The following is a 46,615-nucleotide window of genomic DNA, read 5'->3' on the forward strand; positions in this document are numbered from 1 at the left end:
AATAATATTTTACTCATTTGCCACCATCCTATCTATATATAAATTATACAAAAAAAGCACCTATAATCCAAACACTTTTTTTTAAGTGTCCTTCCTATAGGTACCAGTTTAATTTATAATCCATACTTTTTTAAAATTATAATAACTGAAATTTTAATCCATAATGATCCATATTTATATCTACATCCTCAAGATGTGTAAAATTAGCACTAGCGCAAATTTTAATCATATCTTCTTTTGATATTCGGTCATTAATAGAGGGCCCCATTTCAGTTTCTTTTTTCTCCCAGTCAATAATGCAGAGCAGACCATCAGTTTTTAAAACTCTCCTTATTTCATTGAAATATTTAGGTTTATCTTCTATTTCGTGAATAACATTACTTATAAAGACATAATCAATTGAATTATCATCAATTGGGAAAGAATATTCTTCACTTTTTAGGAAATCTATATTAGTGAGATTATTAGCCTTTTGTTTTGCAATATTAATCATTTCAGGCATTATGTCTAGTCCAATTACCTTTCCTTGATTCATTATAGTAGCAGCAGGAATACTAAAATACCCTATGCCGCAACCTATATCAAGTAAGGTTCCGACCTTATTAAAATTAAATTTTTTTAAGGTTTCTTCAGGGGGCATTTGTTGTCTTCGTTTTGGATTATCTAATTTGTATAAACTTTTAATATTAAATTTATGCATCTAAACACTCTCCTCTAAGTATATCTATATATCTAATTATAATGATTCTATTATATCATATAACTTTTCAATTATATATGTTCATTCTCTGCATAGTTTCAAGAACTCTAAAGATGAAGGTGTGAGAAATTTATTTTTATGGTAAATAATATAGAATTGACGTTTTAAATTAATATCAATTACATTTAGTTTACCTATAACACCATCGTCTATGTAATTTTGAACTAGTAGTAGAGGGAGTATCGAGATACCTATTCCACTTGCAACGCCGCTAAGGATAGCGTCTGTGCTTGCACTTTCCCATATTGGTAGCACCGAAAAACCATGAAGAAGCAGAATCGAATCAGCAAGTTCACGTGTACCGCTGTTTTTTTCTCTCATTAGAAAATCTTGAGTTTTCAAATCCTTAATTGAAACGGAGTGTTTTTTTAAAAGAGGATTACTTAAGCTACAAACAACTACAAGTTCATCATTAAAAAAACTTTTGGAGATAAGATTCTCTGAGTGAACTAACCCCTCAATGAGAGCGAAATCTAATTTGTTGTCTATTACCAAATTTTCAATAATATCAGAATTATTTATAGTTACAAAGGTTTGAATACTTGGATATTTAGATGAAAATTGTTTGATATATTTTGGCATTAGATGGGTGCCAATAGTAAAGCTAGAGCCTATTCTAAGGGTCCCAATTGTATCTGAATTTCGAATAGTTGTTTCTAATTCATCAAAGAGGGATGTTATGTGAAGAGCATAACTTAATACTACTTTTCCGACCTCGGTTAGGTATATCTTTTTAGATAGGCGATCAAAAAGTTTAACACCATAATAATTTTCCATTTCTTTTATTGCAGTGCTGATTGCAGGTTGAGAAATATACATTTTCTTAGAAGCTATTGTAATGCTATTCTCTTGACAAACAACAACAAATATTTTCATATGTCTTAAGTTCATTATTAAATCTCCTTTATATATCCATAAAAAAATACATCCATAACCAAATGGTTATGGATATGATTATATAATAGTATTTTACGTATAGTATTGCAAGCACTATAATTATTAGGGGGGGTAATTAAATGAAAAAAGATGTGAAATTCTATTTAAAGCTATTTTCTTCAACATTATATTTAAGTGCATTCACTTTTGGAGGAGGATTTGTTATTATTCCTCTAATGAAAAAGAAATTTGTGGATGAATATAAATGGATTGAAGAGAAAGAAATGCTTGATTTAGCCGCTATTGCACAATCAGCACCTGGTGCAATAGCAGTAAATGCAGCAATAATTGTAGGTTATCGATTGGCGGGAGTATTAGGGGCTATGATAACAATTTTAGGCACGGTATTACCACCATTAATTATATTATCAATCATATCGGTTGCATACACAGAATTTAGAGATAGTTTAATTGTTAAATATATACTAAGGGGAATGCAAGCTGGAGTTGCAGCGGTTATTATTGATGTAGTAATTAGTATGGCTATTTCTCTTTATAAAGAAAAAAAATTATTACCTATTATGATTATGATAGGTGCTTTTATAGCTACATTTATTCTAAAGATCAATGTTATTATAATAATTTTAACAAGCGGTATAATTGGTGCTATTTCTACTTATTATTCCAAATACGTAGAAAAGGGTGTTGATTTAAAATGATATACCTAAAAATATTTTGGAGCTTTTTTCAAATTGGATTATTTAGTATTGGTGGTGGTTATGCTGCTATGCCATTAATTCAAAACCAAGTTGTTAGTATTCACACTTGGTTATCGATGAACGAATTTGCAGATGTTATAACAATATCTCAGATGACGCCTGGGCCAATAGCTATTAATTGTGCTACATTTGTAGGTACACGTATTGCAGGGATGCCAGGTGCTATTGTGGCGACGATAGGATGTGTTTTCCCATCTTGTATTATTGTGCTCTTATTGGCATATTTATATTACAAATATAAAAGGTTATCCATAGTTAAAGGGTGTTTGAATGGACTAAGACCAGCTGTTATTGCGATGATAGGATCAGCAGGATTAACTTTGTTAATATTAGCATTCTGGAATGGTAAGGGTATATCGATTAAGACTGAAAATATAGATGTTATATCGGTGACAATATTTACGGTTTCAATAATTATTCTTAGAAAATGGAAGGTAAATCCTATATTTGTAATGCTGGGGGCAGGTATAAGTGGGTTATGTATTTACCCATTTGTTTTGTAAGTTGAATAATGTTATTTTCATAATTAACTAATTGCAAAAAGCGAAAAGAGCGTAGCTGTGCCCCTTCGCTTTGTGTTCCCATATTTCTTTACAAATGATTAGAAAGGTTCGAACTATTTAGTTCCTTATTGAGTTTCTTTAGGACTTTCTTTTCTATCCTAGAAACATAAGATCTAGAAATGCCTAATATTAATGCAATTTCTCTTTGAGTTCTAGGGTTACCATCAAGTAAACCATAACGCATTTGAATTATAATTTTTTCCCTATCCATTAAAGCCACGTTTATCTTACTATAAAGTTTTTTGATTTGTATTTTACTTTCTACTATATCAATAATAGAATCATCATCACTACTTAATACGTCGAGGAGAGATATATCATTGCCCTCTTTGTCAGTTCCAATAGGGTCTTGCAAATACAACTCCCCTTTGGTTTTCTTAGTATTACGAATTAGCATAAGTATTTCATTTTCTATGCACCTTGCCGCATATGTAGCAAGTCTTGTTCCTTTACTTATATCAAAGGAGTCAATAGCTTTAATAAGCCCCACAGTTCCAATAGATATGAGGTCATCTACATCCTTTCCGGGATAGGAATATTTTTTTACTATATGTGCAACTAGTCTTAGATTTCGTTCAACGAGTATTCCTTTCGCTAGCAAATCGCCTTCCTTTAATTTAAGTAAATAGGATTTTTCATCTTCTTCACATAGTGGTTGGGGGAATGAAATACTCCCAGTTATATAACCTGTTAAAAACGTAACATTTCCAATCATATCAAATAAACAATTCATGAAAAACACAGATGTCCTCCTAATAGTGCTTATTAATATAATATGATTTATTTAATCAAAAGTGCCTATTTATGAAAATTAATTTATATTCTTTTAAAATGCTAAAATATAAGCATTAAATTAAGCACTAAATCTTTTCTATAAAGTTCTGATTTTTTGAAACTCCAAGTAACTGTGGTTTGTAAAACTTCGACATATAAATAAAACCTACTATTATAATAAAGGTAACAACAAGGCCACCTTCCGGGCCGAATCCCCCACCAGTTATAATGTTATTTACAGGAGTATTTAATTTATATAAGCTTTCTGTTGACAGTCCACTAACTTGAAATCCAAATATATTACCTTGAAAGTAATTCCAGGTAATATGATAGCCAATAGGTAGCCAGAGGTTATTCGATCTAAGGAACATATAGGCGAATAGTAGTCCAACTAGAAAAAGATTTACATAACTTATTATACTCATGCTAGGGTTTAAAGAATGCATTACTGAAAATATAATTGAGGAGACTATAAGAACAATCCATGTATTGCCTGTTTGTTTAAGTACAGTCATGCAGTAACCTCTTGAAAACATCTCTTCGTTTATTCCCACAAATACAAAAAATACCAATTGAATTAATAAAGAAATATTAAAATTTGGTCTACTCAAAGGGCTTTGCATGGATATATTCCCACTGGCAACTAAAATTATAAAAACTAAAGTCATAGAAAGTGCTCCAAAGGCTAAGCCTTTAAATAAATCTTTATAACCCTTCTTAATACTAATAAGTCCAATTTCTCTTATGGGTTTCTTGTCGAATAATTTCCAAAACAGCCAAACTGCTAGTATCATACATATGCATTGGATGAAGGCTAAAAAAATACCAAAGCTAGTATTGATCTTAGTTAAGCTATTAATATACGGTTCTAAATCATTAAGCGATACCTGCTTTTTTGCAACAACAATAGCGGTAAGAATAATTATAGCAATCATAGAAATTATGATATTAGCGATAAAAAACGAAACGAAAGTTGATGCGATTTTCCAACCAGATCTCAACTTGGAGTTTTTATTTACAAAAATACTTTTCATGTAGAATACACCATCCTTAATTTTAAAATTCGTATATGCATAGTTGGATATAAATAATCATACCATATTAACCATAAATTAAATATAATAACAATAAATTCATAACGACGAAAAAGGGCCTAATTAAGGCCCCTAAACATACTTCCTCATATGTTTTAATGCAGTTTTTTCTACTCGAGAAACTTGGGCTTGAGATATTCCTATCTCATCAGCCACTTCCATCTGAGTTTTTCCATCGAAAAACCTCATATTTAAAATTAGTTTTTCTCTTTCTTTTAATCTTTTCATGCCTTCTTTAATTGATATGTTTTCAAGCCAACTATCATCTGAGTTTTTAGTGTCTTTTATTTGGTCCATTACATAAATTTCATCTCCACCATCATGATAAATTGGTTGAAATAGAGATACAGGATCTTGTATAGCATCTAATGCAAATACTACGTCCTCCCTTGCAAGTTCTAATTCTTTTGCTATTTGAGTAACTGTAGGCTCTTTATTGTTCTCATTTACCAATCTATCTCTAACTTGCAATGCTCTATATGCAATATCACGCAGAGACCTGCTAACTCTTATAGAGTTATTGTCTCGTAGGTATCTTCTTATTTCTCCAATAATCATAGGGACTGCATATGTTGAAAATCTGACATTTAGACTTAAATCAAAATTATCAATGGACTTCATTAAACCAATACATCCAACTTGAAATAAATCATCTACATTTTCTCCTCTATTATTAAAGCGTTTTATGACACTTAAGACCAATCTTAAGTTGCTTTTAATAAACTTATCTCTACATGCATATTCGCCATTTTGTATCCTAAACAATAACTCCTTCATTTCTTTTTCTTTTAATACTGGTAATTTTGAAGTATTTACTCCACATATTTCTACTTTATTGAACATCATAAGGTCATCATTCCCTTCAGAGTAACTGTTTTAAAATTATGCCCTTATGATTTAGTTATTATACTAGAGACAACCTTGCAGAAATTTATTTATTTTTCATGATGTGGTATAAATAAAAAAGAATAGATAATTATCATAATAAAGAGTAGAATAAAAAATATACATAATATAAAATATAAAAAATTAGTATTAGATAAAGGAGGAGTAATTTTGGAGGTTAATCAACTATCACAACTATTTAAAAGTATTTCAACTGGAATATCACAGAAAGCGACAGGGATTTCAGGTGATGATTCAAGTGTAGCGGCTAGTTCTAGTTTTGAAGACTTGCTCAATCAAATAGTTAATAATTCTCAAGATCAAACTTTAAATAACGCTTCCGCAAGTGTTACGAGTACTGACAATAAAGTTAATGGGCTCAGCAACATAACGTTGCAATCCCAAAAGGCAGAGCAGCTTCAACAAGTGGTAATGCAGCAGATGATGCAGATGATGTCAACTCAAAATGCGACTAGTAGTTCAAGTATTGGAAGTGTTGAAAGTGATGATAGCTCAGAAAGTCTTTTCTCAAGTTCAAATAGCAATGACTTAACACAATTGTTACAGACTTTAGTGCAAGAGCAAGGGGATACAAGTGCTACTGATGGTAGTTTAACCAATTCGAGTCAAGCTAATAATATAATTAGTAAGAGTATTTAAAAAAATTAACCACTATGGTTACATAGTGGTTAAAACTATTTTAACACCAACAATTGCTAGAACACAAGCGACAACACACAGGGTAATAAAAATAGAAGTGTTTTTAGACATTTCAGATATATTTTTGTTTTCATTTTTCATACTAAATTTGCCCCATTTCTGCCATTAAAGGCTAGCCTAATAACATATTACTATATAATTACTTCATTTAGGTGTCAATATTGTTAACAATTTATATTAATTAGGCAAAAATGGCACAATTAAATTATTTATGAATTATTTTTGTAAATATTGCAAGCATTCCAGACGTAATAAGAGGGCCCACAGGAACTCCTCCTAAAAAGGCAGCAGCAGCAACTGCGCCTACAATCATTGCAGGCATAATGTCACTATGACCTTGAACGGTGAGATAGTTCAAGCCCTGACCGCTTAAATATGTTGTTAAAAACGAAAGAATTAAAGCTGTTATGCCTATCCAAGATGCAAATACGCTTTTTATATTTATAAATGTAATTTGTCCATTTGCAATAGGTATCATTATTGCGGCAATCAGAAGTATTAGCCCAAAGGTCATGCCACTTTTTTCTATAGTCGGGTATATATATTTATCTAATCTTAAGAGTTTTAGCATAAGTAACATACATGTAGCTATAGCAACTGAATTAGCTTTTCCCAATATAGCAGCAGCAAGAATTAATAATAAAATAATTGTGGAATCCAAACGAATCATCTCCTTATATGTTTATTATAATTATAATAAATGCCTATCCTCGCCATACCCATACCTGGTACAATCAACTATTCCAGTGGATTTATCACAAGTTATGACATCCCATAAGTCTTCTTTAGTTGTATTTTTAGTCCTCGCCTTAATTCCTGCACTATAACAACAAGATGTATTAATGAAGTTCCAGCCAAGGTCGATGGGCTTGTTGGTTTGATCTGTGTGAGTGTGTCCATATACATAACATAATATTTTTCTTGGACCCTGGCTTTTAAAATTTGCATTAATTGAAACACCATAATCGCCAGAAGTACTGCTGGAAAAATCCGTACCATTCATAAATGCTTTAAGTAAACCTTCTATTAGATTCCCGTTATATGGATTATATTTATTAAACATTAAATCTGTATTTCTTGTAGCCATATGAGATAGTACTATAACTGACCAATCAGTTCTAGTTAAAGTATTAAGAGCTTCAGATTGTAGCCATTGTACTTGCCTTGCACCATATCCCCAAAAATTTTGTCCATGCCATTTCATAGTACCATCACTATTTATAATTATTGGATAATCTGTTGAATCTAAACATATCACTCTGATTTTCTTATCATAAAAATCCTTATAATAATAAAGGCTCATACTATCCTCAGTATCATGTATTTCTCCATTCTTAAAAGGTCTAATCACTCTATTAAACCATTCTTTTTTTGTTATTATGTTAGATAAAACAGGGTTAGCAGGTTCGGAGACATAATAGCTATTGTCATCATGATTTCCATGAAGTACAAGCACAGGTATTCTAGAAGCCTTTAATGTCTTTGCGAGTTCACTTAATTTACCTTTTGGGTTTTCTTTATCAGGATAAACGCCCGAATGCAAGTCACCACCTATTGCAATAAAATCTAATATTCCATACTTTTGAATTTCTATAACAGCCTTTAAATGAGTTTGAATTTGATCGTAATAATTCAAATAATCATCAGCATGTAGGTCTGTTGCAAAAGCAAATTGTATTGTGTCATTAGAACTAATATCAGCTACTTTGGCCTGAGTTCTTCCAATATCATTAATAACGTATTGTTGAAGGTCAATATTAAGTGATGCATTTTGTTTGAAATCATCATAACCCGGTTGATTACATATAACTTGTAAAAGTCCTTTAGATATATTGTTGGTAACAGCGTTAATCGAAGGTGTTACTGAGTTAGCTGGGACTTCTCTATTTGAAAGTTGTAATTTACTTGATTTGACAACATTATCAATTGCAGATTTAAATGTAAATTCGGGGAAAATAATTTCGTTAGTATTTATACTATTTAAAGATATCTGTGCATTACAATCATAAATTGATGTTAATTTTTGAGAAGGTAATCTTATAAGCAGTTCTCCATTTAAAACATCGGTAACTGCAATGTAATCTGAAGCTATTAAAAGTTTAGTATCTGATTTGAAAATTATAAGGGTTATTGAAAGTCCTGTTAAATCTAATGGGAGTTTATTTTTCTTCAAAAATATCTTAAAAATATATGTTATTGGCATAACAAAACTCCTTTTTCTTTATTTATAAAAAGTAATTGTATTATTATATTATGATTAGTGACCTTTAGTGGAGACACTTTTAAAAAAATATTTCGAAGTCTTACATTATTGCTATAATATTTTTTTGATGGTACAATTAATATTATGAATTTAATAAAAATTGAATAATAGTTATAGGTGCCTTGTAAATGGGGTTAAAAGGGAAAGTGGTTAAAATCCACTGCAGCCCACCGCTACTGTATTAAGGATGAAATCCAAAAAACCATTGGGAAACTGAGAAGGTTGGAAAGTAAGATGATGATTAAGCCAGTAAACCTGCCTAAAGCTCAAATTTTAATCTTCGGAGGGAGGATAAAAATGCGTGAGTTAAAAATAATATTGGGTTATCCAATAAGAAACAATTAATTGCATTATTCCACATCCTTGAGATGCGGTTTTTTTTTATTGTTAGAGAATTTTAGATTAAAAGTTTAATATTAAAATAAAAAGGGGAATACTATGGGAAAGATTGTTCTTATAACAGGTGGAGCAAGGAGCGGTAAAAGTACATATGCTGAGAAGTTAGCGACGGAAGCTAAAGGCAGAGTACTTTATATTGCGACTTCAATTCCATTCGATGATGAAATGAAGGATAGGGTAAAAAAACATAAAGAACGAAGACCTGATACATGGAAGACTTTTGAAGGTTACAAGGACTTAAAACAGGTATTTTATAACCATGAAATACAATTTGATGCAATATTACTTGATTGTATAACAATAATGGTTACAAATCTTATGTTTGAGAATTCCTTTGAAAATTTCGATGATCTTGGTGATAAAGAGATAGATAAAATGGAGGAAGGAATTTTACAAGAGATATCTGATTTTTTAGGTGAAGCAGAAAAAAGCTCAAAAGAAATAATTATTGTAACTAACGAGCTTGGATCAGGAATTGTGCCGGAAAATAAGATGGCTAGAGTTTTTAGAGACATTGCAGGTAGGGTAAATCAATATATCGCTTCAAGAGCACAGGAAGTATATATGGTGGTTTGCGGTATTCAAATTAAAATAAAATAGAAAATTATAAAATTATAAAATCCTAATTAGCGGAGGTTAATATGTTTAAAAGGAAAAGTATTATAAGTATTGTTTTAACTGTAGTTCTTTGTTTAGTGCTTAGTGCATGTGGAAATAAGGTTGAGAATAACGATAATAAAAATAGCAAGGCTAAGAGTTCTACTGAAAGTGGATCAAATGTTGTGATATATCCGCTAGAGGTGGTTGATGCATATAATAGAACCGTTAAAATTGACAAAGAACCTAAAAGAATTATTACAATTTCACCAGATATAACAGAGGGGATATATGCCCTTGGTAAAGGTTCGAGTCTTGTTGGGAGAAGTGATTATGATGATTACCCAGTTCAAGCACTCAAAGTTCCATCCGTTGGTAGCTTACTTGAACCAAATATAGAAAAGATTGCTGAATTAAAACCTGATTTAGTTATAGCATCAACTCTTTTTAGTAAGGACGTTATTAAAAAATTAGAAACCCTTAATATAAAGGTAATAGTTTTATATGGACAGGAAAATTTTACTGGGGTATATGATACTATGGAGAAACTTGGAAAGGTTGTGAATGCTAGTGAGAAATCTTTAGAAATAGTATCGGATATGAAAAATAAAGTTGCAGAAATAACTGACAAGGTAAAAACTGCAAAAAAGCCAATAGTTTATTATGTAGTAGGGTTTGGTAAAAGTGGAGATTTTACCGCGGGAAAAGATACATTTATAGGGAATATGATAGAGATGGCTGGTGGAGAAAATGCTGCAAAGGACGTAGTTGGTTGGAAATACAGCATAGAAAAACTTCTAGATAAAAATCCAGATATACTAATATGCTCTAAGTTATATAACTCGAAAAAAGGCATAGAAGTTACCAATGGCTACAAAGAATTGACGGCAGTAAAGAGTGGTAAATTACTAGAAGTTGATGAAAATATTATTGTTAGGCAAGGACCAAGACTTGCAGATGGTCTTGAAGAAATGGCTAAATTAATTCATCCTGAGCTATTCAAATAAAGGGGATGGGGAACATGACTTTTATTGAAAGGAAAAATCATTATATAAGAATTTTTGCGGTAGGTTTATTTTTACTTATAATTGTAATAATTGCTGCAGCAAACTTTGGAGTGGCAAATATTTCTTTTAATCAGACTGTTTTAATTGTAATGAGCAAAATCCCAATAGTGAATAACTTTGTATCCTTAGAAGGTATTAAGGCTACATCTGTAATTATATTGCTGAATCTAAGGCTACCGAGAATACTTTTATCCTGCCTGGTAGGAGCGGCACTTTCGGTGGTGGGTACTTCTTTTCAAGGTATTTTTAAGAATCCTATGGCAGATCCATTTGTATTGGGAGTTTCATCTGGTGCGGCGCTTGGGGCTACTATAACAATGGTGTTTTTTAAAGAAAGTCAATTGTTTGGAATGAGTATAATAGCAATGAGTGCTTTCATGGGTGCTATCATAACTACGTTTCTGGTTTATAACATTGCGAGGGTGGGCACAAAAGTTCCTGTTACTACCCTACTACTTGCAGGTGTTGCTATAAATTACTTATTATCATCTATTATTTCATTAATTATGACATTCAATAGAGACAATATTGAGGAAATAATTATGTGGACTATGGGCAGTTTCTCAACAAGTGGCTGGAATGAAGTAATTTTACTATTTATTATAGTAGTTCCCTCGATTTTATTTATAGCTACATTTTCAAGAGATCTAAATGTCATGATGCTTGGAGAGGATAGTGCAAGAAGCCTTGGAATAGATGTTAATGGATTTAAAAAATATATATTTGTATTAAGCACTTTAATGGTGGCAGCAGTTGTATCTGTAAGTGGAATAATCGGTTTCGTTGGGCTTATAGTACCTCACGCTATTAGAATGATATTTGGATCCGATAATAGAATAGTAGTACCGTTTTCAGCAATTTTCGGAGCTATGTTTTTAATAATTTGCGATACCCTAGCAAGGGTAATAGTACCACCTTCAGAAATACCAGTTGGAATTATCACTTCGATTTTTGGAGTCCCATTTTTCGTTTATTTATTATATAAAACTAAGAAGAAGGCGATTTGATTGATAGAGATAAATAATTTAAGTTTTTCTTTTGATCAAGAAGTATTAAGGGATATTAATATAAATATAGAAAGAGGAAAAATTTATACTATTTTAGGACCAAATGGGTCAGGTAAAACTACTCTTTTAAGGATATTATCTAAATCTCTCAATATTTATAAAGGTGATATTTTTATTGATGAAAAGGAATTAACCAAGATAAAACCAAAGCGATTAGCAAAGGAAATGTCTGTGGTATCTCAAAACACAGAAATTGAATTTGATTTTTCAGTTCAAGGTATTGTTCTTATGGGAAGAACTCCTCATATTTCTAGATTTTGCTCAGAAAGTGATAAAGATATAGAAATAGCAATGAATGCTATGAAAATGACAAATACTTGGGAGCTAAGAAATAAAAGTATTAACGAACTCAGTGGTGGAGAAAGACAAAGGGTAGTAGTGGCAAGAGCTATAGCGCAAGAAACAGGCATAATTCTTTTAGATGAGCCTATTTCTCATTTAGATATTCATCACCAAATTGAAATTATGAATCAATTAAAACAGTTGAATCAAAACAAAAACATTACAATTATTGCAGTGCTTCATGATTTAAACATTGCAGCAGCGTACAGTGATCATATGATATTAATGTTTGATAAAGAAGTTTACAAAGATGGGAGACCAGAGGAAGTACTAACAGAAGAGATAATTAAAAAGGTTTATGGATTGGATGTTTACATAACTAAAAATCCTAAAACAGGAAAGACATTTATAATGCCTTTTTAGAATAGGAATGTAACTTTTAAAAGATATGACTCCCAAAGCTAAAGGACTGTAATTACAACTAGCACTAAGAGCATCTTAAGCTATTGCTTGAGATGCTCTTAATGATTTGTAGTTTATTCTATATATAAATTGAGCTTTAGTTAAAAAAGAAAGCAAATTAGAGTTTTTAAGATCAATTAAAATATGATTACCGTTTACGAGGCTCTAATCATCTATGAACTTGTTTTGACTGTTTATTTTAAAAATGGTATACCTAAGGAGACTGATTATTAATATTTTAATAATGGGTTACCGCTATCAAGAGATTACATGTATAAATAATAAAATTTATGACGAGTAGGTGAAAAGAATGAAGTACTTAAGACAAATAATGATTATTTTGATTCCATATCTCATTGGAACCATATTACAATTACTATTCAATTTGCCAATTCCAGGAGCGGTCATTGGTCTTATTTTGCTGTTTTTAGCATTACAAATTGGAATAGTTAAAGCTTACATGATAGAGGATGTCTGCGAATTTCTCCTATCAAACATGTCTTTTTTCTTTATTCCTGCTGGAGTAGGCTTAATGACAGCTTTTGGTGTTTTGAAAGGGAAATGGATACCGTTTATAATTATAGTTGTTATTTCTACATGTTTAGTTTGGATTGTAACCGCATTTGTAGTTAAATTTTTAAGGAAAGGATGTCAAAATGAATGACTTAATTATTTCACCAGTTTTTGGTGTACTAGCATCCCTCATTGCTTATGAGGTAGGAATTTACATAAAGAAAAAAGGGAGACTTTCAATATTTAATCCACTTATGTTAGCTATTATTATATTAATAAGTTTCCTTACAAAATTCAATATTAAATATGAAGACTATAATAATGGAGGTCAAATAATTTCATTTTTCTTATATCCTGCCACAGTGGCATTAGCACTTCCAATGTATAAGAAATTTGCATTATTTAAAGAAAATGCGGCTGCAATACTCATAGGGATTTTTAGTGGCGCCATTGTGGGGTTTGTATGTGTAGTGTTTCTTTCAAAATTATTTGGATTTACAGATGTACTTATAGAATCTTTAATACCTAAGTCGATAACGACACCTATAGGAATAGCATTGTCCAAGCAGTTAGGGGGACTCTCATCAATTACTGTTGTAGCTATAATAATGACAGGAATCATAGGTTCAATTGCTGGTCCACTTTTATATAAAACTTTCAAAATTAAGGATGAAGTTGCTCTAGGAATTGCTATGGGAGCTTCAGCGCATGCTCTGGGAACAGCAAGGGCGATGGAAATAGGTGAAACCGAGGGAGCATTGAGTGGCTTAACTATGGCTATTTCAGGAATTGTAGCTGTTCTTTTATACCCATTATTATGGAAAGTAGTTATTGGTTTTATACAATAAGTTTCCGGAATATACTTTATTTTATACTGTATTTAAATAAATCTATGAATATAGTGTATGTTTATTTAAGGAGGTTTTTTTAGTGAAAAAGGATGAAGAAATGGGACCAATAGATAAATTATTTAATTCAATAGATAATTTGTTATCAGATGAGAAAGAGCAAAAATTAAGAATAAAATTGGGAAAAGAAATACGTAAGTGTATTTTTACAGGCGAAATAGTAGATAGACTTAATGAATATGATTTCTCTGGTTTGGTTGAAGAAGAAGAGAAATCAATGGTACTATTTTCTATGATATTTCCAGTGTTTGTTGAGAAAAATGAAGTTATCTTTAGGCTTTATAAGCATAAGGTTGAAGTAGATTTATCAAGTGAGATGAGTGATAGATATATTTATATGTTTTCTGATGGAAGGCTTACATCGGGTTTATTTCAATGTTTTAAGCTTTATGATGATGAATATGTTTATGGTGTAAAAAAGATAATAGACATGATTCCAAGTTTTAAGGGCACTATAATAGAAGCTTTGGTGAATTTAAATAATAATGGAGATTTTGATAAAGAGGAAATTAGAAACATAAAAGAGAGAGAAATAGTAGGTAAAAATAATTTTAACAAATTAATAGAAAGCTTAAATAAGATTAAATAAATATTATGATATATTTAAGAAAGGCATTAGAAAATCTTTGTTTATAACGAAGATTTTCTTTAATTAGTAGTAAGAAAATATTTGAAAAAAATTGAAAAATCTAATCTTATTATTATATACAAAATTAACATATAGAGGTAATATAAGAATATAATATTAAACATAATATATAATGTTTATGAATTATTCCAGTAAATGTATAAAAATTAAGTAAACGTTACCACAACCTATCAATGTTTATAATTTTAAAGAAGAATATCTTTCCGTTACAAAATCCTACTATTTTAAATCAAATAAAATTTAAAAAAGAAAGAGGGATGTAAACGATGAAAATGAAAAAAATGTTCTGTCTTTTATTAACAGGAGTTATGGTTGCAAGTCTATCTGCATGTAGTGGATCAACTGGAAAATCAACAGATGAGACTACGAAAAAAAGTACTGAAAGTACAGGAAAGGATATACACATTGCTTCATGGAATAATGCAGCGGATAATTTAACTGAGATTGCAAAAGCTTTCAATCAAGCACATGGCACTAGTGGCAAGGTGATTATTGATTACGCTGATAGTGACTATTCAAAACTTAAACCTACACTTGCCTCGGGTAGTGGAGTACCTGATATTTTTCAAACTCAAAACCGTGATATACCTGCATTTTATAACAATTATGGGTTAAAGTCATTCGCTGATATAACTGATATTGTTAAACCAGATGCTGATAAATGGGTAGATTTTGCATTAGAGACATGTAAAGCAGAAGATGGTAAATACTATTCCATTCCATGGGATATCGGACCAGTTGCCCTATACTATAGAACTGATATATTTAAAGATGCCGGAATTGATGTTACTACATTAACAACTTGGGATAAATATATTGAAGCAGGTAAAAAAATAAAAGCAAAAGGTGATTATTATGTAGAAGCATATAATTTTAATGGGTCTACTTCTCAAGATGAATTTTTGATTTATTTAAATCAATTGGGAGGACAATATTATGATAAGGATGGCAAAGTAAACTTAGCATCTGACGAAATGGTTAAAGCCTCAAATTTAATGAATAAAATGGTAGATGCAAAGGTTGCTATGGATATTCCCAATGCATGGGATGATAGAATTAAAGCTATTAACGATAATAAATTGGTATCGTTTGCATTTCCAGCATGGTATATGGGAACAATGAAAAATTCATGTGCAACTACAGCAGGCAAATGGGGTATCATCAAAATGCCTGCATTTGAAGAAGGTGGAAACACTTATGCTAATGCTGGAGGATCTGTACTAGCTGTTTCTTCTAAAACTGTAAATTTACCACTAGCAAAAGAGTTCTTGGCATATGCAATGAAAACTAACGAAGGTAATGATATCAACATGAAGTTTGGAGAGTTCCCTTCATACAAACCTGCATATGATACAGAATATTTTAAATCTAAAAATGATTATTATGGTGGACTAGCAGTGGGAACTATTTTTTCAGAATTAACTGGTGCTAAAGCAACTACTTGGGGTCCTTACTTTACAGATGTTGCAGCTGGATTAAAAACTGCTGCAGGTAATATCTTAGCTAACAAAATGGATCCTAAAAAAGCTTTAGATGAGGCAACAAAAGCTTCGCAGAATACAATAAATGCTAAATAGTTTTATCGAAGCATAAAACTTTCATTTATATATAATGAAAGCTTTGTACCGTTACATAGGTATAAAGCTTTTATTTTTAAAACTTCCATAATAAGAAGGGAAGGTGTGTCTTTTGAAAGAGAATACTAAAAAAAAAATAATACCATGGATGTTCTTAGCACCATTTTTATTAATATTTTTAACTTTTATGGTATATCCAATCTTTTATTCAATAGCGATTAGTTTTACAAAATACAGAGGCGGTGAATTCGTTCCTGCTGGATTATCTAACTTTAAATTTGTTTTAACAGATCCTACATTTCTAAAGGCAATTAGAAATACATTTACAATTTTGATTATTCAAGTACCAATTCAAACTATACTTGCACTTGTAATAGCAAATTTTTTAAATAGTAAGCATTTAAAATTAAAAGGATTTTTCAGAATGTTCGTATTTATGCCTGTGCTTATTGATACAGTAAGTTATTCTATTGTATTTTTACTGTTTTTTAGCAATAGTGCAGATGGTTTAATTAATAGTTTAATCATTATGCTAGGTGGGTCAGCATTAGAATGGATGAATGTAGCCACGCTTTCAAAGATCATAATTATTACAGCAGTAACTTGGAGATGGACAGGTTATAATGCTATTATCATCTTGAGTGGACTTCAAAACATAGCTGCTGATTTATATGAGGCGGCAGCAATTGATGGTGCTACTAAAATAAGACAGTTTTTTTCAATAACTTTACCAGGAGTAAGGCCGGTGCTCGTGTTTTCGGTAGTTTTATCTGTAAATGGAATACTTCAGCTATTTACTGAGACAAATTTGATTACTAGGGGCGGTCCTGTAGATGGGACTTTAACAATTGTACAGTATTTGTACAATACAGGGTTTGTTTCATTTAACTATGGGGTTTCATCTGCAGGAGCATATATTCTTGCGGTTATGATTGCTATTTTAACCTTTATTCAGATGAAAGTGACGAAGGGGGATTAAATTATGTCTCAGATAAAGAAAGGTAAAAGGGTAAAAGGGTCAGAAATTATATATGTTACATTAACAATTGTAGCTATAGTATGTTTCTTCCCATTTATATGGACTATTATCGCATCATCACATACAAATACTCAAATTTTTCAGAGTTCTAAAGCATTTGTTATTGGAAGCAACTCAGTTAAAAACTACATTAATCTCATGGCGTTCTCTAATATTTGGAGGAACTTGTTTAATAGTATTTTTATTGCTACAGTATATACGGTTTTGGTCTGTATAATTGATTCTATGGCTGCTTTTGCATTTTCTAAATACAAATTTAAAGGAAGGGATGCTCTTTTCTTTATTTGCGTATGTTCTATGTTCATACCGCAGCAAGTTACATTAGTACCGCTGTTCATACAGCTCTCAGCAATGAATTTAATTAGCAGTCCCTCAGCAGTTATATTGCCGGCACTAGCTAGTATTTTCGGAGTATTCCTAATGCGTCAGAACCTTATGGCGTTCCCGGATGAACTTATGGAATCTGCTCGTATTGACGGAGCAAATGATTTTAGGGTATTTTTCCAAATTGTAACACCGACTATGAAACCCGCATTTACATCATTAGCTATTTTGTCATTTGTTCAACAATGGGGAAATTATTTATGGCCTCTAATTGTTCTAAATACTAAAGAATCGTTTACTATCCCACTAGTTTTAGCGTTAATGAGGGCAGGTGGTAACATAGTAGATTATGGTGCTATTATGATTGGAACCGTTATGGCATTGGTTCCAGTACTTATTTTATTTTTATTTTTTCAGAAAAATTTTATCCAAGGTATGCTCAGTGGTTCTTTAAAAGGGTAAGTTCTTAACAAGTCAGTACACAAAAATATAAAACATTTCCAATGATAATAATATGCGTTGGAAGTGTTTTTATTTATATATATAATTGTTAAAAAATTATATATAATGTATAGTTATTACTTAATTGATTTAAATTATAATTAAAGCAATGTATTTGTAAAGTTAAAAAATATTAACATTACAAATATATATTGCATTTTACTCCAACATATTCTATATTTAAGAGAGTATTAATTTTATTGGAAAACTTTTCCGATCAATAGCAAACTTATCGAAAGATAAGGACGCAAAGCTATAGGGCCTTTCATTTGAATGGCAGCCAGTTACCGAGCTAGAGTTTTTTTTGTTGTCCAAAAATTTAAAGAAAAAAATTCTATTGAAAATTTAACGGTTTAGTTTTAAATAAAGTCTAATATTTATTCAAATCTAAGATGAGAGGAGTAGAGTGGTGTTACCTAGTTTTACAATTTTATAATAAAACAATTAGGGGGAAAATTATGAAAAACAAATCATTCAAAAATTTATTAACATTTTTTTTAACTACGATTATGGTATTACTTTCATTTAGCTCAACGTTCGGAACTGTGAAGGCAGAAACACTTCCAATTATTGCATCACCAGCAAATCTTGTTGCTACTGCTGGAGATTCACAAATCAATTTATCTTGGTCGTCAGTTCAGGGAGCTACTTATTATAATGTTTTTATATCTCAAGATGGGTTAGCATATAACTTAATTAGTGTTCCTGATACGATAACTACAACAGGTTACAATGTTACTGGGTTAACAAATGGTAAATTGTATTATTTTAAAACATCTGCGACAAATACAGAAGAGGAAAGTATGTATTCTAATACTGCAAGTCAAACACCATCAGTAAGAACGACTCCAGTAAACCTAGGTACGGCTGGTAATTATGCGGTTTTAGCTAAGACAGGGATTTCTACTGTGCCTAATTCTGTCGTTACTGGGAACATAGGGGTTAGTCCAATTGATTCAACTTCAATTACTGGGTTTTCTCTAATAGCGGATTCGACTACTGAGTTTTCACGTTCAACTCAAATTGTTGGAAAGGCATACGCACCAGACTATGCGTCTCCAACTCCAAGCAATCTTACTACAGCGGTAAGTAACATGGAAACAGCGTATACCGATGCCGCTGGAAGAGCTCCTGGTTATACAGAACTGTATACTGGAGACATTAGCGGTCAAACACTTACATCTGGTGTTTATAAGTGGGGTACTGGTGTCTTAATAAATTCTGATGTCACTCTAAGTGGTGGAGCAAATGATGTTTTCATTTTTCAGATAGCCAAAGGAATTACTCAAGCGAGTGGTACTAAGATTATCCTAGCAGGTGGTGTGCAAGGCAAAAACATATTCTGGCAAGTGGCACAAACTGTTAAAATTAAATCAGATGCACATTTTGAAGGCACAATATTAGGAAAGACAAATGTTGCATTGGGAGCGAATGCATCGATAAATGGCAGATTGCTAGCACAGACAGCAGTTACTTTGATAAAAAGTACAGTGGTGGCTCCGGATGAGAATGTTGAAGCATCATCGGTAACTACAATGGAAGAATTACAAATGGCATTAGCTGCAGGTATAAAAGATATTACAATTGCTAGTTCAATTCCTACAGGTATGAGCACTGTTATTATCCCTTCAGGAACTGTACTTAGGGATTATTATAAAATTGGGTTTGGAAATAAAATAGTAGTAAAAGAAGGCGGAAGTTTAAGAGTTGGGACTGGGATAGTAAATAATTTAATAGTTGGAAGTGAAAATAGTAACGCAAAGCTAAAACTTAAAAATAATGCAACTTTTACTATTGATGGGAATGTAAATGATAAAGTTTTGGCATATACACTAAGTGGCGAAGCAACAGTTCAACAACAAAATACTAATCCGTTTGTAGTTGCAGAAAATGAAACATTTATAGTTGCAAATGGAGCAACACTCAATGTTGCAGCAGCTACAGATACAGACTTTGAGAATGTACAGCCAGTTTTAAGTGTAGATCCTACAGGTGGTAAACTTGTGGTAAATGGAACACTAAATTTATTATCTGGGTCACGTATATTCTTAGGTGATGGGGTTAATAGTATATCAAATACAGGAACTATAAATAACAACGCAGGAACATATGATGGTTCTGTAATAACTGGTATAGTTGGGATTCTTGACTTGAATCACAATGTAATTGATGTTTCAGGTATATAAATAAATCTTTCATCTATATAAATAAATACTCGTATTACCTGTTGCATCGACAGGTAATACGAGTATTTTAATATTCTAACACATAACTATAATTTTATAAGGACTAGTTTGAGCGGGTATACTCTTTGTTGTAGCACCATAGACAACAATTAGATTTCGGTTTGATGGGTTTCCGGTAAATGATTGCCCGTTTTTTAGGGTTATTTGAGTCCAAGGTGCTATATTTAATTTTAAAGAATTATCACTACTAACTAATTGATTGTTAAAATAGTCTACTTTCACATTTTGATATAGTGAATTTTTTGCCATAACAATTGCTCTAAATTGTGGTGGGAAAATAAGAGGAACGGGTGAATTTATATCATAAAATCCAGTTACGATGTCACCACGTGACACCATTACATGGTCTACAAAGTAAGTATCTGGCTCCACAACAAAATTCACTAAATTTCCATAATTATTTTTTACAGACATTAGTTTATAACATCCTAATCCCTCTCCAGATTCGTCTATTAAGAAGTCGTTAATCATTGTAACCGTGCCACTAAAAGGCTGAAATTTTTTCATTTTATCCCTCAATCCTTTATAACTATTTTAAAAACATTGAAAACTACTAATTTCTCTAAGATCCATTCCAAAATATCTCCAAGCATTTCTATTCCATCGAAAGCCTGCTATAGATTTAGGGCCCACAAATGTAAGCCATGCCCAGAAGCTGTCACCTCTTCTTGGCCATATATATACCGATCTAAAGCGGCAAGGCCTTATTGCACCCTGGTCTATTGCTAGAGGTGTAGCTCCAAATTGTTGTACTTTAGGCTGAGATGGTGTAAAGTTTGGAGGCGAAGAAGGGGGTCCACCTTGAGGTCCGCCTGGTGGTCTACCCGGAGGTCCACTTTGAGGCCCTCCTTGTGGGAAAAATGGAAAAGGGGACATTTGTCTGTAGTAAGGACATGATAATGGGAAATCTTCGGTTTCAAGTTCATAAGTATACGTTGGATTATAAATTTTAATACCATCGTCATCAATATACATTAAATTAGCTCCTAAAAGTATTTACAATATAGTATATGGTAGAATATAGATTTTTGTTATTTAAATTTGTTGATTATTGATTATCCACTTTTAGAGACGGTAAGTCCTTGCAATTAGCATGCTTAAGATATAAAATTAAATGAAAATATAGACAAATAAACTGAGTATAAAATAGGAGATAATATGAAGGAAATATTAGAAAAATATAGTACAAGGTTAGTTAATGTTAGTGGTAGAAACAGAAGTCTAGTACTTAAAAAGCTCTATAAAAAAAGAGCCTTTGATATTACGAGACTTAATGAATTTAATGAAAAAATCAGTGATAAATTAATAAAATTCATAAGTTGTAGAAGTATTGGGGAGATACAGATATCAGAGGACCCATGCGAATGGTATACCAACGAATTAAAAAAGTTAAAGGAAGAGAACAAGAAAATTAGTGAGGATGAAATTAAAAAGATAACAGAACTAGAAAATTTTTCGCAGCTAAAATTAAGTGAACTTGAGAAAAAACTTGAAAGTATGTTTCATGAATCAAATGAGGTGTTAATAAAAAAACAAGAAAGGTATGCAGTGTATTCTGGTAGCATTAAGGCACTTATAAAAGAAATCAAAAGTACAGAAAAAGAAACGGGAAGGTATGAGTTATATATAGGATACCCTTTTGTAGAAGGGTATTTTAAAGATAAGACGTTTACAAAAGCACCAATATTTTTATTTCCTATAGAGGTTAATAAAAGGGGAGACAAATGGTATTTAAAAAACAAAGTGGAATCTCTAGTGATTTTAAATAAGGTATTTTTAATAGGATATGCAAAGTTTAATGAAGAAAAGATAGCAAATATTCAAACTGAATATGATGATTTGTTGAGCTTTGGGGATGACTTAATAAGTGGTGTGATTGAAGAATTAAAAAAAGTTAATGTGATAATATCTATGGAAAAATCTGAGGTTATAAAATTTAAAGAGATTGCAAAAGACACTGAGCTTAATTACAGGTTAGGGGAACTCGTAATTAAAAATAATATTGTAATGGGACATTTTAGTATAGCGAGCTCTATTTATAATGATTATAAGGAGATGGAGAGCAAAGAGTTAAGTAATGATTTATTACGTAAGTTACTTAAAAATGAAGATAACGACAAAAATTGTGAAGATTCAGTTATAAATGATAAAAGTGAAAGAAAAGATATATTAGAAAAAAACTACTATTTTATTTCTGATTTGGACTATAGTCAAGAAATTGCAGTTAAAAAAGCAGAAGAGAACTCAGAACTAGTTATTTATGGTCCACCAGGAACAGGCAAATCCCAGACCATAGTAAATATAATTTCACAATATTTAAGTCAAGGTAAAAAGGTACTTATGGTTTCTCAAAAGAAAGCAGCTTTAGATGTAATTCACAATCGTTGCGCTAAAATTAATTCAAAGATGATAATGTTTAATAAAGATGTAGATAAAAAACAGTTATATTCAACTATTGCTAGAAGAATTGAATCACTAGAGATAAAGGAATTAAACACTAATGAGATATCATCTATGGCAACTATTGTAGATCATAAATTAGAAAAGCTTACAGCACTAGGAGATGTATTAACTAAAGATCAAAATTTTGGATTAACGTTGCAGGAGATGTATAACACTAATAGAATTATAATGAAAAAAGAGGATGATTTAGATAAGTTCTTCAGGGGATTTAGAAAAACATATCCATTTAAAGGGATAGAATATAAAGAGTTAGTTAATATATGTGATTCATTACTCGTGGATAAAAAAGCTCACAAGTTTTACAGGCTAAAGGATATAGCAGGGGATAACAAATATTCACTGTATATAAAAGATAATATTGATATTTATGACTTAGAAGATGCCATACATGAGACAGAAAATTTATTAGAAATATATGAGGATAGTTTAAAGGGGTTAAAAAGTAACATTAAGTATTTATCGTTTTCAAAGGACTTAGCTATCAAAAATGCATCCATAATTGAAGGTGCCATGAGGATAAATAAAGACCAGAATGGAAAGCTACTAGAAAAGCTAACAAGTGGTTCAAAATTTAGAATAAGTTATTGGTTAAACTTAAAGAAAAATAAAGAACTGGAGAAACAAAATCTATGTCTATTTGAAGAAAAGCAAAAGGAGATTGTTGAAATACTTGAAGCAGAAATCTCCGGTATAAAAGAGATAACTAAAAAGCTTGAATTTTTAAAGGTAGTATTAATTTCAGATGAGTTTGATAAATTAATCCAAAACTTTGATAATAGTGAAGTCACTTTAGGGAGCTTAAGTTTAATACTAAATGTCTTAAATAAATATGATGAAATAAGTTCATTAAAAGGTACAGTTAATGATATTAAGGAAAATCAATTATTAGTATTAGAATATGTTTTTTTTAAACAAGGTAATTTTGAAAAAGCATATGATTTATTAACTAAATTACCAGCATTAGCGGCGCAGGTTAATATTTCAGAGTTGCAACGTCAATATGCCAGAGAACTTGAGGGAATAGATAATTTTGAAACGATTAGGAAAGAAATTATGTGTGCGATGGTTAACAAGAGAAAAGCTGTGCCGTTGTATATAAATCAGAAGTGGGATAATATCGCTTTAGAAAATAAAATTCACAACGAAAAACTTTGGAAGGAGATGTACAGACAATGTACTAAAAAGAGTCAACTCCTTCATGTTAGGGAGTTTGTTTCAAGATTTTCTGAAAGTATTTTTCAGCTTTACCCCTGTTGGTTACTATCACCTGAGTCGGTTTCAGAGGTTTTACCCTTAGTAGATGGCCTATTTGATGTAATTATATTTGACGAAGCTTCTCAGATATTCATTGAAGCTGCTGTTCCAACAGTGTATAGAGGTAAAAAGGTAATAGTTGCAGGCGATGATAAGCAGTTAAGGCCTTCATCAACTTTTAGTAGCAAATATGATGAGGAGGAAGAAGGGGGAGATATAGAAACTGATGCAGCGCTTGAAGAAGAAAGTCTTTTAGATTTAGCAAAATATAGCTTTAATGCAACGTCACTCTATTATCACTATAGATCTAAATATGATGAACTAATTAATTTTTCTAATTATGCCTTCTATGATGGGAAACTAGAGGTTTCGCCAAATACCTGTAAGACGGAGAATGAAGGGGTATCTCCTATAGAAAGAATTAAAGTTTGCGGAAAATGGATTGATAGAACAAATGAGCAGGAGGCAATCGAGGTCGTTGAGTTAATTAAAAATATTTTTAATAGTAGGAAAGAAAATGAAACTGTTGGTATAATCACTTTTAATATTACTCAAAGAGATTTAATAGATGACTTATTAGAGATAGAAGCAGGTAAGGACCCTGAATTTGCCAAGCAGTATTTCGCAGAAAGTGATAGAGTAGAAAACAATGAGGATTTTAGCCTGTTTGTAAAGAACATTGAAAATGTTCAAGGAGATGAGAGAGATATTATAATTTTCTCTACTGCTTACGCAAAAAATGAAAATGGAAGAGTAACAGCTAGTTTTGGCTCTTTATCTCAAGATGGTGGTGAAAATAGATTAAATGTTGCTATCAGTAGGGCTAAGAAAAAGGTTTATCTTGTTACATCTATTGAGCCAGAGGACTTAAATGTAGATGATTCTAAAAACAGAGGGCCTAAGTTATTTAAAAAGTATCTTCAATATGTAAGGGCGGTTTCAGAAGGTAATAATGAATTAGCTAGAGGAATACTGAATAGTGTATGTGATTCGAAAATTTCGCGTAATGAGGTGATTCATTATGATTCAGATTTTGAAAATCAAGTTCATGATGCCCTTAAAAAAGAAGGGCTTATTGTTGATACTCAAATTGGAGTATCTGGTTATAAGATAGATCTTGCGATATATGACATGTCAAGTTCTAAATATATTTTAGGGATTGAATGTGATGGGGCAGCATATCATTCATCCAGATCTGCAAGAGAAAGAGATATTTTTAGGCAGAGATATCTTGAAAGTAGAGGGTGGAATATCATTAGAATTTGGAGTAAGGATTGGTGGGCGGGTCCTCAGAAAGAAGTAGATAAAATAGTGAGTAGAGTAAATGAAATATTAAAGAGGTGAAGATTTGTGGGATTTTGGTTGAAGAAGATTAATTTAATAATAAATAATAAAAAAGTTATTTGTTTAAAAAAGGTTGAGCGTAATCCAAAATATAATACAGTTATTATTCTCACTGGGGCAGGCACACAGGCCACAAATTATGCTATATTTGCAAAGCAATTTAAGGAAACCGAAGTTATTATAATTAATACTCCTGGACATGGATTTGGTAAATCATTAACGCAGGGAGAAGCATTAACCGATGGAAATGATTTGGTCGATTTTCAAGTGAATGTAATTAAACAGTTAATTAAGGAAAAGCGTTGCTCGTGTAAAATTACACTGCTTGGTTACTCTATTGGTGGAATGACACTTCTAAACATTATTAATAGAAAACTATTAGATGAGAATGTATTCCTTTGTTTGTTATTTGCTAGCGCAAGATTTACAAGACATGATAATGAAGTTATTAAAGGGTTATTCAATAAAGAAACTAAAACATTTAATACAAAATCACTAATTGAGAAGAATTGTACAAACAAAACGCCTTGGTATATTAAATATCTAAACCCAAACATGATATCCGTTTTATCAACTACTTGTTATGCTGACTTTCTACAATGTGATAGCATGAATGAAATTTCAAAAAATGAACTAATGATAGAAAATAACAAGAGAATTATCGCATTTTTAGGTGAAAATGATTTTTTCTTTAGCGAAGAAGAGATGCGTAAAACGATTAAAAATTTTAAAAATAGAACATTTATATCTTTAAAAGATTATGGACATTTGTTTATATTAGAAAGGCCAATTAAAGCAGGTAAACTTGTATTTAAAGCTATAAAAGAAGATACTTTAAAGTCATCTTGAAAATGCGTTCTAAGAAGGACCTATATTCTGATTTGTTAATAAGCGTACATCTATTCAAAATAGATGTGCGCTTATTTTAAAGTAGAATAAAATAAATTTTGCATAAAAAAAGATCTTATGACATATATACTATATACGGACTCAATAAACAATTAATTGAAACTTTTAAAATAAAACTTGCATTTTTAAAACTATGATGATAAAATAACTAAATAAATACGTAATGCTTTAAAGTTTATTGTGGTTAAAAATATGAAATATATAGAAAAGAAAACTAAGAAAGTTAGACAATTCGGGGGGGCAAATAAATTATGAAAAGAAAATATCTTGCTATTATGCTGACGGGAGTACTTGTACTAAGTGTGGCACTAACAGGTTGCGCAGGCGGTTCAAAAACAACAAAAACAGCAACACCAAAAACGTTAATTTTTTCTCAAGGAGCGGATCCTAGAGGTCTTGACCCAGCTTATGTAGATGATGGTGAATCAGCAAAAGTTATGTGTAATATTTATGAAGGACTAGTTAAATACAAAGATGGATCAACAGAAATAGCGCCGAGTCTTGCTACAGATTGGAAAATTAGTGATGATGGAAAAGAATATACCTTCAATTTAAGAAAGGACGTTAAGTTCCAAGACGGAACTCCTTTTAATGCAGATGCTGTTGTATTTAATGTAGAAAGACAGATTGCTCCAAAGGCTACAGAGGATATGCCATATGCATCCTTTACTTATGGACCAGTTGTTAAAATTGAAAAAGTAAGTGATTTATCAGTTAAATTTACATTAAAAAGCAAGTATACACCATTTCTTGCGAATCTTGCAATGACACTGGCTGCTCCAGTTTTAAGCCCAACAGCAATTGAAAAATACAAAGGTAAACTAATGGAGAATCCAGTTGGAACAGGTCCATATACGTTTGTATCTTGGGATAAAAATCAATCATTGAAGCTTAAAAAATATGATGGATACTGGGGTAGTAAACCAAAGGCTGATAACGTAGTATTTAAGTTTACTAAGGAAAATTCAGTTCGTGCCAGTGATTTAATGACAGGTGGAACAGATATAATTGATGGAGTAGATCCTAATGATATTGCAAAATTAGAATCTAGTAAGATGAAAATATATAAATCAGATGGAATGAATATTAATTATATGGCATTTAATTGTGCAAGAGCACCATTTAATGATCCTAAACTTCGCGAGGCTATATCTCATGCTATAAATCGTGATGAATTAATTAAATATTTATATCAAGGATATGCAAGTGTAGCAAACAGCCCACTTCCATCTTTTATACCTGGTTATGACAAGGATGTACAACCATATAACTATGATGTAGAAAAAGCAAAACAATTGCTTAAAGAAGTTGGTAAATCAGATTTAAAGGTTAAGATTATTACTTATTCAAATCCAAGACCTTATAATTCAGTTGGCGGACAAAAACTTGCAGAATCAGTGCAAAATTATTTAGCAAAAATTGGTGTAACTGCAACAATTGACTCTTATAATTGGACTGATTATAAAACAAAGGTTGCTAATGGAGAAGGAGATATATTCTTCTATGGTTGGACTGGTGATAATGGGGATGCAGATAATTTCCTTTCACTATTCGATTCACATGAAATTAAATCTACTTTGAATTCAGCTAAATATTCAAATCCAGCAGTTGATGCGCTACTTGTAAAAGGTAGAGAATTAGCAAATGGAGAAGAACGAAATAAAGTTTATAAAGATCTTCAAGAGATAGTTTCAAAGGATGCAGCATGGCTTCCACTATCTCATTCACAAGTTCTTGCTGCATATTCACCTAAGGTTACTGGTTTTTCAGTTCATCCAACAGGATCAGTATTCTTTGAAGGGGTAGATAAATAATTTTATTTTAGAAGTGTTTTTAGGTGGAACATCGCATTAAGCGATTTTCCACTTTTTTAAGATTTAGGAAGGAGGGTAACTATGGTTAAATATATTATTAAACGACTGCTTTTACTTATACCAGTTATTATTGGAGTATCAATACTTGTATTTTTAGTAATGCACATGTTTACTACGGACCCAGCTGCCACAATTCTTGGGCAGCACGCAAAGCAAGATCAGATTGCAGCACTAAGGGAACAACTTGGACTTAATAAACCTATTTATGTTCAGTACTGGGATTTTTTAAGAGGATTATCTCATGGGGATTTGGGGAATTCACTTATGACAAAAACACCAGTATGGGATGAAATAATGGCTCGTTTTCCAGCTACGATTGAGCTTGCATTAGCTGCGGTTATATTTGCTTCTATTTTTGGGGTATTTATGGGGGTTATTTCTGCAATAAAACAAAACTCAATTATTGATTATATATGTATGGTAATATCTTTACTTGGAGTATCTATGCCTATATTTTGGTTAGGTTTAATTTTTATATTAGTTTTTGCAGTGCAACTTCAGTGGTTGCCAGTATCGGGTAGAATAGATATAGGTCTTGAACCAATTAAAATTACAGGACTATACTTAATAGATTCTCTAGTTACAGGTAATATGCCTGCATTTTATAGCACTGTAAGACATCTAATTATGCCAGCAGTAGCCCTTGGGTCAGCATCTACTGCTATTATCGCAAGAATGACTAGGTCTACAATGCTTGAGGTTGTGAGGCAGGATTATATAAGGACTGCTAGGGCAAAGGGGTTATTAGAAAGACCAATTATTTTTGGACATGCACTAAAAAATGCACTAATTCCAATTATAACAGTAATAGGACTTCAACTGGGTACATTACTTGGTGGAGCAGTACTAACAGAAACTGTATTTTCATGGCCAGGCGTTGGTAAATACGTAGTAGAGGCAATTTTAGTAACAGATTATCCAGTGGTTCAAGGTACTGTTATGATGATGGCAGTTATATTTGTGCTTGTTAACTTGATCGTAGATATAATTTATGCAGTTATAGATCCAAGAATTAAATATTCTTAAGGGAGTGAAATAATGACAAATAAAAAATTAGATGAAAATGATGAAGTTAAATTGCAAAAAGCTCCTAAGGAAGAATCTAAACTTGGAAACGCATGGTATATGCTTAAGAAAAATAAAGCAGCACTAGTAGGACTTATAATAATAATAGTTCTTTTGATAGTCGCTATTTTTGGACCATTACTTATGCCTTATAATGCGAATATAGGAGAACTATCACAAAGCCTTCAAAAACCTTCTATTGCCCATTGGTTTGGAACTGATGAGCAGGGGCGCGATATTCTAAGTAGGATAATAGATGGTACTAAGATTTCTTTAAGGGTTGGTATTACAGCTGTTGCAGTAGCTTTGTCTATAGGTATTGTTGTAGGATCTCTAGCAGGGTATTACGGTGGTAAAGTAGATATGTTAATAATGAGATTTATGGATATCATGCTTGCCTTTCCATCATTATTACTGGCAATTGCTTTTATGAGTGTGCTAGGAAAAGGTATTGACAACGCAATAATTGCAATAAGTATTGTTACAATTCCTGAATACGCTAGAATTGTTAGAGGGTCTATATTGTCAATTAAAGATAGTGAATATGTCCAAGCAGCAAGAGTTATTGGAAATAGTGATGCGGCTATAATATTTAAACATATACTGCCTAACGTAATTTCTCCGATAATAGTTCGTGCGACTCTAGGAGTATCAAATGCTATTTTAGATACTGCTGCTCTCGGGTTTTTAGGACTTGGAGTACAGCCTCCACAAGCGGAATGGGGAAGTATGCTGGGAGCTGGACGTGGATATTTTTATAATGCTCCTCATATAATTCTTTTTCCGGGTATTGCTATAACTATAACTGTACTTGCTTTCAATCTATTTGGTGATGGACTACGCGATGCACTAGATCCAAAACTTCATCAATAAGGGGGATAACATAATGTTATTAGAAGTTAAAAATTTACAAACTCAGTTTAGGGTTAAGGGCGGATTAGTTAATGCTGTAGATGGTGTGGATTTTGAAGTAGAGAAAGGTGAGATACTCGCTATTGTTGGTGAGTCTGGTAGTGGTAAAAGCGTAACTTCACTTTCAGTTTTAAGCCTTATACCGAGTCCTCCTGGGAAAATTATAGGCGGTGAAATTCTATTTAAAGGTGAAGATTTGTTAAAGAAAAGTAAGAAGGAAATGCAAGATATAAGAGGGGATAAAATATCAATGATATTTCAAGAACCTATGACGTCTTTAAATCCTGTGGTTACTATAGGAAAACAAATAGCAGAAACTATAACTCGTCATAAAAATCTGAAAAAGAAAGAAGCTACTGCTGAGGCAGTTAAGATGCTTGAATTAGTAGGAATTCCAACTCCAGAGAAAAGAATAAACGATTATCCTCATCAATTAAGTGGTGGTATGAGGCAAAGAGTAATGATTGCTATAGCACTTTCTTGTAATCCAGAATTACTTATTGCGGATGAGCCTACAACTGCCCTTGATGTTACTATACAAGCTCAAATATTGGAACTACTTATAAGTCTAAAAAATAAATTTAATACTGCGATTCTTTTAATTACCCATGATCTTGGTGTAGTCGCAGAAACAGCAGATAAGGTTGTAGTAATGTATTGTGGTAAGATAGTTGAAAAAGCAACTTCACTTGAACTTTTCAAAAAGCCACTACATCCTTATACTGAGGGATTACTTCTTTCAATACCTAAGGTGGATGAAAAAGTAGATCAATTATTTATGATTCCAGGAATGGTACCAAACCCCTTAAATATGCCAAAGGGATGTGCATTTAGTGACAGGTGTAGTAAATGTATGGATGTATGCATACAAAAACAGCCAGAACTTGTTGACTACGAGGGTAGAAAAGTTCGTTGTTTTCTATACAATGATAAACAGGAAGGACAGGTGTAGATATGGAGCCATTATTACAAGTTAAAGATTTAAAAAAGTATTTTCCTGTACAATCCGGTATATTTGGTAAAACAACAGATTTTGTTAAGGCTGTTGATGGTGTATCATTTAATATTTATAAGGGTGAAACTTTAGGATTAGTTGGAGAATCTGGTTGTGGTAAATCAACTACCGGTAGAATGCTTGTTAATTTGTTAGCGCCAACATCTGGTCAAGTAATCTTTGAGGGAAGAGATGTAGCTAAATTATCAAAAAAAGAGCAAAAGAGTATGAGAAAAAACATACAAATTATATTTCAAGACCCTTACTCTTCTCTTAATCCAAGGATGAGCATTGGAGATATAATAGCGGAGCCTATGAAGGTGAATAAAACAGAAAGAAAAGAAGATATAGAAAAAAGGGTTCTTTCACTTTTAAATTGTGTAGGGCTTGCTAGTTTTCATAGAAATAGATATCCACACGAATTTAGTGGTGGTCAAAGACAAAGGGTAGGTATTGCTAGAGCCCTTTCTTTAAACCCTAAGCTTATAGTTTGTGATGAAGCAGTATCAGCATTAGATGTGTCTATACAGGCCCAGGTATTAAATTTGCTTCATGATTTGCAAAAGGAATTTGATTTAACATATCTATTCATTGCACATGGACTAAACGTAGTTAAACATGTAAGTACGAGAGTTGGTGTAATGTATTTAGGGAAGATGGTTGAACTTGCGGATGGAGATTTACTTTATCGTGAACCTAGACACCCATATTCACAAGCACTATTATCAGCTATCCCAATTCCAGATCCAACTAAAAAGAAAAATAGAATCATACTAACAGGAGATGTACCTAGTCCAATTAATCCACCTTCGGGATGCAGTTTTCATACTAGATGTTTTAAGTGTACAGAGATTTGTAGCAAAGAGGAACCAAAATTTGAAGATTTAGGTGGAGGACATCGAGTAGCTTGTTGGAATTTGTAATGTTATATAAATTTAAAAATGCCCAGTACTGTATAAAAACAATACTGGGCATTTTTAAATTAATTTGCAGAGACTTCATCTTTTACCGTAATTATATTTTCTTTAATTACAGCTTCTTCAAGTTTCAGAAGTTTTGCAACATATTTGGCAGTACTTGCTTGAAAAGTTAAAGTTATGATTATTGCCATAAAGGTAACAGCTGAAATTATTGGTGCATTATTAATTTTTAAACTTATAATCATGCCTGCGAGTGCCGCTGGTATAACACCAGTTTCGCGAGTCCACATAAGGTACAATAACTCATTTAATTTCCATTCAGCTTTTTTATCAAACATCACCGAAATAAATACGGAAACTGGTCTAGCTATAAACATAAATAATAAAATAATAATTAAAGCTTGTACCCAATATTGTCCTAATAAAACAAAGTCAATTTGTGTTCCTAAAGTAATAAATATCATAATTCTGAGTAAAGAAATAAATGTATCTTTAAAGTTAACATGTAAACTTAAATTTTCTTTAGCCATCTTAAGATTAAATATCTGCTTATTTCCACAAACCATTCCTACCATAAAAGTAGCCATAAAACCACTAAACCCTAAACGCTCTGCTAGAACATATGCGCCTAAAATAGAGGCAATTGCAACTTCAGCAGAATGGCCTTGTAAGAAATTATATTTTTTATCTGAAAGTAGAACAGTAATTGAATAGCCAACTAATAATCCAATTAAGATACCACCACCAGCTGTTGTTATAAGTTTTATAACGCTGTTGCCTAGACTGAAATTTCCACCTTGAATTATTCCTATTATTGCAAAAGTTATAATAGCACCTGCAGCATCATTAAATGCTGATTCAGAAATTATTGTTTGCTTTACCTTATTGCTTATATTTATTGTTTTAAACAAAGGAACTAGTACAGAAGGATCTGTTGATGCAATAACTGATCCTAATAATAGTGCAGACATAAAATCTATATTTAGTATTTTATATGCAAAGAAAGCAGTTATGAAAGAGGATACTAAAACACCAACTGTAGATAATGTGAATACCGATGTTTTTACCTTATTTAAAACATGTAATTGTACTTCTCGCCCACCATCATACAAAATATATGCGGCACCAAATGTAAGTATCAAATGATTGCCAGTAGTGTATTGATCAAAATTTAAAATATTAAGAAATGAAGGCCCTAAAAATATTCCTGCGAAAATAAATAATACAACGTCTGGAATCGGAATATGTTGGATTATCTTCACACAAATAACTCCCGTAAATATTAAAATTGCTAGTAGTGTCATTAAATTCTCTGTTACATTTGCTGCATTTCCACTCATATTAACCTCCATGATCTAATTGTTTAGTATATTTTCCAAGACTAAGTATATCATTTTACATTATAAATCATCAAACGATATATTTAGTCATTAGACTTAACCTAAGGACATACTATTTAATGTAAAGCTTTGAATGCATGTAATGTATAACTTTAAACTATTTTCAACATGCATTTATTTATTAAAGAATGTTATAATTATATTAGTAATTAAAGGTTATTTCTTTTAAAGATAAATGGAGGTAAATACATGGAAGACAAGAAGATAAAAACAAAGATCGCACGACCTAAATTCGATAGTGATTTAGATGTCATAGAGCTAGCTAAAGAAAATATTGAGGATGAAAGCATATTTTCTTATGGAACGGTTAGCGAATGTTCATTAGAAAACCATGAAGCAGATAGAGTGAATTTTAAACAAGTGATATTTAAAAAGGTTATTTTTAATAAAATAACTTTTAGGCGTATAGAAATGACGGATGTGAGATTTGAAAATTGTGATTTGTCAAATGTGGATTTTAATGAGGCGTCATTACATAGGGTAGAATTTGTGAATTGTAAAATCATTGGCGTTAATTTAAGTGAAAGCACGTTTAGAGAAGTTATTTTTGAAAATTGTATTGGTGAATTTGCTTTTTTTAGTTATTCAAATTGTAAGCAAGTTGCATTTATAGAGTGTCAATTACGTTCTTCAGATTTTCAAAATTCAAAATTTTTAAAGGTTGAATTTCGTGAATCTAATCTTACTCAGGCCCAGATGAATTTTACAAATCTTAAGGGAGTAGATTTTACAAGTTGTGATATCGAAGGTATGGGAATAAATATAGCCGATATAAGGGGTGCAAGAGTTACTACAATTCAAGCAATTTCTATTTCATCCATACTAGGTCTTATTATTAAATAAAAGTAACTTGCTAATTGAAGTGTATGGAGATTTTTAATAGAATAAGAAAAGATATAAAGAGAAGTTTAGCAATTAATTGTTATGCTTCTTTTTTATATCTTGAAAAAGTTTTTCTGCATTTAATAATCTCTAAATGTCGAAATAAGAAGTAAATTGGAATGAAATTACCTCTAAAATTACTTATTTGTACAAAATTTCAAATTATTTATTCAGAATAAAAGGATTTTACAATAATTTGTCGAATATATATAATATTGTATGAAAATAAAACATAAAGGGGACTAAAAATATGGATGTGCCAAAAGTTAACATAGTCATTGCTGATGACAACAAGGAGTTCTGTAATATTCTTTATGAATATCTATTAATGCAACGAGATATGGTTGTTACTGGTATCGCGGAGAATGGATTAGAGGCATTAAAATTAATTGGAGAAAAGAAACCTGATTTAATAGTACTTGATATAATTATGCCTATGCTAGATGGGTTGGGTGTACTAGAGGGTTTAAATGCTATGGAGTTAGAGCCAAAACCTCGAGTAATAGTTTTATCAGCGGTTGGCCAAGATAAAATAACGCAAAGAGCTCTATCGTTAGGAGCAGATTATTATGTTCTGAAACCTTTTAATATGGAACAATTTATAAGAACAATTAGACAAGTGGCAAATCATAATATATATGGTTGTGAGGTAAAGAAAGAAATAATTTACTTGGAAAATACTGAAAGTGAAGTAGCTAAAAGCGAGCCAATGGATATGTTCATTCAAATAACAGATATTATTCACCAGATTGGAATCCCTGCTAATTTAAAAGGTTATATGTATATAAGAGAGGCAATAAATATGCTAGTATTCGATATTGACCTTTTATCATCAGTTACAAAGGGATTATATCCATTAATAAGCGAGAAATTTAATACTACCGCTAGTAGGGTAGAGAGAGCGATAAGACATGCAATAGAGGTTACGTGGACTAGTGGACAGGTAGAATATATTAATAATATTTTTGGGTATACTACTTGCAATGAAAAAGGAAAACCTACTAATTCAGAATTCATGGCTATGGTGATTTTTCACTTACAAAAGGCTTAAAAGACAAAAAAGTTTATGTATTAGAAAACAATACTTTAAAAGAACTCACATTAAATTCTGGTAATTCTCTTGATGATTCAGGTGATCCAGGTACTTATAACTATGAAGCGGAAGATAATTTAGGAAGACTTAAAATTTTCGAATCATCAAAAAATGAAGAAAAAACTTTTGTTATAAAGTATAAATTAATGGATATCGTTACAAAATACACGGACGTTGCAGCATTTAACAGGAAGGTAGTTGACACTTATTGGCAAACTAGATTGGATAACATAAAAATAAAAATAACACTTCCTAGCGGTGCTACAAAAGAAGAGTTAAAAGTTTTTGCTCATGGTCCACTTGAAGGCGAATCTTCCATATTAGATAATAGTAATGTAGAATTTAAGGTTCCATCTGTGTCACAGTACATCTCTAGTAATCCCGTTAAACTTACCATCAAAATTATAAGTAAGCCGCTCTTCAAAGTTAGCTGAACCATCATTATTTACCAATATATTAATATCATATCCAGATAAATTATAGGTTTTAGTATCTGATGCATACACCTTTTGCCCTAATGTAGTTAGAGTAAAAAGAATAATTATTAAAAATATTCTAGTGAAAATTATTGTGGACCTTCTTTTCATGACTTCACCTCCGTGTATTCTTATTATAAACAATACGTTGGGAATATTCACTATATTTCGTTAGCTAAGGCATCTTTTTTAAACCAAACATCATTAAGTAACATTATACCTTCGGAAATCTCATTTTCTGTCATTCCACCAAAACCAAGCATAATATATGAAATTATGTATATATAATTTTTTCTATGCAAATGATATACTATTAATAATAAAATAATAGTATATTTTCATATTAAACAAGATATAAGGAGGAATAAAATATGATCTAATAGCATCGAAATCAATTGAAATAAATACAGAGAGATCTAAAGTGTGGGATGTTTTGACAAACCCTAAATTTATCGGAGAATATCTTTATGGGACCCAAACAATAACAGATTGGAAAATTGGAAATGAAATAAAGTTTATGGGCGAGTTTAATGGGCAAAAATATTGTGACATGGGCGTGATTAAGGAAAATGTTTTACAGGAATTATTAAGTTATAGCTTTTGGTCTAGTTTTTCTGGATCAGAAAACAAACCTGAAAACTATTCCCTTATAATTTATAATCTAGTAACTATAGATTCTAAGAAAACCAAATTTACGTGGACGCAAAAGGGTCATCCAGATGAATAATCTTGCTCTCATGCAGAAAGTCAAATTGGAGAATTAATAAAAAGTATAAAAATAATTGCTGAAAAATAAATACTATAATATAAATACACTAGCATATTATATATACTACTTATGAGAGTGTATTTATATTTATATTGTTACTCTCTTAGTATTTTGAGCACTTCTTCACCATGCTGATCTGGTTTAACTTTCTCATAAGTTTTAATTATTATGCCATTTTCATCAATAATAAATGTTGAACGTACAATTCCCATAGAGGTTTTACCAAACATCTTTTTTTCTTGCCATGATCCATAAGATTCTATAACATTATGGTCAGGATCACTTAACAAGTAAAAAGGCAAATTGTGCTTTTCTTTAAATTTTTTATGTAAACTAGAACTATCCTTACTAACCCCAATGACAACAGCTCCCGCGTCCAATATGTCATCATATACATCTCTAAAACTACATGCTTCTTTCGTACAACCAGGGGTATTGTCTTTGGGATAAAAATATAGAACTACCTTTTTACCTTTAAAATCTCCTAAAGTTATAGCCTGATCTTGTTCGTTTTTTAATGTGAAATTAGGTGCCAAATCTCCTTCTTTAATCATTATTATGTCTCCTTTCGTAAAAATGAATTATTATATTTACTCTAACACATATTAAAATATTTTCAAATAATAATTTATAACAAAGTGGGTAAACTATAATATATATATGTATTATCTATATTTGAAGGGAGAATATACATGAATAAATATAATTTAGATGAAACAAAAAAAGAAAATAGTAATAAAAATAATGCCTCAAATTCTGATGTTACTAGAATGTATAATATGCCTAATATGACTAGTGGGCCTGGTGATGCTACAGAAGAAGAAAAAAATAAGTTAAAGGAACATTCAGCAGCGCATAAAGGTACTACTTAATTTCACATATTAATCGTCTTTAACATCATTGAAATTGAAGTAGTAGCCCCATATCTAGCGATATGGGGCTACTTTTGTTTTTTGGATTTGCATTCCTTAAGTTATAGTTGATTTATATAATGATTATTGATAAACAATCATTATATATTGTAAAAAGGAAAAAAAAGTGATAAAATTGTTTTAAACATGTAATATAATCTTTGATTTCAAACAATCAAATTATATAATTATAAGTTATGGAGGATATTTTTATGAAATATTATGGGAAAACTTCTTTGTCTTCTTTGTTAAAGTTAATGCTGGATAGTTTAATAGTTATAGGATTTATTGTATATTTATTAATATTGAAAAAAGCCTTGGTTTCTCAAAAGGTAAACTTACTTAACCCTAAAAATATTACTACCTGCATCCTGTTTGTCTTAGGTGGATTTGCACTTCTTTGCATAATGTATTATCTAAGATGTATTATGAATTCATTAGTTAAATCAACACCTTTTATAAATCAGAATGTTGAAAGTTTAAAAAGTGTTGCAACTTCATGTTTTATTATCTCTGGTTGTTACGTGGTTAATTTTTTTATTAATAATCAATATTTGAATTTTAAGTTAATAGAAATTGATGCTAAAGGTATACATACAGACATTGAGTTTATAATTTTCTTCTTTGCAGGTTGTTTTACATTAGTTCTTTCCAAGGTTTTTAAACAGGCGATTGAAGTTAAAGAAGAAAATGACTTTACAGTATAAATAATAGAGTTATATAAGTAAGTTGAGGTGAAAAACATGGCAATAATAGTGAATTTAGATGTAATGATGGCTAAAAGAAAGGTTTCTTTATCTGAACTAGCAATTAAAGTAGGAATTACAAATTCTAATTTATCTATATTAAAAACCAATAAAGCAAAGGCAATAAGGTTTTCAACTTTAGAGGCTATATGCAAAGCACTTCAGTGCCAACCAGGCGATATTTTAGAATACAGGGAAGAAAATTAATTAATTTATAAACTTCTTTTCATTTTAATCCTCGTGGTAATTTTATGTATTTAAGTTCTCTATAAATAGCAATGAACGATAATGATAATCATTATTAAAACTAATTGCTATTTAGAATATACCATTTAATAGTGGAATAGTCAAACCTGTATGTATATTTAAATCATAGGCATTCATTATTATAGTTTTTATTTATTCTATAGATATAAAATATAAAAAAGGTTATGCATCGTTTTTAATGATGTATAACCTTTTTTATAGACTAATATTATTTAGCTTTGTTGCATTTGCTTTTTCCAGAACAACTGCTACCACAACTGCATTTTTTATTTTTGGTATCAGTATAAACCTTCTTTGCAGCAAATATTAAAATAATAGCAAAAACTAAACCGACTATTATATTCGCAAGCATTAAACTTCAACTCCTAACTCAATACGTTTAGAATCAGCTTTTCTAATAGTAATAACAAGGTAAATTATGGCGATAATAGCTATAATTATAGCAGGCACGAACCCTACCGCTGGTGTACCATATACTATAAGTGAGCCAATTTGTGTTACGAGCATTGCTAAAATATATCCAACACTAAACTGGAAACCTAGAGCTTTAAATAACCATTTTTTTGAACCCATTTCCGAATTCATAGCTCCAATTGCCGCAAAACAAGGTGGAGTAAATAAATTAAATACAAGATATGCAAAAGCTGTCACTGGAGTGAAATAATGAGTTAATGCACCTCCAGGCAAATGTAACGCTTCTTCTGAAGTTACAGCTAAAAGCACTGCAAATGTAGCAACAATATTTTCTTTGGCAATAAAACCTGTTATTGCTGCCGCTGCAAGTTGCCATCCGACAAATCCAAGCGGAATAAAAATAGGAGAAATTACCGATCCAATTGTAGCAAGTATACTTGTACTTTGATCTGTTACGGGACTAAAACTCCAGCTATATGCCTGTGCAAACCATACTAGAGTATTACACACAAGTACAATGGTTGCAGCTTTATAAATAAAAGCTTTTGCTTTTTCAATCATTTGATTAAAAGCATACTTTAAACTAGGCAACTTATACTCTGGAAGCTCCATAATAAATTGGGAAGTGTTGTCCCATACAAAAATTTTCTTTAGTAAAAGTCCTCCAATTACAATCATTACAATTGCAATAAGATACATACTAGGTCCTACCCAAGAATTTTTTGGGAAAAATACAGCTACAAACAACGCAATAATTGGGAGCTTAGCACCACAAGGTACAAAGGGAGTAAGAATTGTAGTCATTCTCCTCTCATTTATATCTTCTATTGTTCTCGTTGCCATAACACCTGGAATTGCACAACCAGAACCTACGATCATAGGAATAATTGATTTACCAGATAGACCTATTTTTTTGAAAAATCTATCCATTACTACTGCTACTCTAGCCATATATCCACAATCTTCAAGCAGTGATAAGCAAAAGAATAATACCATAACTAAAGGTAAAAATCCTACAACAGCACCAACACCGCCAATTGCACCATCTACTATAAGTGCTTGCAATAGCGGACTAATTCCGAGTCCTCCTAAAAATCCATTTGCAGCATTTGGAATAATTTCTCCAAACACTACATCATTAAAGTATCCAGATAAAAATCCACCTAGGCCTTCAATAGAAAATGCGAATACTCCCCACATAATCAAAAGAAATATAGGTATGCCCAGCCACTTATCAGCTACAATTCTATCCACTTTATCAGATAAAGTGATTTTACTAGCATCTCTCTTCTTAACTTGACACTTAAGGACAATGCTATCTACGAATTTTTGTCTTGCAATATCAGAATCTTTTTCTTCAAAATTCGGTGCAACTTGAGGCCCATTAGCTTGTCCTAATTTAATCGCTTCAGTAATTAAATTTAATAACCCATCTTCCGATGTGGCAGTAGTTGCAACAACCTTACAATTAAGTGCTTTGCTTAAAGCACTTATATCCATTGAATCTCCTCTTTTGGATATAATATCATTTTTGTTAAGTGCAATGACTACTGGAACTCCCAGTTCAAGAAGCTGAGTTGTAAAGAATAAACTTCTACTAACGTTGGCTCCATCAACGATATTAATAATTACATCCGGAGATTCGTCTAAGATAAAGTCTCTAGTTATTGCTTCTTCACCAGTAAATGGTGAAATGGAGTATGTACCAGGAAGATCAACAATTCTAACATCGAGTCCCTTTAAATTATACTTTTTCTTAAGGTCTGCCTCTTTTTTTGATACTGTAACACCAGACCAATTGCCTACATGCTCTGCCTTTCCTGTAATCCCATTATATAGTGTTGTTTTTCCCGAATTCGGATTACCCGCTAACGCTATTCTCATTGTAAATCCCCCTTTTGAAAATTAATTTAGTAATAAAACCCATTTAGTAATAATAATCATTATCAATGCCTGAGCAAATATAATATGCTACAAATTCTAGCATATCGTGGAAATAATATAAGTACAAAAAACTAACTAAAATTATAATTCTATCTCAATAGATTTTGCCATACCTTCATCAAGTGCATATCTACTGTCTTTAATATTAACTACATAATTCCCTGCAAGCTTAGAAATAAGAGTAATCTCTTCTCCTTCAAAACATCCTAGAGTAAAAAGAAATTTTATAATCTTTTCTTTACCATCAACGTGTTTAATATTATAAGTTTGACCGATCTTTCCTTTTGATAATAACATAATACACTCACCCTACTTTATATTTTGAATACCGATTTAATTCTTACTGATATACAATATCATTTACAAATGATATTGTCAATAAAATGATAATTCGAATTAATTGAAATAGATTATTGATTCGAAGGAAAATAATTATGTTGAACCAAAAAAGACCATCTATTTCTAGATGGTATTTAGGGGGCATTTTTTATACTAGCTTGTTTTAAGATATTCCAGCTCGGAAACGTTTTTCAATATATTTAAAGCATTTATAGCATTAGGAAAACCTGCATAAACTGCGCAGTGAATAACAACTCCCATAAGTTCTTCCATTGTCATTCCGATGCTTATTGCACATTTAAAACTCATTTTCTGCTCTTTGGACCTGAGCTAATTTCATCAATATGTCATCCATCACAACGCTTATAGCGAGTCTTTTCCATTTAAAACACCTCCAAGTTAGATTCTTCTAAAGTTAGAAGATGTAAGTTCACTAAAGAAATGATCAAACTGTTTTAGGTCCATTTGCTGAGCAGAATCAGATAGTGCTACAGCTGGGTCTGGATGTACTTCTGCCATAATTCCATCTGCTCCAATTGCCATTGCAGCTTTAGCTGCAGGAAGTAGTAAGTCACGTCTACCTGTTGAATGAGTTACATCAACAAATACCGGTAAGTGTGTTTCTTGTTTTAATATTGGAACAGCAGTGATATCTAATGTATTTCTTGTGGATGTTTCATAGGTCCTAATTCCTCGTTCGCAAAGAATAATCTTACCATTTCCTTGTGACATTATATATTCTGCTGCGTATATAAATTCTTCAATAGTAGCCGATATGCCTCGTTTCAAAAGTATAGGTTTATCCATCCTTCCTGCTGCCTTTAACAAATCGTAGTTTTGCATATTTCTAGCCCCAATTTGAATAACATCAATGTAATCTGCAGCCATTTCCAGATCATTTGCGCTGATTATTTCACTAATTACAGCAAGGTCGTATTCATCTGCAACACGTTTTAGAATTTTTAAGCCTTCAACTCCCAAACCTTGAAAATCATATGGAGAAGATCGTGGCTTATAAGCTCCACCTCTTAGGATTTTGAGACCCTTTTCTTTCATCGCTTTCGCAACTATTGCAACTTGTTCGTAAGATTCTACAGCACACGGACCAAATACGAAATGTTGTTTACCATCGCCAATTTTTACACCTTTAATATCTATGATTGTGTTTTCTGGCTTATGTTTTCGAGATACAAGTAGAGTTCTGCTATGGTCATCCTTTTGAAGTTCGAGTCCCGCTTTAAATATTTCTTTGAAAACATGCTCAATGGTAGCTTTTTCAAAAGGACCATTATTATGTTCATTGATACTATTAAGCATTTCTCTTTCCCTAACAGGATCATAACGATGAACGCCTTGAGATTTCTTGGCAGTTCCTATTTCTTGAACAAGTTTTGCTCTATCATTAATTAATTTTAATAACGCCAGATTTAAGTTGTCGACCTTTGTTCTTAATTCATCTAATTCGTAATTGCTCATTATAGTACCGCCTTTTATTTAGTGTATTTTAAATTATTATTTTTATAATTAAATTCCTAAAGAACTACATATTTCATTAAAAGATAGTAAAATAGGTAACTCTTTAAATTGAGAGATATCTCCATGATTAACACAAACGCAGAGACTATAATTACTATCAATATTATACCCCTTACAAGTAAAATCACAAATTATATTTCCTGTGTGCATATAAGTTAATTTAATGTAATTGGAATGCATTTCTACATTAAATGAATCTAAAGGTATAGAAAGTCCTCTACCTTCCGCTTTGACATAACTTTCTTTTGAAGTCCATATATCATAAAAAGCAGCATTCCCATCTTCTTTCTTGCTTAGTAAATAGTGATATTCTTCATTGGTAAAAAGTCCTTTTGCCATTTATAAATCATAAGGGAGAATTTCTTCTACATCAACTCCAATTTCACTCTCCTAGGTCAAAGAACACGTCATCAATACCTACACGTTTCAAATTGAGAACTTCCATAAGGAATGCGCTATTTCACTTTGAACCAGGAAATGTAGATCATAATATTATTAGGATCTCACGTCTTCCAATAGTAATAGGAGCACTTCTTGTTGGAGTGTATCTTTCCATATCAGGAGCACTTATGCAGGGGATGACAAGAAATTATCTTGCATCCCCTTCTATTATGGGAGTGAGAGATGGTGCAGCTTTTCTTATTACACTGTGCATGGTAATAGATCCAGGCATGACATCTTATCATATGATTTTTTATTCAATGGTAGGTTCGGCACTTGGAGCTGGAATTGTATTTGGTTTTGGGTCAATGATACCGAATGGATTGTCACCAGTACACCTTGCCATATTCGGAATGAGAAATTAAATAAAGAGCAAAAAAAGACCATTGTTATGGTACTTCATGATATTAATCATGCAGCAAGGTTTTCACATGAAATAGTAGCTATGAAGAAAGGGAAAATAGTTAAGATTGGAACTCCAATTGAAGTTATTACGACAGAAGTTTTAAAAGAAGTTTTCCAAATAGATGCAAGGATTATGATAGATGACAGTAACGGAGCGCCTGTATGTTTTAGTTATGAGGCGTCTCAAAGGTAAAATAAATTATAAAAACAAAAACACATCATGGATTAAATCCTATGATGTGTTTTTGTTTTTATAATTCCACCTTACTTACTGTGCGAAGTCTGCCTTTAATAGGTCTATCTTGTAACTCATTAAAAACCAACTCACCCTTATTATTTAATATTTCTACAAATGTAGATATATCGACTATATTGATGATTCCTATATCATCCTTAGTCATTCCATCAATACTGCAAAGTGTGCCTACGATGTCCATAGCTCGCATTTTTGTTTTTTTACCTGCGTTAATATGTAATTTCAAAATTTCTTTGTCTAGCTCCGCACCTTTTGATTCTTTAACAACAGGTCTGGTATTCATTTTATCTACAAATCCTTCTTTAGCACTACTTACTATTTTGGAATCTGGAATTTCTTTTAAAAGAATATCTTTACCGATATAGCGCTCTATGTCATCTAAAAATCTAGATTCATGTTGAGTTACAAAAGTAATTGCACGGCCCATTTTGCCAATGCGGCCAGTTCTTCCTATCCTATGAACATAACTTTCCTTATCATTTGGTATATCATAATTAATAACTAGGCTAATGTTATCTATGTCAATACCTCTAGCGGCAACATCTGTAGCTACCAGATATCTAAAGTAACCCTTTTTAAAATCATTCATCACTCTTAATCTATCAGGTTGTTCCATTCCACCATGGATTTTTTTGCAAGTATAATCGAACCTTGAAAGTTGATTATAAACTGAATCTACCTTTAGCTTTGTATTACAAAAAATTATACAACTATCAGGATTTTCAACTGTTGTTATATCTTTTAAAAGATCTATTTTATCCAATTCGTGCACGTTATATCGTACTTGATATATATTGTCATCTGATTTATTTTGCTGCTCTATTTCAATATGGATTGGATTTTTCATGTAATTGTGGCATAAAGATTCTATATCTTTAGGCATTGTTGCTGACAATAACATAGTAAGTCGATCTTTATGTAAACTTCTTATTATTATTTCTATCTGATCTATAAATCCCATATTAAGCATTTCATCGGCTTCATCTATTACAAGATACTTTATATTTGATGTATCAAATGTACCTTTATCTAAATGATCTATTATTCGTCCAGGGGTACCAACTACTACATGTGTTTTTTGTTTAAGTTCTTTCTTTTGGTCATAGAAAGGGGACTGACCATAAAGTGCAGCTACCTTTAGTCTTTTAAATCTACCTATATTAAAAATATCCTCTTTGACTTGAATAGCAAGTTCTCTTGTTGGTGTAAGCACTAATGCTTGAGGCTTATTTTCTTCCCAATCAACTAATTCGCAAATAGGAATGGCATAAGCAGCAGTTTTACCACTTCCAGTTTGTGACTTTACTACTACATCCTTTTGCGCCAACACTGCTGGTATAACTTGTTTTTGAACTAAAGTGAAATCTTTAAAATTCAACAAATTAATTGCTTTTATTATCTCACTACTTAAATTATAATCGTTCTTATTTTCTTTTATCATTTGACCATCTCCTAATAACACATACTAACTTTTTTATTATATCACATAGATGAATATGACATATACGAATATAAATATGGGTCTTAGTTATGACCAAGCTTATTAAAATATTGTAGGCTTGTTCGTAGTATAAAAGACAAATTATAAGGACACAATGTTAAAGCAACAATGCTTGAAGGGAGTGATTACCTTATGATGTTCAATAAAGTAGAAATAAGTGGAGTAAATACTTCAAAACTACCAGTATTAAAAGAAAAGGAAATGAAAGAATTATTATATAGGATACAAAACGGAGAGCACGAGTGTCGCGAAAAATTTATTGAAGGAAACTTAAAATTGGTTCTAAGTGTTTTGAGGAGGTTTAATAATCGAGGAGAAAACGTAGACGATTTATTTCAAGTAGGATGCATTGGGTTAATGAAATCCATTGATAATTTTGATTTAAGTCTAAATGTTAGGTTTTCAACATATGCGGTTCCTATGATTATCGGTGAAATAAGAAGATATTTAAGAGATAATAATTCAATAAGAGTAAGTAGATCTCTGCGTGATATTGCATATAGAGCATTACAAGTAAGAGATAGGCTAGTCAATGAGAATAATAGAGAGCCTACTGTTGAGCAAATAGCTAAAGAACTAGAATTACCAAGGGAAGATGTAGTATTCGCACTAGATGCTATGCAAGAGCCTGTATCTTTATTCCAACCGATTTATCATGATGGTGGAGATGAAGTTTACGTAATGGATCAGATAAGGGACACTAAAAACTTAGATGATAGTTGGCTTGAAAACATATCAATTAAAGATGGAATGGACAAATTAAAAGATAGAGAAAAATTAATATTAAATTTAAGATTCTTCCAAGGAAGAACTCAAATGGAAGTAGCTGATGAAATAGGTATATCACAAGCACAGGTATCTAGAGTAGAAAAGAATGCATTAAAACACATGAAAAAGTATGTTTAAGGGCCCCCTAGTGGGCAATGTCATTAAGTTAACCATCTTGTGACAAATAGAATTATAGCCAATTGAAAGTATGTATGCTTTTAATTGGCCTTTTTCTTTTACAACTATTATTTTTGGGCATGCAAATAAGACAGAGATATTTCTCCGTCAAAAAATATTTTTATTAGTGATTCTTTATGCTACTCTATATAAGAAGCTAACTGACGATTTGGTTCTGACTTTGCGAGGGTCTCTTCTTCCATTTCGTAT

General features: G+C 31.5%; 52 protein-coding genes and 2 riboswitches. Of the genes, 31 read left to right on the forward strand and 21 right to left on the reverse strand.

All coding sequences use genetic code 11. The annotated features are described in order from the left end of the window. Positions 1-136 precede the first annotated feature (136 nt). The gene (locus KPL55_RS18245) at positions 137-700 is read right to left on the reverse strand and encodes a class I SAM-dependent methyltransferase (RefSeq protein WP_216308178.1); all 564 of its coding nucleotides are present in this window, start codon (positions 698-700) and stop codon (positions 137-139) included. A gap of 81 nt (positions 701-781) precedes the next feature. Beyond that, complete coding sequence (locus KPL55_RS18250) at positions 782-1,651, reverse strand: LysR family transcriptional regulator (RefSeq protein ID WP_216308179.1); 870 nt, start codon at positions 1,649-1,651, stop codon at positions 782-784. Positions 1,652-1,776: 125 nt separating this feature from the next. Between KPL55_RS18250 and KPL55_RS18255 the strand changes: the two genes are divergently transcribed. Then, positions 1,777-2,355, forward strand: coding sequence for a chromate transporter (locus tag KPL55_RS18255; RefSeq protein ID WP_216308180.1), 579 nt, complete (start codon positions 1,777-1,779; stop codon positions 2,353-2,355). After that, positions 2,352-2,918 carry a chromate transporter gene (locus KPL55_RS18260; protein ID WP_216308181.1) on the forward strand — a complete coding sequence of 189 codons (567 nt, stop codon included), beginning with the start codon at positions 2,352-2,354 and terminating at the stop codon, positions 2,916-2,918. The genes KPL55_RS18255 and KPL55_RS18260 overlap by 4 nt, the downstream gene beginning before the upstream one ends. An 88-nt stretch (positions 2,919-3,006) precedes the next feature. Here KPL55_RS18260 and sigK read toward each other — a convergent pair whose 3' ends face one another. From sigK to sigG (KPL55_RS18275), 3 genes are all read right to left on the reverse strand, one after another. Then, on the reverse strand, positions 3,007-3,711 hold the full coding sequence (sigK, locus tag KPL55_RS18265; RefSeq protein WP_246599635.1) for an RNA polymerase sporulation sigma factor SigK: 705 nt from the start codon (positions 3,709-3,711) through the stop codon (positions 3,007-3,009). A gap of 127 nt (positions 3,712-3,838) precedes the next feature. Continuing rightward, positions 3,839-4,786 carry a CPBP family intramembrane glutamic endopeptidase gene (locus KPL55_RS18270; RefSeq protein WP_216308183.1) on the reverse strand — a complete coding sequence of 316 codons (948 nt, stop codon included), beginning with the start codon at positions 4,784-4,786 and terminating at the stop codon, positions 3,839-3,841. Positions 4,787-4,918: 132 nt separating this feature from the next. After that, positions 4,919-5,692, reverse strand: a complete 774-nt coding sequence (gene sigG / locus KPL55_RS18275) for an RNA polymerase sporulation sigma factor SigG (RefSeq protein WP_216308184.1) — start codon at positions 5,690-5,692, stop codon at positions 4,919-4,921. Positions 5,693-5,902: 210 nt separating this feature from the next. Here sigG (KPL55_RS18275) and KPL55_RS18280 point away from each other — a divergent pair, with 210 nt between their 5' ends. After that, entirely contained in the window at positions 5,903-6,391 is a 489-nt protein-coding gene (locus tag KPL55_RS18280) for a hypothetical protein (protein ID WP_216308185.1), read from the forward strand. 18 nt (positions 6,392-6,409) lie between these two features. Here KPL55_RS18280 and KPL55_RS26400 read toward each other — a convergent pair whose 3' ends face one another. The 3 genes from KPL55_RS26400 to KPL55_RS18290 all read right to left on the reverse strand — a co-directional run bounded on the left by KPL55_RS26400 (position 6,410) and on the right by KPL55_RS18290 (position 8,654). Next, positions 6,410-6,532: a hypothetical protein gene (locus KPL55_RS26400; protein WP_281418872.1), complete on the reverse strand. Its 123-nt coding sequence runs from the start codon at positions 6,530-6,532 to the stop codon at positions 6,410-6,412. A 124-nt stretch (positions 6,533-6,656) separates the two neighbouring features. Further along, complete coding sequence (locus KPL55_RS18285; RefSeq protein ID WP_216308186.1) at positions 6,657-7,112, reverse strand: DUF441 domain-containing protein; 456 nt, start codon at positions 7,110-7,112, stop codon at positions 6,657-6,659. 30 nt (positions 7,113-7,142) lie between these two features. Further along, positions 7,143-8,654, reverse strand: a complete 1,512-nt coding sequence (locus KPL55_RS18290; protein WP_216308187.1) for a metallophosphoesterase family protein — start codon at positions 8,652-8,654, stop codon at positions 7,143-7,145. A gap of 158 nt (positions 8,655-8,812) precedes the next feature. Beyond that, a riboswitch (cobalamin riboswitch) is annotated at positions 8,813-8,991 on the forward strand. A 161-nt stretch (positions 8,992-9,152) separates the two neighbouring features. Here KPL55_RS18290 and cobU point away from each other — a divergent pair. The 11 genes from cobU (at position 9,153) to KPL55_RS18345 (ending at position 20,285) form a co-directional block, all read left to right on the forward strand. Further along, positions 9,153-9,713 carry a bifunctional adenosylcobinamide kinase/adenosylcobinamide-phosphate guanylyltransferase gene (cobU, locus tag KPL55_RS18295; protein WP_216308188.1) on the forward strand — a complete coding sequence of 187 codons (561 nt, stop codon included), beginning with the start codon at positions 9,153-9,155 and terminating at the stop codon, positions 9,711-9,713. 41 nt (positions 9,714-9,754) lie between these two features. Then, on the forward strand, positions 9,755-10,717 hold the full coding sequence (locus tag KPL55_RS18300; protein WP_216308189.1) for an ABC transporter substrate-binding protein: 963 nt from the start codon (positions 9,755-9,757) through the stop codon (positions 10,715-10,717). A 14-nt stretch (positions 10,718-10,731) separates the two neighbouring features. Further along, on the forward strand, positions 10,732-11,784 hold the full coding sequence (locus KPL55_RS18305) for a FecCD family ABC transporter permease (RefSeq protein WP_216308190.1): 1,053 nt from the start codon (positions 10,732-10,734) through the stop codon (positions 11,782-11,784). Beyond that, complete coding sequence (locus tag KPL55_RS18310; RefSeq protein ID WP_216308191.1) at positions 11,785-12,549, forward strand: ABC transporter ATP-binding protein; 765 nt, start codon at positions 11,785-11,787, stop codon at positions 12,547-12,549. A gap of 349 nt (positions 12,550-12,898) precedes the next feature. Next, positions 12,899-13,252, forward strand: a complete 354-nt coding sequence (locus KPL55_RS18315; protein WP_216308192.1) for a CidA/LrgA family protein — start codon at positions 12,899-12,901, stop codon at positions 13,250-13,252. Beyond that, on the forward strand, positions 13,245-13,949 hold the full coding sequence (locus tag KPL55_RS18320; protein WP_216308193.1) for an LrgB family protein: 705 nt from the start codon (positions 13,245-13,247) through the stop codon (positions 13,947-13,949). The genes KPL55_RS18315 and KPL55_RS18320 overlap by 8 nt, the downstream gene beginning before the upstream one ends. 100 nt (positions 13,950-14,049) lie before the next feature. Further along, positions 14,050-14,598, forward strand: coding sequence for a hypothetical protein (locus tag KPL55_RS18325; RefSeq protein ID WP_216308225.1), 549 nt, complete (start codon positions 14,050-14,052; stop codon positions 14,596-14,598). Positions 14,599-14,924: 326 nt separating this feature from the next. Beyond that, positions 14,925-16,235 (forward strand): ABC transporter substrate-binding protein, encoded by a 1,311-nt coding sequence (locus tag KPL55_RS18330; protein ID WP_216308194.1) that lies wholly within the window; start codon positions 14,925-14,927, stop codon positions 16,233-16,235. 112 nt (positions 16,236-16,347) lie between these two features. Then, the gene (locus tag KPL55_RS18335) at positions 16,348-17,214 is read left to right on the forward strand and encodes a carbohydrate ABC transporter permease (RefSeq protein WP_246599630.1); all 867 of its coding nucleotides are present in this window, start codon (positions 16,348-16,350) and stop codon (positions 17,212-17,214) included. A gap of 3 nt (positions 17,215-17,217) precedes the next feature. After that, on the forward strand, positions 17,218-18,060 hold the full coding sequence (locus KPL55_RS18340; protein WP_216308195.1) for a carbohydrate ABC transporter permease: 843 nt from the start codon (positions 17,218-17,220) through the stop codon (positions 18,058-18,060). 251 nt (positions 18,061-18,311) lie between these two features. Continuing rightward, a riboswitch (cyclic di-GMP riboswitch) is annotated at positions 18,312-18,391 on the forward strand. A gap of 166 nt (positions 18,392-18,557) precedes the next feature. Beyond that, positions 18,558-20,285: an ice-binding family protein gene (locus KPL55_RS18345; protein WP_216308196.1), complete on the forward strand. Its 1,728-nt coding sequence runs from the start codon at positions 18,558-18,560 to the stop codon at positions 20,283-20,285. 75 nt (positions 20,286-20,360) lie between these two features. On the opposite strand, the gene KPL55_RS18350 is transcribed toward KPL55_RS18345, so the two are convergent. Then, on the reverse strand, positions 20,361-20,852 hold the full coding sequence (locus KPL55_RS18350) for a hypothetical protein (RefSeq protein ID WP_216308197.1): 492 nt from the start codon (positions 20,850-20,852) through the stop codon (positions 20,361-20,363). A 27-nt stretch (positions 20,853-20,879) separates the two neighbouring features. Continuing rightward, the gene (locus KPL55_RS18355; protein WP_246599632.1) at positions 20,880-21,320 is read right to left on the reverse strand and encodes a hypothetical protein; all 441 of its coding nucleotides are present in this window, start codon (positions 21,318-21,320) and stop codon (positions 20,880-20,882) included. Between the two features lie 183 nt (positions 21,321-21,503). Here KPL55_RS18355 and KPL55_RS18360 point away from each other — a divergent pair, with 183 nt between their 5' ends. The 7 genes from KPL55_RS18360 to KPL55_RS18390 all read left to right on the forward strand — a co-directional run bounded on the left by KPL55_RS18360 (position 21,504) and on the right by KPL55_RS18390 (position 32,083). Then, a complete protein-coding gene (locus KPL55_RS18360) occupies positions 21,504-25,406 on the forward strand; it encodes a PDDEXK-like endonuclease domain-containing protein (RefSeq protein ID WP_216308198.1) in 3,903 nt (1,300 codons plus the stop codon). Positions 25,407-25,424: 18 nt separating this feature from the next. Next, on the forward strand, positions 25,425-26,255 hold the full coding sequence (locus tag KPL55_RS18365) for a serine aminopeptidase domain-containing protein (RefSeq protein ID WP_216308199.1): 831 nt from the start codon (positions 25,425-25,427) through the stop codon (positions 26,253-26,255). A 311-nt stretch (positions 26,256-26,566) separates the two neighbouring features. Next, positions 26,567-28,129, forward strand: a complete 1,563-nt coding sequence (locus KPL55_RS18370; RefSeq protein WP_216308200.1) for an ABC transporter substrate-binding protein — start codon at positions 26,567-26,569, stop codon at positions 28,127-28,129. A gap of 81 nt (positions 28,130-28,210) precedes the next feature. Next, the gene (locus KPL55_RS18375; protein WP_216308201.1) at positions 28,211-29,215 is read left to right on the forward strand and encodes an ABC transporter permease; all 1,005 of its coding nucleotides are present in this window, start codon (positions 28,211-28,213) and stop codon (positions 29,213-29,215) included. Between the two features lie 12 nt (positions 29,216-29,227). Next, complete coding sequence (nikC, locus tag KPL55_RS18380; RefSeq protein ID WP_216308202.1) at positions 29,228-30,127, forward strand: nickel transporter permease; 900 nt, start codon at positions 29,228-29,230, stop codon at positions 30,125-30,127. Between the two features lie 13 nt (positions 30,128-30,140). Beyond that, a complete protein-coding gene (locus KPL55_RS18385; protein WP_216308203.1) occupies positions 30,141-31,118 on the forward strand; it encodes an ABC transporter ATP-binding protein in 978 nt (325 codons plus the stop codon). A 2-nt stretch (positions 31,119-31,120) separates the two neighbouring features. Next, on the forward strand, positions 31,121-32,083 hold the full coding sequence (locus KPL55_RS18390) for an ABC transporter ATP-binding protein (RefSeq protein ID WP_216308204.1): 963 nt from the start codon (positions 31,121-31,123) through the stop codon (positions 32,081-32,083). A gap of 59 nt (positions 32,084-32,142) precedes the next feature. Here KPL55_RS18390 and KPL55_RS18395 read toward each other — a convergent pair whose 3' ends face one another. Further along, complete coding sequence (locus tag KPL55_RS18395) at positions 32,143-33,420, reverse strand: cation:proton antiporter (protein ID WP_216308205.1); 1,278 nt, start codon at positions 33,418-33,420, stop codon at positions 32,143-32,145. A gap of 249 nt (positions 33,421-33,669) precedes the next feature. On the opposite strand from KPL55_RS18395, the gene KPL55_RS18400 reads away from it, so the two are divergent. The 3 genes from KPL55_RS18400 to KPL55_RS18410 all read left to right on the forward strand — a co-directional run bounded on the left by KPL55_RS18400 (position 33,670) and on the right by KPL55_RS18410 (position 35,889). Then, on the forward strand, positions 33,670-34,323 hold the full coding sequence (locus KPL55_RS18400; protein ID WP_216308206.1) for a pentapeptide repeat-containing protein: 654 nt from the start codon (positions 33,670-33,672) through the stop codon (positions 34,321-34,323). 289 nt (positions 34,324-34,612) lie between these two features. Next, a complete protein-coding gene (gene spo0A / locus KPL55_RS18405) occupies positions 34,613-35,413 on the forward strand; it encodes a sporulation transcription factor Spo0A (RefSeq protein WP_216308207.1) in 801 nt (266 codons plus the stop codon). After that, positions 35,374-35,889, forward strand: coding sequence for a DUF2207 domain-containing protein (locus KPL55_RS18410; RefSeq protein WP_216308228.1), 516 nt, complete (start codon positions 35,374-35,376; stop codon positions 35,887-35,889). Before spo0A ends, KPL55_RS18410 begins: the two co-directional genes overlap by 40 nt. Here the strand turns inward: KPL55_RS18410 and KPL55_RS26800 are convergent. Together KPL55_RS26800 and KPL55_RS18420 are read right to left on the reverse strand one after the other, a co-directional pair. Next, a complete protein-coding gene (locus tag KPL55_RS26800; RefSeq protein ID WP_216308208.1) occupies positions 35,815-36,042 on the reverse strand; it encodes a DUF2207 domain-containing protein in 228 nt (75 codons plus the stop codon). The genes KPL55_RS18410 and KPL55_RS26800 overlap by 75 nt on opposite strands. 50 nt (positions 36,043-36,092) lie before the next feature. Then, complete coding sequence (locus KPL55_RS18420) at positions 36,093-36,233, reverse strand: hypothetical protein (RefSeq protein ID WP_216308209.1); 141 nt, start codon at positions 36,231-36,233, stop codon at positions 36,093-36,095. 98 nt (positions 36,234-36,331) lie between these two features. Between KPL55_RS18420 and KPL55_RS18425 the strand changes: the two genes are divergently transcribed. Continuing rightward, positions 36,332-36,658, forward strand: coding sequence for an SRPBCC domain-containing protein (locus KPL55_RS18425; protein WP_312887338.1), 327 nt, complete (start codon positions 36,332-36,334; stop codon positions 36,656-36,658). 137 nt (positions 36,659-36,795) lie between these two features. On the opposite strand, the gene bcp is transcribed toward KPL55_RS18425, so the two are convergent. Beyond that, complete coding sequence (bcp, locus tag KPL55_RS18430) at positions 36,796-37,254, reverse strand: thioredoxin-dependent thiol peroxidase (protein WP_216308211.1); 459 nt, start codon at positions 37,252-37,254, stop codon at positions 36,796-36,798. Positions 37,255-37,392: 138 nt separating this feature from the next. Here bcp and KPL55_RS18435 point away from each other — a divergent pair, with 138 nt between their 5' ends. The 3 genes from KPL55_RS18435 (at position 37,393) to KPL55_RS18445 (ending at position 38,564) form a co-directional block, all read left to right on the forward strand. Continuing rightward, a complete protein-coding gene (locus KPL55_RS18435) occupies positions 37,393-37,572 on the forward strand; it encodes a hypothetical protein (protein ID WP_216308212.1) in 180 nt (59 codons plus the stop codon). 251 nt (positions 37,573-37,823) lie between these two features. Then, positions 37,824-38,318: a DUF2975 domain-containing protein gene (locus KPL55_RS18440; protein ID WP_216308213.1), complete on the forward strand. Its 495-nt coding sequence runs from the start codon at positions 37,824-37,826 to the stop codon at positions 38,316-38,318. Between the two features lie 36 nt (positions 38,319-38,354). Beyond that, the gene (locus KPL55_RS18445) at positions 38,355-38,564 is read left to right on the forward strand and encodes a helix-turn-helix domain-containing protein (protein ID WP_216308214.1); all 210 of its coding nucleotides are present in this window, start codon (positions 38,355-38,357) and stop codon (positions 38,562-38,564) included. Between the two features lie 268 nt (positions 38,565-38,832). On the opposite strand, the gene KPL55_RS18450 is transcribed toward KPL55_RS18445, so the two are convergent. The 6 genes from KPL55_RS18450 to KPL55_RS18475 form a co-directional block, all read right to left on the reverse strand. Continuing rightward, on the reverse strand, positions 38,833-38,976 hold the full coding sequence (locus KPL55_RS18450; RefSeq protein WP_216308215.1) for a FeoB-associated Cys-rich membrane protein: 144 nt from the start codon (positions 38,974-38,976) through the stop codon (positions 38,833-38,835). Next, the gene (feoB, locus tag KPL55_RS18455) at positions 38,976-40,922 is read right to left on the reverse strand and encodes a ferrous iron transport protein B (RefSeq protein ID WP_216308216.1); all 1,947 of its coding nucleotides are present in this window, start codon (positions 40,920-40,922) and stop codon (positions 38,976-38,978) included. Before feoB ends, KPL55_RS18450 begins: the two co-directional genes overlap by 1 nt. A 141-nt stretch (positions 40,923-41,063) precedes the next feature. After that, positions 41,064-41,279, reverse strand: coding sequence for a FeoA family protein (locus tag KPL55_RS18460; protein ID WP_216308217.1), 216 nt, complete (start codon positions 41,277-41,279; stop codon positions 41,064-41,066). 195 nt (positions 41,280-41,474) lie between these two features. Further along, complete coding sequence (locus KPL55_RS18465; RefSeq protein WP_216308218.1) at positions 41,475-41,630, reverse strand: carboxymuconolactone decarboxylase family protein; 156 nt, start codon at positions 41,628-41,630, stop codon at positions 41,475-41,477. Between the two features lie 90 nt (positions 41,631-41,720). Then, positions 41,721-42,797 (reverse strand): bifunctional 3-deoxy-7-phosphoheptulonate synthase/chorismate mutase, encoded by a 1,077-nt coding sequence (locus KPL55_RS18470; protein ID WP_216308219.1) that lies wholly within the window; start codon positions 42,795-42,797, stop codon positions 41,721-41,723. Between the two features lie 48 nt (positions 42,798-42,845). Next, on the reverse strand, positions 42,846-43,196 hold the full coding sequence (locus KPL55_RS18475) for a 4'-phosphopantetheinyl transferase family protein (RefSeq protein ID WP_216308220.1): 351 nt from the start codon (positions 43,194-43,196) through the stop codon (positions 42,846-42,848). Between the two features lie 92 nt (positions 43,197-43,288). Between KPL55_RS18475 and KPL55_RS18480 the strand changes: the two genes are divergently transcribed. Continuing rightward, entirely contained in the window at positions 43,289-43,663 is a 375-nt protein-coding gene (locus tag KPL55_RS18480) for an iron chelate uptake ABC transporter family permease subunit (RefSeq protein ID WP_216308221.1), read from the forward strand. Between the two features lie 26 nt (positions 43,664-43,689). Beyond that, positions 43,690-43,896, forward strand: coding sequence for an ATP-binding cassette domain-containing protein (locus KPL55_RS18485; RefSeq protein ID WP_216308222.1), 207 nt, complete (start codon positions 43,690-43,692; stop codon positions 43,894-43,896). Positions 43,897-43,954: 58 nt separating this feature from the next. On the opposite strand, the gene KPL55_RS18490 is transcribed toward KPL55_RS18485, so the two are convergent. Then, positions 43,955-45,400, reverse strand: a complete 1,446-nt coding sequence (locus KPL55_RS18490; protein WP_216308223.1) for a DEAD/DEAH box helicase — start codon at positions 45,398-45,400, stop codon at positions 43,955-43,957. Positions 45,401-45,592: 192 nt separating this feature from the next. Here KPL55_RS18490 and sigG (KPL55_RS18495) point away from each other — a divergent pair, with 192 nt between their 5' ends. Beyond that, positions 45,593-46,366, forward strand: a complete 774-nt coding sequence (sigG, locus tag KPL55_RS18495) for an RNA polymerase sporulation sigma factor SigG (RefSeq protein ID WP_216308224.1) — start codon at positions 45,593-45,595, stop codon at positions 46,364-46,366. Positions 46,367-46,615 lie beyond the last annotated feature (249 nt).

It is taken from the genome of Clostridium lacusfryxellense (genome assembly GCF_018861735.1).
GTDB classification, from domain to species: Bacteria; Bacillota; Clostridia; order Clostridiales; family Clostridiaceae; genus Clostridium_AD; species Clostridium_AD lacusfryxellense.

Excerpts from the sequence above, each read along its gene's own strand:
- KPL55_RS18250 (WP_216308179.1), bottom strand. The coding sequence starts at position 1,651 with ATGAACTTAAGACATATGAAAATATTTGTTGTTGTTTGTCAAGAGAAT.
- KPL55_RS26400 (WP_281418872.1), bottom strand. The coding sequence starts at position 6,532 with ATGAAAAATGAAAACAAAAATATATCTGAAATGTCTAAAAACACTTCT.
- KPL55_RS18400 (WP_216308206.1), top strand. The coding sequence starts at position 33,670 with ATGGAAGACAAGAAGATAAAAACAAAGATCGCACGACCTAAATTCGAT.
- KPL55_RS18460 (WP_216308217.1), bottom strand. The coding sequence starts at position 41,279 with ATGTTATTATCAAAAGGAAAGATCGGTCAAACTTATAATATTAAACAC.
- KPL55_RS18370 (WP_216308200.1), top strand. The coding sequence starts at position 26,567 with ATGAAAAGAAAATATCTTGCTATTATGCTGACGGGAGTACTTGTACTA.
- KPL55_RS18315 (WP_216308192.1), top strand. The coding sequence starts at position 12,899 with ATGAAGTACTTAAGACAAATAATGATTATTTTGATTCCATATCTCATT.
- KPL55_RS18465 (WP_216308218.1), bottom strand. The coding sequence starts at position 41,630 with ATGAGTTTTAAATGTGCAATAAGCATCGGAATGACAATGGAAGAACTT.
- KPL55_RS26800 (WP_216308208.1), bottom strand. The coding sequence starts at position 36,042 with ATGAAAAGAAGGTCCACAATAATTTTCACTAGAATATTTTTAATAATT.
- KPL55_RS18395 (WP_216308205.1), bottom strand. The coding sequence starts at position 33,420 with ATGAGTGGAAATGCAGCAAATGTAACAGAGAATTTAATGACACTACTA.
- KPL55_RS18320 (WP_216308193.1), top strand. The coding sequence starts at position 13,245 with ATGAATGACTTAATTATTTCACCAGTTTTTGGTGTACTAGCATCCCTC.
- nikC (WP_216308202.1), top strand. The coding sequence starts at position 29,228 with ATGACAAATAAAAAATTAGATGAAAATGATGAAGTTAAATTGCAAAAA.
- feoB (WP_216308216.1), bottom strand. The coding sequence starts at position 40,922 with ATGAGAATAGCGTTAGCGGGTAATCCGAATTCGGGAAAAACAACACTA.
- KPL55_RS18305 (WP_216308190.1), top strand. The coding sequence starts at position 10,732 with ATGACTTTTATTGAAAGGAAAAATCATTATATAAGAATTTTTGCGGTA.
- KPL55_RS18435 (WP_216308212.1), top strand. The coding sequence starts at position 37,393 with ATGAATAAATATAATTTAGATGAAACAAAAAAAGAAAATAGTAATAAA.
- KPL55_RS18260 (WP_216308181.1), top strand. The coding sequence starts at position 2,352 with ATGATATACCTAAAAATATTTTGGAGCTTTTTTCAAATTGGATTATTT.
- sigG (WP_216308224.1), top strand. The coding sequence starts at position 45,593 with ATGATGTTCAATAAAGTAGAAATAAGTGGAGTAAATACTTCAAAACTA.
- cobU (WP_216308188.1), top strand. The coding sequence starts at position 9,153 with ATGGGAAAGATTGTTCTTATAACAGGTGGAGCAAGGAGCGGTAAAAGT.
- KPL55_RS18385 (WP_216308203.1), top strand. The coding sequence starts at position 30,141 with ATGTTATTAGAAGTTAAAAATTTACAAACTCAGTTTAGGGTTAAGGGC.
- KPL55_RS18270 (WP_216308183.1), bottom strand. The coding sequence starts at position 4,786 with ATGAAAAGTATTTTTGTAAATAAAAACTCCAAGTTGAGATCTGGTTGG.
- KPL55_RS18450 (WP_216308215.1), bottom strand. The coding sequence starts at position 38,976 with ATGCTTGCGAATATAATAGTCGGTTTAGTTTTTGCTATTATTTTAATA.
- KPL55_RS18330 (WP_216308194.1), top strand. The coding sequence starts at position 14,925 with ATGAAAATGAAAAAAATGTTCTGTCTTTTATTAACAGGAGTTATGGTT.
- KPL55_RS18490 (WP_216308223.1), bottom strand. The coding sequence starts at position 45,400 with ATGATAAAAGAAAATAAGAACGATTATAATTTAAGTAGTGAGATAATA.
- KPL55_RS18290 (WP_216308187.1), bottom strand. The coding sequence starts at position 8,654 with ATGCCAATAACATATATTTTTAAGATATTTTTGAAGAAAAATAAACTC.
- KPL55_RS18345 (WP_216308196.1), top strand. The coding sequence starts at position 18,558 with ATGAAAAACAAATCATTCAAAAATTTATTAACATTTTTTTTAACTACG.
- KPL55_RS18325 (WP_216308225.1), top strand. The coding sequence starts at position 14,050 with ATGGGACCAATAGATAAATTATTTAATTCAATAGATAATTTGTTATCA.
- KPL55_RS18445 (WP_216308214.1), top strand. The coding sequence starts at position 38,355 with ATGGCAATAATAGTGAATTTAGATGTAATGATGGCTAAAAGAAAGGTT.
- KPL55_RS18340 (WP_216308195.1), top strand. The coding sequence starts at position 17,218 with ATGTCTCAGATAAAGAAAGGTAAAAGGGTAAAAGGGTCAGAAATTATA.
- sigG (WP_216308184.1), bottom strand. The coding sequence starts at position 5,692 with ATGATGTTCAATAAAGTAGAAATATGTGGAGTAAATACTTCAAAATTA.
- KPL55_RS18470 (WP_216308219.1), bottom strand. The coding sequence starts at position 42,797 with ATGAGCAATTACGAATTAGATGAATTAAGAACAAAGGTCGACAACTTA.
- KPL55_RS18475 (WP_216308220.1), bottom strand. The coding sequence starts at position 43,196 with ATGGCAAAAGGACTTTTTACCAATGAAGAATATCACTATTTACTAAGC.
- KPL55_RS18485 (WP_216308222.1), top strand. The coding sequence starts at position 43,690 with ATGGTACTTCATGATATTAATCATGCAGCAAGGTTTTCACATGAAATA.
- KPL55_RS18375 (WP_216308201.1), top strand. The coding sequence starts at position 28,211 with ATGGTTAAATATATTATTAAACGACTGCTTTTACTTATACCAGTTATT.
- KPL55_RS18300 (WP_216308189.1), top strand. The coding sequence starts at position 9,755 with ATGTTTAAAAGGAAAAGTATTATAAGTATTGTTTTAACTGTAGTTCTT.
- KPL55_RS18355 (WP_246599632.1), bottom strand. The coding sequence starts at position 21,320 with ATGTATATTGATGACGATGGTATTAAAATTTATAATCCAACGTATACT.
- bcp (WP_216308211.1), bottom strand. The coding sequence starts at position 37,254 with ATGATTAAAGAAGGAGATTTGGCACCTAATTTCACATTAAAAAACGAA.
- KPL55_RS18350 (WP_216308197.1), bottom strand. The coding sequence starts at position 20,852 with ATGAAAAAATTTCAGCCTTTTAGTGGCACGGTTACAATGATTAACGAC.
- KPL55_RS18255 (WP_216308180.1), top strand. The coding sequence starts at position 1,777 with ATGAAAAAAGATGTGAAATTCTATTTAAAGCTATTTTCTTCAACATTA.
- KPL55_RS18390 (WP_216308204.1), top strand. The coding sequence starts at position 31,121 with ATGGAGCCATTATTACAAGTTAAAGATTTAAAAAAGTATTTTCCTGTA.
- sigK (WP_246599635.1), bottom strand. The coding sequence starts at position 3,711 with ATGAATTGTTTATTTGATATGATTGGAAATGTTACGTTTTTAACAGGT.
- spo0A (WP_216308207.1), top strand. The coding sequence starts at position 34,613 with ATGGATGTGCCAAAAGTTAACATAGTCATTGCTGATGACAACAAGGAG.
- KPL55_RS18360 (WP_216308198.1), top strand. The coding sequence starts at position 21,504 with ATGAAGGAAATATTAGAAAAATATAGTACAAGGTTAGTTAATGTTAGT.
- KPL55_RS18440 (WP_216308213.1), top strand. The coding sequence starts at position 37,824 with ATGAAATATTATGGGAAAACTTCTTTGTCTTCTTTGTTAAAGTTAATG.
- KPL55_RS18245 (WP_216308178.1), bottom strand. The coding sequence starts at position 700 with ATGCATAAATTTAATATTAAAAGTTTATACAAATTAGATAATCCAAAA.